The organism is Microcoleus sp. POL10_C6, from assembly GCF_036701585.1.
Classification (GTDB): Bacteria; Cyanobacteriota; Cyanobacteriia; order Cyanobacteriales; family Microcoleaceae; genus Microcoleus.
In genome coordinates this window covers 1-57,348 of record NZ_JAUBRB010000025.1, presented here as the reverse complement: position 1 = coordinate 57,348, position 57,348 = coordinate 1, and the positions used below count along the sequence as shown (strand labels likewise).

The following is a 57,348-nucleotide window of genomic DNA, read 5'->3' as shown; positions in this document are numbered from 1 at the left end:
GCAGCAATCCAGCGAACGGTGGATTGAAATAGATTTGTCAAGACAAAGGTTAATAGCGTGGGAAGGAAATACACCCGTTTACGCGGTAATTATTTCCAGCGGCAAATCATCGACTCCCACTCGCACCGGAACCTTTGCCGTTGAAACCAAACACCGCGTTACTAGAATGACTGGGCCGGACTACGACGTGCCCGACGTTCCCTATACAATGTATTACGACGGAGGCATGGCAATTCACGGCGCTTACTGGCACAATTTGTTTGGCAATCCCGTTACTCACGGCTGCACAAATGTAGCTGTCAATCACGCTAAATGGCTATTTGAATGGGCTTCGGTGGGAACACCTGTGGTGGTGCACAAATCTCAGGTTTAGGGAATTGGGAATTGGGCATCGGGCATCGGGCATAGTCGAACATTATTAGAACTTATGCAGCGGTGGTCAGAAACCGGGTTTTTTTGGGAAATACTGCGTTACAGCCGTAGATTCGGTCAAAAACCCGGTTTATTCGATCGGAGTTCATCTGTTGTGGTTTTTTTAGCTTGCTTACTTCATTACTGCCTTCAAGCACAATCCCAATTGTATAAGACTTTACTAAAATCTAATTCTCTGAGTGCTGAGTCATCAATAAAAAAGTTACCTACACCACTGTCTCCCCACATGATATCTACTGTCTCATTGCAATCGGTATCCATTTGCAATAGAAGAATGTCTGCCTTTTGTTGTCGATCGGATTTACTACTATATTTTCTTACGTCCTCTTGTGTAAAATCAGGATAACCACCTATTTTATGACCAAAGGACTGCGATATTTCTCGGTACTCATCCTCAATTTCATGGTTCATAAATAACTCGTTAATTTCTTCTCCTAATAGTTCGGTAAATTGGTAGTCATTGGTACTAATCGGCGCATATTTTTTAGTAAATTGCAAGCTGCAACAGCCATGAACAGGAAAAAGTTCGGGTTCCGGCAAAAAATCATAATTGGTAATGATGTTTTCAACTTGGAAGTCGGGCTGAGGAAAATATATTATTTTGAATCTGTCTTCGGCTGTGGGATTATCTACATCGGCCCAATTGCCCAAATCTAGACCATAGAAATCATCGTCGGCTATATAAAACTGCAAAATTCCCCGCTCGGGAAAACCATCTAAAGAGGGTACTTCAGAAAAGTTGAGTTGGGCAAGCAAAAATAAATATTTACCGTCAGGAGTTTTTGGATACTCAAAGCCTTTAGGTAAATAAGGCAATCCCCCAAATTTACTTTGCCACCAATTAACGTCATCATTATTGGTTTGAATTTCGATGTAAGGTTTAATGGTAGCTTCGATTGTGTCGCGATACTTTTCTAATTGGGGAGAGAGTGGAAATTCTAGTTTATAATTCATCTGCTTTTAACAATTTGTTTTGAAGGCAATCCGTAGGATGCGCCGAAGCGCACCTTACCTGTAAAGTCTATCCTTAACTTAGCTGCACCACGGGTTTATCCTCTAACAATGTTTGATTTGTCAGCAAATCTTCCACGGTAATTCGCAAAAAGCGCTGTTCGTCAACGCGGAAGAAGATTTTGATGCGATCGCTCCCCGGATACCCAGGCGGCGTCAATTGCGCGATGCTGCGGGCTCCTTCTTTATCATTTAAGGGCTGTACCGATGTTTGGCCCGCGAGTTGGCGAGTAATTAGCCTGTCACCGTCAAAATATATCTCCGTGCCGCCAGTTTCCGCTCCCAATTCCCCGATAATTAATTCTATACTTGGCTGATTTTCTAAAGAAGCCCCCAAGACTAATTCTACCGGTTCGCTCATCGGATAAGACTGGCCGGATTTGATTAAACTGTGCCAACTGTGGCAATTGTCGCGGCGGTTCCAGTAGCGAATTCCGTAACTGTGATAGAGAAAATCTTTGATTTCTATGCCTTGACTCAGTTGCAGAGCACCTTGGGCGATCGCCTCAAAGGGTTTGTCACAGCGAATTTTTGCCGGATCGAAATATTGCTGCACCCAACGCCCGACAGCGGGAATTTGTACAGTACCGCCAACTAGCAAAACTGCATCGATATCGCCAATTTCTAAGCCTTGGCGCCGCGCTTGCTGCAATACTTGATTCATGCAGTCGTCTAGTTTGTCAAAAAATTGATGTTCCGCGAGGATAGATTCAAAACGAGTTCTGCCTAATTCTAATTCGTAACTCTCAAAATTTTCGTCATCAAAATAAACCTCAACAGCCTGATTTACTAAAGACAACTGAATCTTTAACCGTTCTGCTAATCTCGTTGTAATCGGAGATTTTGCCAGCCCTTTTGTTTGAACAAAATAGTCAACTAGCCAATTATCAATATCAGAACCGCCTAAATTTTGTCCGGCTTTAGCCAAAACCCGGGCAACTTTTGTTTTTTGCGCTGAAGATTCAGCTAATAACTTTTCGCCCCACTTAAGAATAAAACCGAGGGGCTTTTTGTCGGCGGAAGCGTCCAAACGCACTAAAGAAAGGTCTAGAGTGCCACCCCCGAAATCAATGACTAACAAATTTTCGCGATCGGCTAAACCGTAACCCAAAGCAGCCGCCGTAGGTTCGTCCAACATCCGCACCTGTTCTACTTGCAGAGATTGTGACACTTTGCCCAACCAATGGCGGTAAGCTTCAAAACTATCTACCGGCACAGTAAAAATCAAAGAGTCGATCGGCAAAGGCAGTTCGCGAATTGAGTTTACAATTTGGCTCAAATACCACTCACCTACTTGTTCAAAAGTAATAAGTTGCTCGTCAATTTCCGGCACAAAACCCTGAACTGAAGTGCCAATTCCCCGCTTGAAATTGCGGAAAAACCGAGAATCTCCACTCAAATCAAGGCCTTTGTCGCGGACTTGCTGACCGAGTATGACTTTACTTTGAGCAGCGTCCTCAACGTAGAGTAAACTGGGAATTAGGGGCGGATTTTGAGCCGAGATTGCCGACAATCCCGGTAATTTCAAAGTTTCGGGCTGCTGGAGGACTTGATTCCAGCGAGCGACGACGGTGTTGCTAGTTCCAAAATCAATTGCGATCGTCATTCAGCCAAAATACACAGCTACTAGGGATTAGATTATATTATGGTATTTAGAGCCGCAAATGCAAATATATTCTCAAATTGTCCTTGAATAAAGATTTGGTTACAACCGGAACAGCTTTCGCGGCGGAGTCTTCAATTTTGTGCAACTGCATATTTTTATTTGCAACAAATAAGCGCCACTTTTATAAGCGGCACAAAACTCATACCCTTCTAGATTTTATATTAAAAATTTGAGAATGACTAACTGCATAAGGGTTGGGAATTTGGGCATACAGTTGCATTGTTTCTTGAAAAGGGTATAATCTCTCCGTCGTCGCAATTTTTTACCTTTGGTATTAATCCAATTTTGTAATGAAGCGTGAAAAATGTTGGACATGGGCGATCGCAACTCAGCACTATTGGCTTTAACACTGCTTGTCCCTGCAGCTAGTATCGGTATCATAGCAGCCTTGTATATGGCCCCTGGAAGCTGGGGACAAACACTGTCAGTCTTTTGTCAAGTTTGGTTGTTGGTTTTTCCGATCGCGTGGTCTGTTTTTGTCGATCGCAAAAAGCTCAGTTTATCCCTGCCCAAGCGCCAAGAATTGCTGGCTGGATCTATTTGGGGAATATTCATGTTTGCGGTAATTCTGGGTATCTATAGCCTTTTCGGTCAGCAGTGGATCGATCCTGTAGTTGCTAAAGAAAAATCGTACCAATTAGGTATTAGCAGCCCTACTATTTACTTGATTGTAGAAGCATATTTTGTGCTAGTTAACTCGCTGATTGAAGAATTTACTTGGCGGTGGTTTGTCTGCAACAAGTGCCAGATTCTCATACCGGGCACAAAAGCAATATTTCTGAGTTCGCTATTTTTCACCCTCCACCACATTTTTGTAATAGCAGCTTACAGCGACTGGCAGGCTGTGCTATTAGGTTCATTAGCTGTCTTCGCCGCCGGGATAATTTGGTCGCACTCTTATGTGACTTACCGTTCGCTTTGGTCGAGTTATATCAGCCACGCGATCGCAGATTTAGCCCTAGCAACTATTGGTTGGCAAATTCTCTTTAACTAGCTGCTTTTTCAGCGACAATCGCAGGCAATTCTACAGTAAAAATTGACTTTTTGCCCAACTCACTCTCCAGATTAATCTCTCCCCCCATCATCCCGGCGGCGTGCCACTGCCACGGGCGATAATGTACCCTGATAAATTTTAAGATTCGGCAAGGTATATGTGGCTATAGCTGCGGTTGATGCCAACTAGCAGCGACAAGTGTTTGCTGGCATTGATGCTGATTGTACTGAGCTCTTGACTGATGCTGTGCAATAATCGACCGTTCATATCTTCCCACCGGAAGATGCTTTTCGTTAAGGCATCTGGTTTTAATTCTAGGTTGGGTTTTGCTGGCGATCACATAATTTTAGCTGCTTGAAAAGTGGCCAACATATCGCTACAATCATCGGCGGCCGGGCCCCAACAGCACACCGATTGTCATCTGGAATTGCAAACTTAGGAAAAATGATCCTTTCATAACATGAAATTTTTTGTACGCGAAATCGTTTGATACATACCACGAAGTTGCTGCTACTGCTTAGGAGTCAAGGTTTGCACCATATAGGCGGCTCAACCTTGAGTATTCCTTTGATCTTTCTAGGATAATTTGATAATTTGCGTAGGATCTTTTTTACGGTAATTACTTAGACAGGAATTGGGCAGGAACGCTACATATACTCTGCCCCGCAGTGGCAGTGTCTTTTGGGAACTTTTTCATGCGATCGCCTTTTATTAACAAATTTAAAACTCAGGCAGCTAATTAAATTTATATCGGTGAAACTCTATGTTCTGTAGCACGATTGGGAAACCTATTTTTTCAAAAAGTGGACGCCTCAACCAGGTTTTTTCAGGAACATACGACAACTGAGGGCTAGGGATATCGCTTGAAAAACAGGGTTTCTCCCCTCATTCGCGCGTTCACAACGGTCATTCGCGCGATCGCGCCCCTGCTGGTATCTGAGAAAACCACCATCTCTGAATCTTGACCAAATAGGATATTGTATCAAGCAATACCGACAGCACAGTTACCCAAAAACCACAACCAATGATTGGTATTTAGCTCTGTTGGTTCAATGAGGCAATCAACATTCTCAATGTAAGAATTCCCCTCTTGAATCGAGTATAAAATTTTGCCAAAGGCGATGTCTGTCTACTGCATATTGTTGTTAATGCTACCTTTATCCCCCACATTAAAAGTTTGCTGATATTCGGTTTCCCGTACATCTCTATCTGTTTGATCGTAAATGATGTTATCTTTAACAGAGCGTGTTGTCTAGCTTGGTGTTTGTCGCGAACAAAGCTCCTATTTGATGAGGAATCTATCTTCAGGAGGAACTTTCGCTGACCTGAAAATTATCCCTCTAGGAACTGTTTCGCGATCAAATCAATCCTTATCATCAATGCAATGACAGTGATATTTTGGCAGATAGATGTTGGGGTGTTGCGAACAGTCGATCAGTTGGATTCTATGTAAACACCAGGAAAGCGGTAATTAATATTCACCCGCCCCTCTTTCCTTTTGGGCTCTAATATCAGCGCTGCTAGCAGCGCCGAGAGCGAGTTAAAGTCGTCAGCGGGACTTAAAAATGAAAATCACCTTTGTTCTTCCTACTCTGTCTCTGACTGGTGGAATACGAGTAATATCTATTTTCGCAGAACTTTTGAGAAAGCGAGGACACTCCGTGTTCGTCATCTCTGTACCCACTCCCCAGCCGAGTATGCGCGAGCAAGTCAAGTCGCTGCTTCGGGGAGGGGGTTGGATTTCCCCACCTGAAAATGAACCCTCATTTTTCGATAACTTAGGTGTAGAACACAAAATTACCGATCGCTACCGCCCCGTAGAAGACAAAGATGTACCTGACGCTGACGTAGTAGTTGCCACCTGGTGGGAAACCGCCGAGTGGGTAGCCAAACTCTCTCCTAGCAAAGGAGCAAAAGCTTATTTTATCCAGCACCACGAAATTTTTGACTATCTACCTCAAGGAAGAGTAGAAGCAACTTGGATGCTGCCCATGCACAAAATTACGATCTCTGAGTGGTTAGTTGAGCTAGCTAGGACTAAATATGGCGATGACCAAGTTTCCTTAGCTCCTCCTAGCGTGGACAGCAAACAATTTTACGCCTGTCCTCGCAACAAACAATCGGTTCCTACAGTGGGCCTAATGTACTCTACAATCTACTGGAAAGGAACCGACATCGCCCTCAAAGCTTTTTCCATAGCAGCAGAAAAGATCCCCAACTTGCGTCTGGTTGCCTTCGGTGTAGATGCCCCATCCTCGGAATTGCCCCTACCGGCCAATGCCGAGTATGTAATTCAACCCGACCAAGACAAAATCAAAGACTATTACAGCAAATGCGATGCTTGGCTGCTGGCGAGCCGCTCAGAAGGCTTCGGCTTGCCAATTATCGAAGCGATGGCGTGCCGCACTCCCGTCATCAGTACCCCAGCAGGTGCTGCTCCTGAAATTTTGAGCGGCGGTACTGGCATACTTGTAAGACCAGAAGATCCCCAAGAAATGGCAAAAGCCATAGAGTCTATCTGTCAGTTGCCAAATTCCAAGTGGCAAGCCATGTCTGAAGCCGCCTATGCCAAGGTAAACAATTATACTTGGGAAGATGCCACGGCTCATTTTGAAGCGGCATTGAAAGTTGCTGTAGACAAATCTAAAAACCGCGAGGTTAACATAGATTGCTTTTCTCCCTACTATGCGGACAAAAAAATTCTGGTTGGATGCTAAGTGCCGCGCTGCCATTTGAAATTCGGCGCTACGGGCGTTTTCGGCGCCGGATTCTGGGGAGAAACTCAATATCGTTTGCTGGGGTGCTTCTGCTACAAATAAAATCGCCTGTGTCCTGTTTTCTACGCAGCAGTCTCGACACGAATTCTGACCGCAGCGACGACGGAATACAGGTTATAAATTGATCTGCCCAAATCTTAACTAGAGGGCAACGGAGGTTTTAAGGCTGGCTCCGTTACCGGTTAAACTTGTCTTGTCATCAAACATCTCCCGATTTGTAATTGGGAAAAGTCCCTGACGACAAAGTTAAGATCGGCTCGACTATCGAGTTACGATCACCTCCAGCACAGATCCGCACCCCGCAGAAAAGCCAAAAATAGGCTGGTAAGTGCGAACTTGCTGTTATGGAGGAGTTTTAACCAGTATCAATCTTCAGCATCTATTCATGAAAATTACTTTTGTCCTTCCTACCCTGAGCCTTACAGGTGGTATGAGGGTGTTATCTATCTACACAGAACTGCTGCAAAAGCGAGGACACAAAATATTTATCGTGTCTATGCCCGTGCCGCAACCAACTTTGCTCCAACAATTGCGATCACTGCTGAGGGGTAGGGGTTGGCTGTCCGCTTCCAAGACACAAAAGTCTCACTTTGACAAAGTGGATGTCGAAAGTCGAGTTCTCGAAACCAACCGTCCAATTACCGACCTGGACGTACCTGATGCCGACATTATCATGGCTACTTGGTGGGAAACTGCCGAGTGGGTGGCAAAACTCTCTCCCAGCAAAGGAGCGAAAGTATATTTTCTCCAACATTATGAGGCTTTTGACTACGTACCAAAAGGTCGAGTAGAGGCAACTTGGCGGCTGCCGATGCACAAAATCGCTGTGGCCCAGTGGCTGGCCGACATAGCTCGGAATGAATACGGCGATTTGTCTGTATCTCTCGTCCCTCCTACGGTGGACACCAAACAGTTTTACGACCCCCAGTCGCGAGCGAAGCAGCCGCGAGGCAAGCAATTAGTTCCTACAGTCGGGATGTACTATACTACAACTCCTTGGAAAGGCTGCGATATTGCCCTGAAAGCTTTGTCTATAGCTGCTAAAAAAATTCCTAACCTTCGTTTAGTTGCATTTAGTTCCGGCGACGATAGTCCTCTTCCCCATTTAATGCCAGAGGATACTGAGTATAATAAGGAACCTACTCAAGACCAACTAAAAGAATTTTACAGCAAATGCGATGCTTGGCTGTTTTCCAGCAGATCCGAAGGCTTCGGCTTGCCAATTTTAGAAGCTATGGCTTGTGGAACTCCAGTCATCGGCACTCCTGCTGGTGCGGCTCCGGAACTACTGGCTGGCGGGGGTGGCATACTTGTCAAGCCAGAAGACCCAGAGGATATGGCAAAAGCGATCGAGCAGATTTGTCAGTTGCCTGATGCCGAATGGCGCGCAATGTCCGAGGCAGCTTTGGAGACGGCAACAAATTATACTTGGGAGGATGCAACTAATCTCTTCGAGGCCGCACTGTACACTGCTGTGGAACGTCAGGCACAATTAACGAACAAGATGTAAAATTGAGGTTGATTTAAAAGAGTGGGGTTGGGCGATCGTTTAATCGAGAATTTTTATCGGGCAATTGGAGTTTTCTTTCTACAATTTTACTGCCAAAAAAGACCTATGGTTGCATTAATCCCACTGGCTATGTTCGGCTTTATTCCAGTCGTTTGTTACCTGTTTGTGAGGTTTCCGGCTCAGCGGGCGGTAATTATAAGTTTTGTAGCAGCGTGGCTTTTTTTACCGCAAGCTTCTTATCCCATCCCCTCATTGCCACCGTATACCAAAATCTCTGCAGCTTGCTACGGGATTTTGCTGGGGACTCTTATCTACGATACTGCGCGCCTCACCTCTTTTAAGCCCGGTTGGCTGGACGTGCCAATGGTAATTTACTGTTTGTGTCCAATTATTTCACAAGTTAGTAATGGTGGCAGCCCGATTTCTCCGACTATCAACCAAATCGTTACTTGGGGTCTGCCTTATTTTTTAGGACGCTTGTATGTGGGTAGTTTAGACGGGCTGCGACAATTGGCGATCGGGATTTTTGCAGGTGGGTTAGCCTACATTCCTTTTACTTTAATTGAAGGGGTTAGGGGCCCAATTCTGCACCAAATGATTTACGGCGTCAATGCCTTTGAGGACTGGGGTCAAGCAAGGCGTATGGGGGGGTGGAGACCGGTAGTATTTATGCAGCACGGTTTGATGGTGGGCCTGTGGATGATGACAGCCGCCTTAATTGCTGTTTGGCTGTGGCAAACTGGGACGCTCAAAAAGTTTATGGGCCGTAACATCAAGACTTTAGCAATTATATTAACTATCGCTTTTTTCCTGTGCCGTTCTACTGGCGCCTACAGTTTATTTGGAATGGCGTTGATCGTATTATTCTCTGCCAAGTTTTTTCGCACCTCTTTGCCCTTGCTCTTGATAATTGGATATATAGTGTTTTATCTGTACATAGCTGCAGCGGGTCAATTTTCGAGCCAAGACGTGATTGCATTCATTAATCAAGTATTTGGCGAAGAACGAGCCGCCTCTTTGAAGTTTAGATTTGACAATGAAGAGATATTGGGGGAAAAGGCGCGGCAAAGATTTATGTTTGGCTGGGGAGATTCCGGCGGAAACCGCGTGTATAACGAGTACGGTGATGATATCTCGGTCACCGACAGCTTATGGATTATTGCATTTGGCATCAACGGTGCAGTCGGTTTAGTTAGTTTATTTTCTTCAATGTTACTTCCTGTTATCGTCTTTTGCTTGTTCAAATATCCCGCCAGAACCTGGTCTAATCCCAAAGTAGCCCCTGCTGCCGCCCTGGGAGTAGCCTTAAGTATGTACGTGTTTGACTGTGTTTTGAATGCTATGACTAACCCGATTTTTGCGCTGATTGCTGGAGGAATATCGGGTCTCGTCTTAAAAGCTCCAGAAAGTCTTAAGGCCAAGAAAACCAGTTCGCCACCAAGAAGACAGGCGCTGGTTCACCAAAAATCAGGATGATTTTCGTGAAGGCGATCGCTGCTTCACTGCAAGCTTGACACTAGCTTGCCTTCCCTGGAGACAAAAACTAAAAAATCTACCACTTTTGGATGAAATCCAGTTCGGAAGTTGCCAGATATTTTTCACTAGGTTAAACTCTTAATCTCATAAACTCTTTTTTTTTACATTCATATGCAATGCTTTAACAAGTATTAGCACTGGATGGCTTTTTACTTGAAACTGTGTTGCGACTTATAAACTTAAAAATTGGCTTTATACACTTTTTCTAAAACGAGCTGATTCTTTACATAATCTTTAAAAATCCTCACTAGACAGGCAGGGTGTAGGAGGATATACTGAGAAAAGTATGTTCACTGAAGCACCCAGGTAGTTAAAACACGAAACTGAATTGTGGGTTATAATAGTTTGGGTTGTAGTTTAATATAAAGCGGGAAGGGCATCATAAATGAAAACAGTTAATTTATTGAATGTCTCGATAGATAACTTGTCAATCACAGAGTTATTTGAAAAACTCGAGTGCGAAGGTGGTGTCGTATTTACACCCAATGTAGACCACTTGATTAAGTTGCAGTATGACCGCGACTTCTATGAAGCTTACAATACATCTACTTATAGAGTCTGCGACAGTCAAATATTGATGTATGCCTCCAAGTTTTTGGGTACTCCTCTCAAAGAAAAGATTTCTGGTTCTGATTTGTTCCCTGCATTTTATATGTATCACAAAGATAACGAGAAAATTAAAATATTTTTGCTAGGAGCGGCTGAAGGTATTGCTAAGAAAGCCCAGGAAAAAATTAACCAAAAAATTGGTAGAGAAATAGTGGTTGAAGCACTTTCTCCTTCTTTTGGCTTTGAAAAAAACGAGGAAGAATGTGAAACAATAATTGACGCGATCAATAAATCAGGAGCGACTGTTCTCGCTATAGGAGTGGGAGCGCCCAAGCAAGAGAAGTGGCTGGTTAAATACAGGAGCAAATTAACACACGTCAAAATTTTCTTAGCCGTAGGTGCAACCATTGATTTTGAAGCTGGTTGCAAAGCCAGAGCTCCCAAATGGATGAGCGAAGTCGGCATAGAATGGGCGTACCGACTGTTAAGTGAACCGAGAAGGTTGTGGAAAAGATATTTGATTGAAGGTCTGCCTTTTTTCCGGTTAATCTTAGAACAAAAATTAGGGTTTTATAAAATGCCTTTCATGGAGAGCAAAACCAGCCAGCTAGAATGGAAAGGTGGCTCCTAAAAAGGTGAGCGACCAATCTCTAGCATAAATTAAGCTGAGTATCGGAGAAAGTGGGTTTGACTTTAAGGTAAGACTGATGCAATCTGTGGATAGTCCGATCGCACTTTCTCTCAAAATAATTCATTTTTGCTTTCAAGTCCAGGTAAAATCGGAAAGAAACCTTTTGTGGAAAATCCTAATTAGGGATGCAACCGATGAATCTGCCTTCTTTCTTGTGGTTGTGGAAAATAGCGGCTTGGTCAATGGGTGTTTCCCTGTTGGCTTACTTGTTACTGGCCGTTACTGGAACGTGGATGTTTGCCGCTAGGAGTACCAAACAACCGCGCCCAAAATGGCTGCGTCCCTTTCATTTAGCCACTGGTGCGGGGATGGCGACTTTGGTAATTTTACTGCTGGGAATTGGTGTAGTCGGTACGCTAGGATACTACGGCAATTTGGGTCACTCGGCTCATTTACCGGCGGGGTTAGCTGTTGTAGCTTTGGTGTTGGTTTCTGTTGGCAGCGGGCTGCAAATTGGCCCTAAACATCCTTGGGCGCGTCCCCTCCACATCGGCACTAATTTGGCTTTGTTTGGGGGATTTGTGACTGTGTTGCTCACAGGATGGACGATCGTACAAAAGTATTTGCCGAAAGTTTGAAACCTGTCTATTTGACCTCAAACTATACCAAATATGCAAGGGAAAACATATATGTAAGGTGCGCCGCAGCGCACCCTAGGTTTAATTTTTTTGCGTGAGTCCGCTTTTGGTGATGAATTCTAAAATATGCTGCGCGGTAGTCTGTGGCTTTTCTAAGTGGGGAACGTGCCCGCAGTCGGGTATCCAAATTAGTTGAGAATTTGCGATCGCCCTTGCAAACTTTTCCGCATCCGCCGTCCCCAAAATCCGGTCTTGTTTTCCCCACAAAATCAGCGTCTGCTGCTGAATTTGCGCTAATTTTTCCCCAAAACCACCGTAACCGCCGCTTTTGGTAAACGCAATTAAAGCTTGATTCCAGTTGGGCATTTCCAAGTGCAAAGCAGCACAAGTTTGAGCGTCTTGAGAAGCCAAATTTTTATCGAAATAAGCATTGACGCTAATTCGCTGGCGAATTTTGGGATTGCGTAAAAATGAAGTTGCCAGATATCCTAAAGGAGGAATTAAAAACTTTCCCTTATTAGAACTGATGGCAAAACCTGCGCTATCTATTAACACTAATTGTTTTACAGCTTCGGGATAATTGAGAGTGAAATCAATTGCTGCTGCACCTCCCATTGAAGCACCGACTAAGATTACAGGCTGCGAAATTAGCGTTTTCCAAAAATAGTAAAGGTGACTTTCAATTGCCCTCGCGCTGAATGCCAAACCTGCCGCTCTTTCTGTAAACCCGAAACCCAACAAATCAACCGCCCAAGTTTCATTTTCGGCAGCTAGCAGCGGCAACAGGCGGCGGAATTCAAACAAGGAACTGTCGAAGCCGTGAATTAGCAAAATTGGTGTGTTGCCGCTGCCTTGGCGTACGTAGGTTGTGGCAATTGGTCCCGAAGATAGGGGAGTAGTAATTGCCTCTCGTTGAATGCTTTGGGCTAAGGCAATTGAGGTAGATTCTGTGAGTTGTGCGATCGATTTTGGCAGAAAACTTGCTGGCATAATTCTTGATAAATTGTGAATCGGTAGGGGCGATGCCACTCTGTCCGCCCTAACATTTAAGTATATACAGCAGATTCCAGGCAAATAAAGTACACCTTAATCCCAAGCACTTACCAAACTGGTTGACAAACCCTTGCAACCGTACTCCATAAACCTGGAAATTGCTGTATGCTTGCTCGATCGCTATTTTAGGAGTTCGGGCGAGTCATTAAAATTCGATCGGTACTCAGTATCCTTCAGCCCCGTCTAAGGCTGAGCTTGTTAACCAGATGTTAAAATATTTTATAATCGTTGTCAATAATTCCTGTTTAATCTACCCTTACCTTCCTCTGCGTTAAGACCGTCTCTGCAGTTTATTCACAAAAACTAATTGACAAATCCAATAAAATTAGCCTACCATTTACTCAAACATCTGAATATATTTTAAATATTTTTTACAATTATTCTAAAATCTTAAAAAGAGACTGAGGATAACTCAAACTCCATAGCTCAAAATCCTAGCCAATAAAATTGGCAGCATGGACGGTGACAACTGCGCCAAAAAAGTCGAAGCCTGTATGCAAAAATTGCCAGGAATTACGGAAATTAATCTAGTATTTGCCACATTAAGTTTCGGTAAATTGAACAAGGAATAGCAAGCTTCACCTAAAACTTAAAATTTAAAATTGCTTGGTGGCTGTGTACAGATAGCCAAAAGTTCAGGATTTTTTCGCCCACTTGTTCTGGATAGAAGTGGTGAAAGAAATGTCTACCGTCTTGACATTCCCAAAGCCTATCGCCTTTTTTAAGAAATTTCGACCAGCGACGCATGACAACAGGAGATACCAGAAAATCTGTTTTGCTGCTGCATATTAACAAAGGTACTTCTACACCTTCATCGTGGGAATTACTAATCCTAAATAAGGAGTGAGGACAAGGAGAACAGGCTAAGTCATCCTCAAAATATGATATAAATTTTTGATTAATAATTTGATTTTGGCATCCCAGCATATCGCCTACTATTTGATTCAAAACTTGTTTGCGACTCCGGGGAAAAGCTGAAAGATACGTATAGTAATGTGCTTGCCAATTAATAGCAGATGGCAAACCCACAGATAAAAGTCCCAAAGAACGTACTTTGTGAGGATAGCGGCGCGCATACATTAAACCAACTAATCCGCTGGTACTGTGGCCAATGAGATGAATTGGGCGATCGCGCAATGTTAAAAAATCGTGCAAAAGTTCAACAGCCATATCTCAAGAACAAGCTTCGTCTTGAGTTTGTTGGTATTCCCATATCTGCACTGGTACAGAATCATTTAAGTAGGAAAGCAGCGATCGATCGAAGAATTGCAAACTCGGGCTTACACTTAACCAAAGTACGTCATTTGAACTAAACTTCATTTATTTTAAGTTGGATATCGAGTTATTCACAATTATAATTTATAGCCTTTCTCACAAATATGAGGTACTATAGGGCATAGGGCATACCTCACTTTTTTGAGAACCGCTGTATTTGCTAAATTTTGGGGGCGCGTTGAGTGCGTAATTTGATTTTCGCACATCATCTAATTGCCAAACCCGCCCTACCGTGAAGTCTACAAGCTAAATTCTCTCTTGAGTTGAGATACCCAAGATTTGATGCGCGATTCCGTCAGATCGGATTGGTTGTCTTCATCAATAGCAAGACCCAAAAACTTGCCATCAACTACAGCTTTAGACTCATTAAAATCATAGCCATCTATCGGCCAATAACCAACTGTTTCACCGCCCTGTTCAGAAATCTTTTCAGCCAAAATCCCCATTGCATCCATAAAATTATCCGGGTAGCCTTCTTGGTCGCCAGTTCCCACATAAGCTACTTTTTTGCCACTAAAATCAATATCATCAAGTTCAGGCCAAAAGCCTTCCCAGTCGCTTTGCAGTTCGCCGATATTCCAAGTCGGACAAGCGATAATCAGAGATTCGTATTCCGCAAAATCATCATTTTCAACGCTGCCGATATCGTGCAAGGTCACGATATCGCCACCAAATTCATCTCGGATCATTTCAGCTACCGACTCAGTTTTCCCAGTTGTAGTTCCGTAGAAAAGACCAATTGATTTCGACATTGTTACTCCGAAGGTGAAATTGGATAGTGCTTGAGGGTTGTTTTTTTTGAGTCAGGATTTGGCATTTCCTGCCTGCAATTCAGACAAAAACAGTAGACACGGTTGTGGCGAACCTGAGAAATTAGGGAGTCAAGGCAGCAAGGACACTGTTTTTTCATCTGCTTAAAGTTGAAAATTCATTAACCAAGCTGACTCACTCAAATCGGGGTCTGGTTCGCAGTCAATTAGTAACAAATTCAGCGTGGTTTGTACTTTTAGACTGCGCGGGATGCCGGCGGGTACAAACACAAATACTCCCGGTGTTAAAGTGACTTTTTGATTGCACACCGTGAGAGTTCCCACTCCTTCTAAGACGGTGATGGTTACATCTTTAAAGTTATCGAGGTCAGGTATTTCGGAATTTTTACCCAAACTCATCAGTTTTTGGCTGTCGGCTGGTTGTCCGTCGCTGATTGGCGAGGCTGACGCGGAAACTATTGCTGCTGTCACGGTGATTGACCTCCAGGTACTGTTAACTTCCGGCAGTTATTGCAATTAATATTCAATAAGCTACCATGCAATCTAGATAAATTGTCAATAGCCCAACATTAAGTTTTGTTGCAGTGGGCTGTGTATCTGGGTTTAAAAGCAGCGTTTGTACCCGTCAATTGAGACGGTGCGGTCATTTGGGTCAAAAAAACTGCGATTGGCGATTCGGTTCACCGCCAAATACTTGCTAATAGTTCTCATTTAATTATTAAAACACTCATCAGTCATCATAGGACTTACGCAGAAACCGGGTTTGATGGACGAAAATATTGCATCCCGGCTTTTGACACTAATGAAAAACCCGGTTTCTTTAGTCTTTATCCGTAAGTTCTACATCAGTCAACAGTTAACAAACAGCCCACCGCCAACAGTCAACAGCCAACAGTCAACAGTCAACACACTACTTCTTTGCCCCAACCCCAACATACATAATCGACTTATCCTCATTAATTTGGATTTTAAACAACCCTGATTTTTTGTAATCTATATAGTTAGCGAAATTAGATGTTAGAGTTTGAGAGACTTGTTTAAAAATACCCGCCGAAGGAAACACCTGCTTGCCGCGTGTAAAATCTTCCCAAAACCCGTACATTGCGGCTAACATAGCGCCAATTTCTCCAAACATATCAAAACCTTTAATTTCAATATAGCCAAAACCAATATCCTGCATTACCACAGATAGTTCCTCGGGGGTAATAAACTTCTCCCAATCGTGAACGCCCCGCCTAATTTCCTGCAAAATATTTTCCATCAGCCCAATCATCACAACTTGCGAGGAAAAAGTGCGGTTGATTGTATCAAAAAAGAACAGTCCCCCAGGCTTGAGAATTCTGTGAACCTCAGACACAACTTTTTTGTAATCGGCCACGTGTTCCAAAACATCCACGCAGATTACAACATCAAAGGTATTGTCGTCGTAGGGCATATTTTCGGCAAAACCTTGCTTGTAGTCAATCTCATAACCGCTGGTAACTGCGTGATTTTGAGCTGCTACAATACATTTGTCCGATCGATCTATTCCAGAAACAATAGCACCTCTCTGGGCCATAAACTCGCAAGAAAAGCCGCCGCCGCACCCGACATCTAAGGTTTTCAGCCCTTGCCAAGTAGTCGCGTGTCTGTCGAAAAACTCAAATCTGGGTTTATTTAGATGGTATAAGGCATAAATTTTAGCATTTTCGTCCCACCAATTATCGGCATTTTCCTCATAAAATTCTAAATCATTTTTTACTGCTGTTTTCTGCACGATTTTCTCTGTCCTGATTAGTGGAAAATATAGATGGCGATTGCACTTTTGCGTGATTTTATAGGAATGACGCCAAAAAAACCAATTTCTGTAGAAAATCGGATGTTTCGTGACGAGTTCACAGGCAGACACGGGTTTTTGAATCTGTGCGCGTAAGTTTTATTTTCTCGTGAGTTGTGAATCGCCACAGTTGTTTATTATAATATCTTTGGCATAAATTTCAACCAGATGGATCGCGTTTCTATTATCATCCCAGCCCTCAACGAAGCGACTTGTCTGGAACGCACCCTCCGCCAACTCAGCATTCTTAATCCTCCCGCTTGGGAAGTGTTGGTGGTAGACGGTGGCAGTCAAGACGAAACAGCGGCGATCGCACTTTCTGCCGGCATCCGCGTTATTTCTAGCAGTATAGCCGGACGATCCCTGCAAATGAACTTAGGTGCTCAAGTCGCCACCGGTGAAATTCTGTGCTTTCTCCACGCCGATACTTTAGTTCCCGACGACATTGTAGCAGTCATCCAGAAAACATTGTCCGATGCCGAAATTGCCGGCGGCGGGTTTATCTCCCTGATGGCTGGTTCGCAGCAAACAAGATGGGGTTTTTCCCTCCACAATTACCTAAAAACTTATTACGCGCCGCTGTTATTTCGACCTCATTTATTTTTCAAAGGATTGCGCCTGCTGTTTGGCGACCAAGTTATTTTTTGCCGCCGTACCGATTTTTGGGAATGCGCTGGTTTCGATGTCGCGCTGCCAATTATGGAGGAAGCGGATTTGTGTTTGAAGTTAGTGCGACGGGGGAGACTTAAGTTAGTCAATCGGGTAGTGGAAAGTAGCGACCGTCGAGTTGCAACTTGGGGCGAATTTAAAGCTATTGCGATCTATCTTTCTATTGGTTTTTTGTGGGGTTTTGGCGTTTCCCCAAGGTATCTCAAGCAGTTTTATGAAGACATCCGCTGAACACAAAATCCGCTTAAATTCCAAGAATGTACTGGCTGTATTTTGACGGCAAAACTTTATGCAACAGGTAAATAATCGCCCAACAACCTAACAAAGTCCCAGTAACTAAAAAGCCCAGCTTCAGCAGCGGATTTACCGGGTCAATAAACTTATAAAACACTAACAAGACATATTTCACTACTGTCGAATCCAGCAGATATATAGGGAATGAGTAAGCAGCCAATATTTTGACTAACCCAGACACTCTACTGGGAAGTGCAATATTCTTAGAAAATGCGAGGATCGACAATACGAACAAAATTGCGTATCCTTGAGCAGAGAGTTTAAAAAACGATCGGAGAAACCATTCCTCCGAATTAACTCCACTTTTTAGGTAAAATTCCAAAATGCTAGCTACATAAAAAAGGATGGTTGCCCCTAAAATTGGCATTTTCATCCGTTCGAGAACGGGTTGAATTCTGTCATAGGAGCTGCCCAAAAATAGACCAGTTGAAAATGGCAAAATCCAACTGAAAATCCAGCGCTCCATCAAAGGTAGAGGTATTGATATGTATTGGAAAGCGGTTAAGTAGAAGAAGATTGTAAAAATTGTTTGAATTGTTAAGCCCAAAGCCAAAACTTTTCTGGGTTCTAAAAATCTTAATTTCACGAGAAGCCACCACCAGCCGTAGCATTGAACAATCACAACGATGAAGTAATAGGGAGGCATCACTGAACCCGTCAAGATATCTCTGAGTAATGAAAGTAAGTCAAATTTTTGGATTTCTCCCAAATTATTTAAGATGTACAAAGCTACTGACCAAAACAGATAAGGGGGTATAATTTTTGACAGTCTTTTTTTGACTACCAGTGCGGGATTATTTTGATTTTCCAGTTTGTTGCTCAGAAAAAAACCGCTCAACAGTAAAAATGCAGGTACGCAAAATAGTTGAAATGTATCGATCGCCACAAATAAAATTCTGCGATCGCGAAATGTAAAGAACCCAGCATGAGTAATCACCACACTGACGATTGCTAAAGCTCGGATCAAATCAAATTCAGCGAACCGATTAGAAACTTTTTGCATGGTAAAAATTAGATTGTAAAAATTGGAACCCAATTAGGAATTTTTTGTCTGATGAGTTTTCACCAAACTCTAGCATAAAATTTTATATTTGCTCCTATCTTCACAAAACTTATGTCGGCAAAAATAAGTCACCGACTGCTGGGACTGAGAAATAAAGACTATAGAGACTATTGCGAAAAAAAGTCTACCTAAATTAGGTAGACTTTTAGAAATGTTCAAGCAATGAGTTCACTGTTGGCTAACCGTTGCTGTGATGGATGTGCGACGCAGAAACACTATCCAACTGATCGCGCCCGTTGCGGATCACGCGCAGCATATCGCTCAACTTGTGCTCGATATTATCGAGAACTTGGTCGGCATAATCGTCGGCTCCGTTTTGAATTTCCTCGCATTCAGCCATCGCCCTGACTCTCATCTCTTCCAATTCCTCTTGAGCCTGGTAGCGAATTTGTTCGACTTCCGCCAGCGTCGCCTGCTGAATTGCCTCGCAGTCGAGCAAAACTTGCTGTCGCAACTGATCTGCCTCTATCTTCGCCTGCTGGAGCAAGCCCATATCGTTTAAAATTTCTGCTGCTCGCTGTTCTGCTGCTTCTATCACTTCCTGAGCGTAAAGTTCCGCTTCTTGAAGCAAGTCGTCCTTGTGCCGGATGATCGTCTCGGCTTCCTGAAAGGCGATCGGCAAATTTAACCTCACCAAGTCTAACTGATCGAGCAACTGTTCTTCATCCACCAGAGTGCGTCTGGTCATGGGAATTCGCGGACTGTCGAGAACAATTTCCTCAAGCCGATTCAATTCCCGCTGGATGTCTACTCCTGCGGTTCGGGTGGGGTCTCCGAAGGTGGCTGTGTTCTGAGGTGATTCGTTCTCAGTGCCGCGTCCGGTAGTGTCGGGTTCGATGCGAGTTGGTTCCTGCTGGCGTAACATTTGTAAATATCTAGGGCGACGTGTTTCGGAACAAGATGATCTACGGAGCCACCAAACTTGGCTATTTCTTTAACTACACTACTACTTAAAAAGCTGTACTCGTTAGAAGTTGCCAAAAAAACTGTTTCAATTTCACCCAGAAGGGTTTTATTGGTGTGGGCCATCTGGAGTTCCATTTCAAAATCTGTTAATACCCGGAGCCCCCGCAGCAGCACTTTGGCTTGTCGAATCTTAGCATAGTTTACTGTCAAACCCTCAAAACTGTCTACTTCTACATTTTGCAAGTGTTGGGTAGAGCGCCGGATCTGCTCGATCCGTTCCTCTACGGTGAAGAGAGGGGTTTTGCTGGGGTTTCTGACTACGGTAACAATTACCCGGTCAAACAGTCTAGATCCCCGCTCGATAATGTCTGCGTGACCGAAGGTAATGGGGTCAAAGCTGCCTGGATAGATTGCAATCACGAGTTTGGCTCAACGAAGTGGGGAGTGGGGGAATGTGGGATAGGGGGAGAGAGTGTGTGGGGGAGTGGGAGAGTCTATTATCCTTGTATCCGTGTTAATCCGTGTAGTGCCTTCCTTCTGACAAATGACAACTGTCAACTGTCAACTGTCAACTGACATCTACTTTTTCATGGAATGAGCTTTGTAGAAAGTTTCGAGGCTTTGCTTGTCGCCCACAAACCGCCAATGCCAAGGCTCGTAACTGACGCCTTGGCGATTGTTTTTGGGGAAGGACATTTCAAAGCTGAAGGCGACGGCGTTGGCTTCTAACCACTTGAATGCTTCGGTATTTTCAAAACTGGGACTGAGGTTGTGTTCCGGGGCGGTGCCGTCGCCGATGTCGATCGCATAACCGGTGTGGTGTTCGCTGTAACCTGGAGGGGCGCTGACTTCGGCTCGCTTGCTGGCGTTTTGCCTGCGTTCGGCTTTCACGTCAAAAAATACGTGCTGTTGGTCTTGCAGGGAGCGAAAGCCGGATATGGGAGCGAAATAGATGCCTGATGCCGCTGCGGCGTTGACCATTTCCTGATATTTTGCTGCTGCTGAGGAGCGGAGTTTGACGCTACCGTCGGAGGTGACGCCTACTAAGTCTTTGGCTGGTGCTTCTGGGTACGGCAAGTGTCCCAGCAGGTTTTCTGGGATTGCGGGGACTTTTGGGGTGGTAGCTGGACTCGCGACAGACGGAGACGCGGAACTTGTCGGCGCTGAGTCTTGTTGAGTTTGCTCTGCCTGACTGGTGGCGGGGAACAAGTTAAAGTTGAGGTGCAGCCAGATGCTGACCCCAAAGGCTAGTGCGGCCAACCCTAGCAGTTTCCAAATCAGCCCTTTTTTCTTAGACTGACTCTGCCCTGCTTCTGGGTATGGGTGATCTCGCACTGCTTCTGGAATTTCGTCGGCGACAAGCTCCGAGGCTTGCGGGGGTTTTCTTGACAGACTAGCGTTATCCAAGCCAGCTCCACTCCTGCACTTCAATAAGGCTCAACGTTAAAAATTGTAGACCGATATGGGCGATCGAACAGCTACAATTGCCGCTGAGAATATATCATCTCTTTCAGACTTCGCCCCGTCCCATCCGCCAACTCTCGCATCTGTTGCTTGGGCCCACAGTCGATCGTCCCTGCGAGGCCGAACTGGTTGGCGCTGGTAGCGCTGGTTTATTTTAAGTGTAATTTGTTACTGTTCCACAAAATCCAACAATTCTTCGATCGACACATCAAACGTCCGGGCCAATTTTAGCAGAGCACTGATGTCAGCCATTGCCATACCGGGCGATCGGGCATAACTTTTAACAGTATTGTAGGATACTCCAGAGCGATCGGCTACTTCCTTCAGCGTCCAACCTTCCCTAGCCGCCAACTCTCTAATTCGCAATTTAACCAATTCGCCTCTTGACATTAGGGTGAAATTTCACCTCACTCTATATATGAGATATAAAGCGCCGCCCAGCGCCACCGCATTCCCGGCGCCTAATCTTCCACAACCTCAAACAAATCTTCAATCAACAAATCAAAAGTTCGAGCTAATTTTTGCAAATGAGTAACGTCAACCGTTGCTAACCCCGGCGAACGAGCATAATTCTTAAGCGTGCTGTAGTGAACTCCCGATCGCTCAGAAACCTCTGTCAAAGTCCAACCCTTCTCGGCAGCCAGCTCTCGAATCCGCAACTTAACCAATCCCATTTATTGACAATAGACCAGTATTGGCCTTAAAATATTTACATCATAAATAGCGATCGCCCCCCGGCCTCGAAAACTGAAGAGCGAACAGCTATTTATTCAAATGACCGACAATTTGGCATTCACCAACAAAAAGTAGGATTCACCAACAAAAAGTCGGATTCACCCAAAATCAAGTCGGATTCACCCCAAACAAGTCGCAGTCACCCCAAACAAGTCGGAGTCACCAAGTCACCAACCATGATACCAAAACAAAACTCAGAAGCCAAGCAAATAAATCCACTTGCTCGCTTTGTCACCAAAGAAGCAGTTGCCAAAGTCTTGAAAGTCAAGCCAGAACAGATTCGGGACATTCGCTGCTGGGCTTACGTCATCCATGTTGTGGGAGTTGGCATCAGCCAATTTGTCAGCTACGCAGATATGCCGCCAATTTTAGGAGTCGAACCGCCGACGCTGCAAGACTGCATCCGGTGGCGGAAACGCTGGAGAATCAGCCAACATCAAGCACCGATATTTTGGGTAGATTTTTATGAGGGGAAATTTCGGCAGTCTCGCGGTGTGGAAGAACTCTACAACTGGGGTAAGTTGGTAGGTAAGATTAAGCACGGGTTGTCAGAATTGCAGGTGGAGTTGCTGCGGAACATTTATTGTGTGGTGAAAGAGTGTATTGAGGCTTTTTGAGGAGAGGAGCGGATTTTGTCCCTACTTTTTGTGAGTTGCAAATAACAGTCGCTCGGATTGCAGAGGCAAATTTGTTAAGCAATCGATCGCTTTTACTCAAGGTTAATTTGATGATGAATTTGAAGCCCGATCTCCCCGAAGATCGCGCTCCCGTCTAGCACAAACTACAATACTCAAGCCTTTGAAAGAGAAGCTGCGCTCTATGGGGCGGTCGTCCTATTAAGCAAAACACCCAATGTATTTCGTTGCCGCCAACAGTCCAGCGATCGTTAGACTTAGAGAAAAACCCGAACTGACCCCATATATTAACTGGGAGGTGTCCAGGGGGGGCATTTAAATTGTAAGTGAGCTCGTCGCGGTACATCCATTTGCCGTCGGCGCGCCATCCGACGCGATCGCCCAACATATTCCAATCTTTGTAGAGAATCTCCCAAATCCGCTTCTGGACACTAAGACCAAAACGGCCTTTTCTGTACTTTAACCAGAGTTGGTCTATGGTAAGCAGGTCTTCGCAGAAAAAGCCTTTGATGTCTGCCAATAAGATGTCTGCTGGATGTTCTCTTCCTAAAACTTACTTCAGCTTGTAAACTGTTTCATCATCAGCTTCTTTCCACTTTTGGGCAGCTAATAAATTCCGCAGATTGCTGTAATCTACTCCTACTGCTGAAATTAAATTGTCATTGTTTATCATTGAATAAATCCCTCTCTCAATTGCTACCTGACTAAGATAAACGACATTCAAGCAAGCTCGATCGCCCAAAATCAAACATTACCAACTTCCGCCAACTCAGCAGCACTAACAGAATCTTTCTCTTCCCCTTTATCCCCTTCATCAACCGCAACTGTTAACTTCAATCCCAAAACCTTCAGCCAACTTGCCAAAACATAAATTGTCGCACTTCCTTCTCCCGACAACAAAACATCTAATTTTTCCAAATGCAATTTAGCATCCTCAGCAGACATATTTGGTTCGCCAAGAGCCTCAAATACATTGCTAAGTGCGAGTTCCAGCAAACCAGGTTCAGGCTCTTCGTCTTCCAAATGCGCTGTTAGATAAGCCGCAGCGTGTATTTTATCCTTGAGCGCTCCTATCAGATAGCCCTGGTAACTATCGCTCGTTGGCATTTTCGCGTTCTCCATATTCTTTCCAATACTCATACGCTTTGCGGATATCTTGTTCTTGAGTGCTTTTATCCCCACCGCAGAGAAGAAGAACTATTGTTGACCCCAATTGTCCGAAGTACACGCGATACCCCGGCCCAAAATCAATTTTTAATTCGCAGACTCCTTCCCCAACAGACTTGCTGTTTCCTAAATTCCCTAAGCGAACTCGGTCAAGCCTTTGCTCAATTTTAACTACCGCATTCAAATCTCGCAGGGAACTAAGCCACTCTGCGAAAGGATTTCTACCGTCTGGGGTAATATAACGTCTAATTTCCCTCGGTTGTACTTCCATAAAGTCGATCGTACTTGCAGCCTCATCTTAATACGGGCGATCGCCCCCTATCAAAGCTTCTTCACCTGGGCCAACTCAAAATTACCGATCGAAAAAAACTCTGCCGTCAGGCGTGGTGTAACACTCAATTTCACGCTTGTTGCGCTTCCATAATCTTGATTCTAGCGACGATCGCACTCCAATCTTACAGCCGCGCTCGATCGGCCCTTGACTCCATGCGCTACAATTATTAAGAAATCTTTAGTTAGATCCGTTTAACGTTCCAGACGCATTATGAGTCTTCCCATTCGCAACGTCGCCATCATTGCTCACGTCGATCACGGCAAAACCACCCTTGTGGACGCTCTCCTCAGACAGTCCGGGATCTTCCGCGAAGGGGAAGAAATCCCAGATTGCGTCATGGACTCCAACGACATCGAGCGCGAACGTGGCATTACCATCCTTTCCAAAAACACCGCCGTCAGGTACGGAGAAACCCTGATCAACATCGTCGATACCCCCGGACACGCGGACTTCGGCGGAGAAGTCGAACGAGTTCTCGGCATGGTTGACGGCTGTCTGCTGATCGTAGACGCCAACGAAGGCCCGATGCCGCAAACCCGCTTCGTGCTCAAAAAAGCCCTAGAAAAAGGACTGCGACCGATCGTTTTTGTCAATAAGATCGATCGCGAGCGAGCCGACCCCCACAAAGCCGTCGATAAAGTTTTGGATCTGTTCCTCGAACTAGGCGCTGACGACGATCAGTGCGAATTTCCCTATCTCTTCGGTTCCGGCTTAAGCGGTTACGCCAAAAAACACCTCGAAGACGAAGGGGTAGATATGAAGCCCCTCTTTGAAGAAATCCTCGACCACGTACCACCCCCCGTAGGCGACCCCAACAAGCCACTACAACTGCAAGTAACCACCTTAGATTACTCAGAATACGTCGGTCGCATCGTCATCGGCCGCATCCACAACGGCACGATTAGAATCGGTCAACAAGCAGTCTTAATCACCGAAAGTGGCGCGATTGTCAAATCAAAAATTACCAAATTGATGGGCTTTGAAGGCTTGAAGCGGATTGATATCCCAGAATCTTCTGCTGGTAATCTTGTCGCCGTTGCTGGTTTTGCTGATGCGTATATTGGCGAGACAATTACCTGTCCCAACGACCCGCAAGCACTGCCTTTAATCAAAGTAGACGAACCAACTTTGCAGATGACTTTCTCTGTGAACGATTCGCCGTTCTGCGGTCAAGAAGGTAGTTTGGTAACATCGCGACAAATTCGCGATCGGCTAATGCGAGAACTCCAAACCAACGTCGCCTTGCGCGTCGAAGAAACCGAATCTCCCGACAAATTCCTCGTATCCGGCCGCGGCGAACTCCACCTCGGAATCCTGATCGAAAATATGCGTCGCGAAGGATACGAATTCCAAGTATCTCAACCGCAAGTAATCTACCGCGAAATCGGCGGTCGTCCCTGCGAACCTTTTGAATGTTTGGTGTTAGATGTACCCGAAGAAGCAGTCGGCGGCTGCATCGAACGGCTCGGTCAGCGGAAAGCAGAAATGCAAGATATGCACGTCAGCAGCACCGGTCGCACCCAAATCGAATTTTCAGTCCCCGCTCGCGGTTTGATTGGATTCCGAGGCGAGTTTATGCGCTTGACTCGCGGCGCTGGAATTATGAACCATAGCTTCCTCGACTATCGCCCCCTCGGTGGAGAAATTATCGCCCGTCGCAACGGAGTATTGATTTCCTTTGAAGAAGGAGTTGCAACTACTTATTCACTGAAAAATGCTGAAGACCGTGGCGTATTTTTCATTACCCCCGGAACCAAGGTTTACAGAGGAATGATTATCGGCGAAAACAACCGAGATGAAGACATGGAGCTGAATATTTGCAAGTCGAAGCAGTTGACAAACCACCGCGCATCTGGCGGTGAAGAATTGGCGCAATTGCAAGCACCAGTCGATATGAGTTTGGAACGCGCTTTGGAGTACATCGGCCAGGATGAATTGGTGGAAGTAACACCGAAATCAATTCGCTTGCGGAAGGTGTCTAAGAAGTTAGTCAAACGCTAAAAAAACTTGTAGGGTGCTCTTCGGCGCACCTTACTGGTGAAACGCTAAAAAAACTTGTAGGGTGCTCTTCGGCGCACCTTACTTTCTGTCGGCCGTAAAAACCTGCCAGAACTTAAAAAATTATATATTATCTAATTTTGCGTTGGTTATTTTATATCAATTCCGGTTGCCATCCTTCGGAATTGTTGACTGTTGGCTGTTGACGGGCGGGTCGAAAAACTGAATGATTGAGTGTTAACTGTTGACTCGATTTTATTATTCCGATGCAACCGGAAACGATATTACTTAATTTTCCACTTGAAAGCTGATATTTATCGGTAGGTATTTCCCCGAAAGCCTTTAAACACCATGCAAATAAGGTTTTCAGAGAAGCACAAGTATTCGGATTAGATAAAACCTTTTCAACATTAAGTCCATCGAGACTTCGGCAGCCGTGTTCCTTTTCATTAAATCCAGAATATATCTTTTTTAGTGCACCTTTGGGATGGCTAATAATTTGATTTTTTTATTATTTATTTCTATATCATAGCCTGCTTTTCATGTCAATTGGCATATCGGACTGCTCAGGGGCGATCGCGCGCTGAACAAAGTCACACAATATGTTTTAATTTATATTTGAGCAAAATCCAAACAAAGCCAGCCATGAGTCCTAAATCAATAGCCGTAATCAACTTCAAAGGCGGTGTCGGAAAGACTACCGTCACTTGGAGTCTGGGAAATATTATATCCCAAGGAACCGACTTAGAAGTCTTGATGTTAGACTTAGATCCTCAAATGTCGCTCACAGAGGCGATCGGACTTAACGAAAATACAGGTCATTTAGATGACAAGTTTGGTAAGTGGTACGAAAAATCTCTCAAGCATAGACTGACAATTTACGACGCTCTAGAAGTCTTTAAAAAAGCCGGACAGAATTTTAAATTCCCCGTTGGTTTCGACACCATTTATCAGATTGACGAACAGTTGCATTTTGTCCCTTCAGTTGAAGAATTGTATTGGTTGGATATCGATGGATTTGAGGGGAAAAGTGTTAAAGACTTCATCCGCCGATTCATCGGAAAAATCGCCAACTCTGCCAATCTCCCCAAATACGACTTGATGCTTTTTGACTGTTCGCCTTCCTTCAGTCTCCTCACCTACAGCGTACTCTCTTGCTGCGACTTAATATTAATTCCCGTCAATCCCGATTATTTTGGTTCTAGGGGATTGAGTTTAGTTTTAAACTCGCTTCAGAAACGGATTGAGCCTTATCCGTTTCCCAAGATAGCAGTCTTTATGAATAAAGCTAAAACCTATGGAGGATTGCTGACAAATGAAGTTCAGTTTTACATGAGAGAAGTAAAGAGACTTTGCGACGAGATATCAAAAGATAATAACATAGAAGTTAGATTTTTAGAATCGACGATTCGGGAAAGCGTGGGGCTAAAACGGGCGATTAATGAGGGAGAACTGCCGCGAGAATTAGTTAGAGAATTTGAAAAACTATGGCGCGAGTGTGAGGAGTATCTGAAATGAGTAAAAAAGAAAGTTTGGCTGCTTCCGAACAAGAAAGCGGGGGGTTAGTTGAGGAAATTGGCGAACTTAAGGAAATCTTGCGGGACGTTGCTCGAAAATTAACCCGGCTTGAGACTCAAGTCAAGCGGGGAGTTGTTTCTGCTAGCTCAAAAACTTCGGATATTACCAGGGGTGCTGATGTTAATAAACCTGTTAATTTATCGGCTGCCAATGTTCTAGAAGTTTATGAAGAACTGCGTTTACAAGCTAAGAATGGTAATGAAGAAGAGGTGAGGAAAAAATTGTTGACAATGAGTGCAACTGACTTGAACTTGATGTGTTGCGAGTTAGGGATGCCTCCCAGCAGCAAGAATCCGTCCCGCAAAAAAATGTTCGAGCTAATTATTGGCAGAATTAAACAGAGTTTGAGGCTATCGAGACATATCGACAGACAAACACTTTAAAAATTAGCAGATGAATCGATAAAATGCGTTTTAACTTGCATTTCCCGCTGCGATATGGCACAGGCAAGATGCCCGTTCCACAAAAGCCTGTTCCACAAGAGTTGAAGTTGAGTGTGGTGTGGGCATCTTGGCCGCCCCTGAAAAGCTCGTTGCAAATTCTGCAACTTTTCAGCTTCCATAAATTATGGCTGATAAGTGCGATCGCCCTAATCTCCCTAACACTCTCAATCACCTTGTTTTTGAGCCTTCACAGCCCTCCCCCAACCGCAGTCCAAAAACCAAGGATACTAGCGTTTACCGCCCTCCAGATGCGCGGCAGCGAGGTGAGAAACAATTTATTTGCCCTCAATGCTAGCAGTTCCTCCCGCCGCGAACTTGCACCCAATATAGATGTTAGCCCTCCCCTAGTTTGGTCGCCCAACGGTCAGCGACTGGCTTTTGTTAGCGGATATACTGACATCTATACAGTCAATGCTGAAGGTTCTCGACTAACTAAACAGTTTGCTGGGGATGCTTGCAAAGCAGCTAATTTTGCAATAGCTTGGTTTTCCAACAGCCAGAAATTTATTTTTGCCCGTTCTTGCGACGGTTTTACCTCTGATGATCCCGGTAGCCAATCACTTTATACAAGCGACACTTCTGGCATTCAAGGAACTAAATTAGTTAGGGATTTGGAAGTAGGAGGATATCCGCCTAAAACAGAAATTTCATCGGAATTTTACATTTCGCCGGACGGCCAGCAGGTAGCATTTGTCAAGGATAGAAATATCTACAAAATGAATGCCGACGGTTCGGGAATTACCAAACTAACTAAAAGTCCCGGCGAATATGTATCTGGCGGCAGTCAACTTGTTTGGTCGCCCGATCGCACAAAAATTGCTTTCCTGTTCGGCGCTTATCCGAAACAGCAAATTTACACAATTAATGCCGATGGAACCAACCTCAAAAATTTGACGAACCACCCGCAAAATCAGGTTTACAACGTCAAAATATTTTGGTCGCCCGACAGCAGCCGGATTGCTTACTATTATAATAAACCCGGCGATTCATCAGGCGAACAGCAAGATATCTACCTGCTCGACATTAACCGGGGGACGGCCAAGAACCTCACCCAAAAACCAAGAAACTACGACGAAATTTCGTGGTCGCCGGATGGCAAAGTTATTGCTTTCGTCGCTGGAGAGTTCAATAATCAAAAACTCTACACAATCAATGCTGACGGGAACCAGCTAAATCAACTAGCTACCAGACTAAAACCGTCGGGAATTTCAGAATTAGCTTGGTCTACTGACAGCAAGCAAATTGCTTTTATATTTAACGAAATCCAAGGAGACAAAAGCAACTTGTATGTAATTAATCGGGATAGTTCGGCATTGACTAAATTGACAAACGACCAGGATTTAAATGCGAGCAATCCGGTTTGGCAACCGCAGTAAACTTAAAATCCCAAATATACTATAGGGGGGTTTAGCACAGATAAACCCAGAATTGCGGGCTATATTGGCACTACCCTGGAGGGAAAGCGGGTTAATAAACAAGAAAATATCCACCCAACTCAACACTCAAAATTATTCTCAAATTGGGGAAGATGCAATAATTTTTTTCTCCTTTAAGGGCTGGTGAACTTGCAATTCATTTGACTCAACTTCCTGCTGTTTTTCATCTTGCACCTGTTTATCAATTTTGGGCAACTTTAAAATCGCCCCAGCCAAAACCCAATAATACACGGACACTGGATCTACATCCAGCGGATAGTATTGAGTATTGATCGTAATAAATGCAACAAACACCCAAAAACTAGCTCCGTAACTCCGCAAACTTTTGTCCTTGACTGATCTGTAAGATCTAAAAGTTAGAAAAGCTAAGTGTAAAAGCATCACCTGAAAACTAATCATTCCCGGATAACCGAGTTCGTAGATCAACTTAGGTTGGAAAGTTTCAATTAACTGCGTAGCACCAAATATTCGCGTTGAATTAGTGGCTCGTCCCACACCTTTACCAAGAGGTTTGTCAATGATAAAATTGTTGCTCTGCTCGAACTGATTAAAGAGAAATTGCTGGGGCGGTGCAGCATTCCAGCGACTAACAAAACTATCCCACCGTTGCTCGATAATTCCCGGGTTAATAGCTGCACCGATAAATAGCAGAATCGCCAGTCCGACACCAATGGGAATAAATCGTTTTAAATTAACTAATTGACCGGTGAGAAGTAGCAGGATTGCTGTAGCAAGGGGAACCATAACTAAAGCAGCTCTTTGACCGGAAATAACTGCATTGGCAAATACTAATGCCATGCCCAATAAACCGATAACTCGCCACCAGAATGAAGGATCGCAAAAAGCAGAGGCAAAGGTTAAAAAAGCATTAGAAATTAAAAACCACGCCCACTGCCAAGGCGCGACAAAAGTTCCCGGCAAGCGGACCATCTTGACTTCTGGACTGAACACCAAAGAACCGCCGACAAAACATCTAGCTTCCAGCGTTGCTTTATATAATTCGGCTCCGGTCATTCCTCTGGTTCCTGCACACTTTCCACTTTGCAGCAACAGGTACTGAATCAAACCGAGAAGGCAGCAAACGATCGCCAAAACGATGTGCATTCGACTAAAAAATACCAAATCCTTCTTGGTGCGGAGCAGATAATAGGTACAAGCAATCAGCGGTATGTAACCTATCAATACTTTTAAGCCGAGAATTCCTTGCAGAATTGGTTTGTCGCCCGCCCTAGGGTTGAGCTGCATCTCCCCGTTGACAAAAATTAAAGTCAGCATTGCCATCATCAACAGGATGCTAAAGGTAGAAAGCATTTGTTTGGGAATGAACAGGCGCAACTGTTTCTTTTTGCAGCTTTGAATTAGGGCGATGAGGGCTGGTATGTAGAAAGCATCTTTGGCTACTTGAAATGCAGCATTCCCGCCGCCAATTGCGTAAGTAATTGTACCACTGAAAGGCAGGTAAATTAGAAAAGCCCACAAAGCTTGACGGGGGTATTTGTAGGAAAGCAGCAAGATGCCTGCGGCTGCGCCTCCTGCAATAGCAATCTTAGGGCCAGCTAGGAACAACAGGGGGATGCTGAGAGCAACGGTGACTAAGCAGCTTATGGCGATCGCCTGCACCAATTCATTGCGCTTTTGTGAAGTTTTGCGTTTTTGTGCTGCTACTTCTTTTTTGCTGAGCGCTGTGGTTTTTTCGCTGTGCTTGTGTTTGGATTTCTTGGATTTGCGCTTGGTTTTCAACATAACTTCTAAAAGGCACTTATGTAGAAGGCTGAAGGCACTCTGATGTAGAAGGCACTCTGATGTACAAGGTAGAAGGCAGAATGAAGAAAATCAAAAATAGGTCGGCAGATATGGTTACTTATTCTTAAAGTCAAGATAAGAAAAAGTCTCGGTCGAGATTGTGGGTGTGACGGAGGCACAAATTACACTGGGGATCTTGTAGAATATAACTGCTGCATCTATAATGTACAAAAATGTACAAATCTCGAAAGAAAAAATAATTTTAATGTAGCGGTGAATATGAAATTAACAAAATTTGTATCGATCGGCATTGTCCTACTTTTAGGAACAAGCGGGAGCATATTATCTAGCAGCAGTAGAGCATTAGGGGCAGAAAAAGTTGTCCTCACATTTGGCCCGATCAGACAAGCCATCAATGTCAGCGACTTAGAAGAATTTGCTAAAAACGGCACGACGACGCCAACCCTCCAACAAATTATCCGGTTCTCCAAAATGGACCCGCAAATACTGCGGGGGTTCATGGGTTTAGAAATTGGTTTAAAGCCTGCTAATCTGGCGAGGGTAGTTTACAGCACTCCGGGAGAAAAAATCACTGACGACATCGGTCAAGCAATTCGGACTCAGCGCCGCACAGAAAGTGGGAAAGCTTTGCGGGCAGCGGTGATCCTGGCATCCGGGGATGACGGTAAGGTATCGCTGCTAGAAATCCTGAAAAAGTATCCTCTCAACGAGGTTTACGTAGATGTTGCCAGCCTTCGCACCGCTTTTGGGAAAGTTCAGAGTATAGCCGGAACTCTGCGAAGCCTGCTTCAAGATGTGACGCGATCGACAACTCGCACAAGTGAAACAACTAGCCCCGAAAGCCCGATCGAACCTCGCCGCAGCGTGCAGCCCACAACTCCGCCTCCAGCGCCGCGCCGCGCCGCCCCCTTGCCAGCACCCGCACCGCAGCCTGTGACGCCGGTCAGAGGGCTTTGGTAAAAAAATCATAAATGTCTCATAAAGGCGGGTTGAAGCGGCTGTTGTGGCATTCTGCAGACACTTTTGAGACCAAACCTGCCCCCGCCCTACCCCTATCCCAACCCCCAAAAGGGTTAGGACTTTTGTGGAAATTCCCAAAGCAATCAATTTTTCTTTAGCAATTTTTTGAGCAATTTAGGAATCTCTGAAGGTCGAGCCGCCACAGGTATGTCCGCCTCTTCAAAGGCAGCCATTTTGTTTGGGGCCGTAACTCCAAAGGCTTTCTGGGCAGCCGCCCGAGAACTGATCAGGATGCCGGCGTGGCCCAAAGACGGCCCCTTGGGAGCGTAGCGGCCGGCCAGATAAGCAACCACGGGTTTGTCGATCGCCGAAGCGATGTAAGAAGCAGCAGCTTGTTCACTCCACCCGCCAACTTCCCCCACTAAAACCATCGCTTCGGTACTGTCGTCTTCGTCCAAAATTTGCAGCCACTGCATAAAAGAAGAACCGACAATCGCGTCGCAGCCAATACAAACCGCCATCGACTGTCCCAACCCAGCCTCCGTCAGTTCTAGGGCAACTTCGTAAGTCAAAGTGCTGCTGCGGCTGATCACTCCCACCGGGCCGGGAGTGTAGAATTCCTTGGGGTGAGTTCCCAGCAGCAGTTTGTCGGGCACAATAATCCCCGGACTGTTGGGCCCGATTACCAAAGTTTCGGTGGCTTCTGCTTTTCTGACTAAGTGCACCATATCCAGAGGAGGCACTCCCCCAGTAACGATCGCGATTTGCCGAATTCCTCCGGCGATCGCTTCTAAAGCAGCATCCAGCACCGAGTAAGCGTCTACCAAAATTACCGCAGTGTCAACGTGACCCACTGCCGCCACTGCTTGTTCTACCAAATCAAAAATCGGAATTCCCTCCACTTCCTGCCCCCCCCGACCGGGACTAACACCGGCGACTACATTCGTGCCGTATGCTTTCATCATCAGGGCGGCGCGGGTGGACGCGGGAGATTCTGTAATGCCCTGTACTAGGACTTTGCTTTCAGGAGTTAAATTCATTTTTTCCCACTTGACACTCGATCTGTTAAAAGCAGAAGGCCTTCATCTGTACAGAAATCTCGTTTTTTGCCGATCGACTGCCGCTACTTGGCGGAGGATACAGAAGCGGCCGCGGCCTCATCCAAAGTGCTAGCTAACTGCACCGGCAACTGTCCCAAACGCTTTTTAACAGCATCAGCATCGATCTCTACCAGCCGCAGCACAATTTGGATGTGGCGGTTAGCGCGAGCTTTCCGTTCCAAATAGACGGCTACTGCAGCAATTATTTCCTCGGTCTTGGAGGCGCTGCCCAAAATATTTACAAGTATCACCTTAACGCTTTTATCCTGAGCGACTAACTCCAGACCCAACTCCACGCGATCGCGCAGGGCATTTGCTGCATAGTAGCGGTCTAGGGAACCAATATTCACAAAATTAGCGGGTTTTCCTCCTTGGTGGGTTACAGCATCTAAAGTTGCCATTGTCAGGCCCACTCCGTTGCACAAAATCGCGATATTCCCGTCTAGTTCGATTAATTGCAGGGATTCGGAATTCGAGATTGGGGATTTAGATTTGGGGTCAAACTCCGGCGACTGCTGAACTTTGGACTGGGAATGGGAGCGATCGCCCGCAGCATGGGGACTTCTTCTTTCCCGTGCCAACCCGCCCAAGAGCTTCTTCTCCGAGAGTGCTGCCAAATCTGGATGTCGTCCCAAGGCATCGTCGTTGGCGGTGACTTTACCGTCTAAAGCCATTACCTCTCCCCTTGGACTGATGCCGAGAGGATTGATTTCTACTAGGTCTAAATCTTTTTCGACAAACAGCCGGTACATTTTTTCGACAATGGTGCTCACCGATTGAATCAAGTCTCCCTGCAATCCCATTTTCAGCGTGAGACGCCTCGCGTAGAATGGGGAAAATTCTTGATCTACGGCAACTTGCTGCATTTGCTCGATCGACCCTTCGACATCCATACCTCCTTGTCTCGATCCCAGAAGCACCGGGCGACGGGCTACGGGGTCTAGGAGTACCGCTAAGTACAATTCTTGGTCGGCGTTGTACTTTGCTTCTGCCAGCAGGACTTGGGGATATTCATCCTCGATCGGCAAATTAAAAATTGTTTGGGCGGCAGCTACTGCATCGATCGTATTTTCTACAAACTTGATACCGCCCGCCCTGCCCCGTCCCCCAGCCCGCACTTGCGATTTGAGTACAACGGGGTAAGGAATTTTCAGTCCTTTGAGGTCGGCGGGATTGTCAATCCGCTGCGACGGCAAAATCGGAATTGCCATCTGTCGAAATAAAGATTTAGCTTGGTACTCTAACAAATCCATTATCAATTACGGGTGACGGGTAGTTGGCAACAAGCAATTCGTCCTAATTGGCAATTCATAATTAATAGATAGTAATTGGTTTTTTGTCAAGTTAAAAGTTAAAAATTCTCGCTTTTATCTTTTAATTTTAGACTTTTGTATTGCCGATTACTTATTCGCTATTACCGCTCGCCGATTACCTATTACCTAAGCTGTTTCAAAGTGTTTTTTTCTCGGAATTTCCACATTTTACTCTTAGGCTCTGGCGGGGAGATATTTGGCGAGCGTTGGTGTTTTTTTGTCTCAGAAAATCTTCGGGCGTTCGGCGATACTGTGCCGAGATATTTCTGCGAATTGTTTACTTGATGCTATTAACAGCGCCTTGATGGACGGTTTTGACCCATTTGAGCCGCTTGGGCCGTACCGCAATCCGAGCCGTTACAGTCCCTACCAGCAGCCAGTGGAACATATACACAGTACCCCGCAGCGTTTGCAGCCAGGTGACAAAAACTCGCCTTACGTCAAATTTGGTCTCTTTGCGAGTGCGACGCAAACCGACAAACATTCCCACCACCGACAATGTAAGGGTCATAAAAGTTATGGGACTGGCGATCGGCATCCGGCGCAGCGCAATTGACATCACAAAGTCGGGCAGGGCTACTGTGGGTAAGAAATATTGAGATACCCAAAATCCAAATAAATCCCAAGTTTTCCCAGTTCCCATGCGGTTCCGCAAAATTAGCCGCCAGTAGTCAAGATAACGCTGATAGCCACCTTCTGCCCAGCGATTGCGCTGGTGCCACAGAGCGCGAGCGTTAGTGACTCCTTCTTCTGACACGGCTGGGAAAGCGAGAAATTCAATGTCCCATCGGTCTAGGTGCAGCCTCACCGTCAAATCCAGGTCGTCGGTAATCGTCTCCTCGTTCCAGCCTCCGCAGCTTTCCAAGGCGGTGCGGCGCATGAATTGGCCGTTACCGCGCAATTCTCCAATGCCGCCGATCGCAATCCGCTGCTGTTGGAAAAAACTGTCGAGAGCCATTTCTGCTTCTTGGCCACGAGTCCAAAAATTTACCGAAGCATTGGCGATGGCTTTTCTGACTTGCACAGCCCCTACCTTTTCTCCATTGAACACTGGCAGCACCCGGCGCAGCAAGTCTGGCGTTACCGTCGCGTCGGCGTCAAATATTCCCACAAATTCCCCGCGAGTCAGTGGTAACACTTGATTCAGTGCTCCCGACTTGCCGCCGCTGGCATTTGCTCCTCTGCGAAATACTTTGAGCTGGGGGTACTTTTTGGTTAGCTGTTCCAATACTAGCGGCGTGGCGTCGCTGCTGTGATCGTCGATCGCCCAAACTTCGTAGCGGTCGATCGGATAATCTACATTGCAGATCGATTCTACGAATCGGGCAATCACCGCTTCCTCATTTTTCGCCGCCACCAGCAGCGACACATAAGGCCAATCCTCTCGACTTTCATCGGCAAGAGGCGGCAGTGCGGGCTTGGGTTCCGCAAACAACACTCGAAATGCTTGCATCCACAGCAGTCCCGTCAACCCCCACACTACCCACGCACCCCAAGAAATCAAGTGCAGGGCGATCGTGCCGGCCCAAATCGCAGTCAGCACTGCGGCGGCTTTTCCGCGCCGTCCCCGGTACAGATTTTGAGGAAAAGAGGGAGTTCCCGGCACAGACACCGCAACCGGGAGCTCTGCTTTTGTTTCCGCGTCAAACACCCTGTCGCCAATGTCTGGTATAGCAAATACTTTGCTGAGCTTCGAGTTCGAGGTCAAACTCTTGAGCTCTTCTTGAGCTAAATCAGAGATGTCCAAGTTAAGCTCGCTGCGAGCGTCGTTTTCTGGCCAAGAACTCTCCTGCATAGGTTACTTGATTCAACCACCAATAGTTTTTGATTTTAGATATAAGCATCTACTGTATCAGTTTCTGGGCTTTTGTCGAAAGCGGACGGGAGGACAACCAGCGGGTTAGGTGTTTGTACGGTATTGGTAAACGGGTACTGCATAGAGTATTTGGGTTGACTTTTGCTTGCGATCGACCTGGAATATCTGCTAGTTTTTTCAGGGGATCTAAACTATCTGTTAGTAATAATTGTCTGAGGTGGAAATATGTCTATTCCTCAACTGAAGCCAGCCGATGACAAAGAAGTGAAAGTCTACGCGCCTTTCTGTCAAGAGCCCAGGCGCAAGTTTTTACCGCACGCTATTGGCCTCTACAAGCTCAAAACCTTGGAGGGGGCAAGAAAAATTGACGGCGGGGAGAGCGTGCCGTTTGTCGCTAGCTGGAATATCTCGTCGCTGCCGATCGATTTAACCCGCTGTCGGGTGTTGTTTGACGGCAATGCTGAACTCAGCTACGAAGTGACTATGCAAAGCTCTGAGTTTGTTAGTTGCTTAATTGAGGTACTTCTGACTTTTCAGCGAACTCGTACTGTCGATTTTTCTAAAACGTTTTACCGCAAGCTGATGCGAATGGATGAATAACTTTCACCGCAGCCGCACTCCCAAAAGTCCGCAATTGACAATCAAGCAATTTAATCCGGGGCCCCCGGATTGATTGGGGGAGTGAGAAAAAAGCTCCGAATCCGGAGCGCAAGCCCCCGGATTTATCAGTGCGGTTGCTTTCTTCAATCTAAAATCTAAAATCTAAAATCTAAAATCGATTGAGGGGCGCTATAACTGGCGCACCAATAGTGTAAAGCCACGACGGCAACATTACATGATTGGTGCGCCAGCCCTATTTGAGAAGCGGAAAGAGTGAGTTTTTGGATCATTCTCAATAATCCCTTTGGGTGTCAGCACTTATCCCTATTCCTAAAGTAAATCTACAGCAGTTTTCTGTTGAGCGTGATACGGATTTCTCGTAGGGACTTAGGCAAAGCCTGAGTCCCTACCTGTATTTCATCCAATTGAAAACTGCTGTATTTGTTGTGGGACAAGCGCAAAAACCTATTTCGGATATTGGTACTGTGCGAGTACGCGCGAGCGAAGCTATCGCCGTGAGGCGAATCGCGCCGTCCGATTTCGTTCAAATTTTGCGACTCGGTAACTGAGAAGAAAGGGCTGTAGATCCGCCCAAGGAAACTCAATCTACAGCCCTTGAACTGCGATCGGGCTAGCATTGCCATCAGGCTTTGGGCTGCCGAAATGCCAGCCCACGCCGCCAGACAATTTATGTGTTTAGAAGCTATAAGCCCGATTCTAAGCAGCTTATTGCTCGCAGTGCCACCGCTCAGTTTGAACGCTGGCGATAGCACTAATAATCAATAACTAATAATACAACCTATCGATTTTCAATTATAGGCAAAAATGAGAAGGCAAGCACCGGGCTTTATTCCTACAAAATAGCTGTATTATAACAATCCTAAATGAGTCGTATTTTTTTTACCCACCCGCACCCTCCCCTTACGAAGGGGAGTGGGTAAGAAATTCACAAATGATGCGATGATTGCTATATACCAAACAAAAACTGCACCAAGCCCTCTCAATAGGTGCTTTATAGTGAAATCATCCACTTCTACTACCTATTATTTTTATTTTATAAAAGTCGGTGTTTATATCTAAGATTAGTAATAAGAATGGCTAAAAGTTTTTATAATTAAAATCGGTTTTTAAAGGAATAATGGGCGATAAATCATTATTAAAAACGGCTGGTTAAACAAACAATTTAAAAACTGCTTTTCCAAAATCAAGTAAAAAGAATGGGAAGAAAAGGGTTGCGAACAGGTGAATAAAAATTTTACGCAAAAAAACAATCTGCCCAAAAGCGACAAAATCGAGTATAATAGTATTGCCAAATTGAGTCGCAGTTCAGAAATACTGTAGAAAAAACTAAATTTATTGAAATAGACAGGTGCAAATTGAGGATTGAAGGCGTACCCAAATTGACTAAATATTTGCTGATCGGTTCCACAAAAGCTTACAGTGGCAAGTCTGCCATCGCCCTGGGGATGGCACTCGGACTCCGGGACAAGGGGCTGGCCGTCGCCTACGGCAAACCTCTGGGAACCTGTTTCAGCTCCGAGGGAGGTGGGATCGAGGAGGAAGACGTGCGGTTCGCGGTAGAGACGCTGAAGCTCTCAGAAAGTCAGATGCCGTCAACACTGCTGTATTTGGATGAAGAGACGGTTCACAAGCGTTTGCGGGGAGAAGACAAGACAGATTACCGCCAGTCTTTAGCACAATATTTGCAAGCTCCCAGCGGAGACTTGGTGCTGTTAGAAGGCCCAGCTAATTTGGAGGAAGGTAGTCTGTTTGACTTGTCTTTGGTTCAAGTCGCTGAGGCAGTTGATGCCTCTGTGTTGTTGGTAGCCCGCCCGATCGATCTGTATGTAGACGATTTGCTGTCGGCTAAACAGCGTTTGGGTTCGCGGTTGCTCGGCGTGGTACTCAATGACGTTCCCACGGACAAACTCGAATCCGTAACGGCGACTGTGCGGCCTTTTCTGGAGGCTGCGGGTATTCCAGTTTTGGGAATGCTGCCGAGAAGTGCTTTGCTGCGAAGTGTCAGCGTCAAAGAATTGGTGCACCAATTGAAAGCTGATGTGCTCTGCCGTAAAGACCGTTTGGACTTGATGGTGGAAACCTTGACAATTGGCGCGATGAATGTTAGCTCGGCTCTGAAGTATTTCCGCAAAGCGAGAAATATGGCGGTGGTGACGGGGGGCGATCGCACGGACATTCAGCTCGCGGCTCTGGAAAGCTCGACTCAGTGCTTAATTTTGACAGGCCACTTGCCTCCTTCTCCCCTGGTGATTGGCAGGGCAGAAGAAATGGAAATTCCGGTGTTGTCTGTTGATTTGGATACCTTAACCACGGTGGAAATTATCGACAGCACCTTTGGCAGCGTGCGCCTGCACGAACCGATCAAGGTGGAATGCGTTACTCAGCTAATGGCAGAACATTTTGACCTTGATGGCATGATGGCATCCTTGGGCCTGAGCGATCGAGTCCATTAATAAGAGAGCCGGAGCTGAGGGAAGAAGGTATTCGGCAGAGAGAATTTTTTGTTTAAATAAATAAAAAGCTAAAATTCTTAAATTCTCAATTTTTCTTGAATTCTACCTTGAACTCCGGCTGCCGAATGTCTTGAGACATTCTGCCTTCTGGCTTCCTCAAATCTGCCGCTCCTCTAGTCTGATCTGGTAAATCAGCAATTCTTAACTTCTTTTTGGCGGCAATGGCTAGTGAGTCTGCTAAAATCCACAACGTAGTTTTATTTAATTTAATAAATTCTTTGAGTCAATCAATTGAGCTACCCAGAGTAGATGATTTTTTACAAGAACTTGCGGCGATCCAGCAAACCGGCTCCAAGCGGATTGCTCTTTTGGGTTCTCGCCACGTTCCTATTACCCACCAGCAGCTAATTGAGATGCTGAGCTACGCCATAGTTCTGGGAGGCAATCAGCTCATCACTTCTGGCGCTACAGGCACCAATTCAGCCGCAATTCGGGGGGCAATGCGAGCAGATCCTAATCTGCTGACGGTGATTTTGCCACAAAGTATGAGTCGCCAGCCCCGGGAGTCTCGCGACCAACTCGAACAAGTGATACATTTGGTAGAAAATCCCAAAAATGATAGCTTGTCTCTCCCGGAAGCAAGCGCTATGTGCAATCAGGAGATTATTTCTCGCTGTCAGCAACTGATCTGTTTTGCTTTTCACGAAAGCCACACTTTGCTGAAAACTTGCCAGGATGCGGAGGAACAGCGCAAGGTAGTTACTCTGTTCTATTTTGATTGAACTGCGAGGCGGATGATGCTGTTGGGATTACCTGTGTCGGTTATTCTGCTTGATTGTATTGCTGCTGCTGCTGCGCTGGTTTACGCACCGTTTTTGGTGGTTGCGTTCGCCCGCTTGCAGCTAGGCTATGACCAAGCAGCCCCCCGCGCTATGTTTGAGAGGTTGCCTGCTTACGCTCAGCGGGCAACTTGGGCTCACCAAAATTCGTTTGAGACGTTTATGCTGTTTTCAGCGGCGGCTTTGATGGCTTTTGTGACGGGGGTAGATTCGGAACCGGCAGGTTGGGCTGCGATCGCTTTTACGATCGCCCGGTTGTTGTTTTCGGTTTTCTATATTCTGAATGTGCCGCTGGGGCGATCGCTCATGTTTGCGATTAGTTCTTCTTGCACTGTTTCTTTATTCTATTTCAGTTTAATGGCTGTTAACGGCTAATTTTCAGTAGTCATTGGTTATTGGTTATTGGTTATTGGTTATTGGTTAGTTGTTAATGCCCAATGCCCTGTTTGGCCAATGCCCAATGCCCAATGCCCTGTTTGGCCAATGCCCAATGCCCCATTACCAATTACTAATTTATGGCTGCTAGTTATTCCTTTGATATTGTCAGCGAGTTCGATCGGCAAGAATTAGTCAATGCTGTTGACCAAACAACGCGAGAAATTCAAAGCCGCTACGACTTGAAAGATACCAAAACCACTGTAGAATTGGGCGCAGAATCAATTACGGTGAATACCGACAGTGAATTTACTCTCGACGCGATTCACACTGTTTTGCAAACTAAAGCCGCCAAGCGCAATTTGTCTCTGAAAATTTTTGATTATGGGAAAATTGAAGCTGCTAGTGGTACTAGAGTACGCCAAGAAATCAAACTGAAAAAAGGGATTGACCAGGAAATTGCCAAGAAAATCACTAAATTAATTCGAGATGAGTTTAAAAAGATTCAAGGCTCGATTCAAGGTGATGCAGTGCGCGTTTCGGCTAAGGATAAGGATGATTTGCAGTTGGTAATTCAACGGTTGAAGCAAGAAGATTATCCGATGGCTTTGCAGTTTACAAATTACCGCTAGATTTGATAGTTTCTCAGGACTTCAGTCCTCATAGTTCTAGCGAATAAGGACTAAAGTCCTGATTAGAAACAACTTTTTACCTACTTAATATTAAATATCTAAACCCGTGACTGTTAAGTCGGGAGGATGTTCGACAACAAACTGGTAATATAACTCTTGCTTTGCTTGCGGCGGCAGAGACATTATCCATTCTAGCAGTCCCATTTCACCTGCTACTATCTTCGGATTAGTGAGAGTCGATCGCACTTTAATTTGTTCATTACGGCTGACTGGCAATTGCTCTTGTAGTGTCAGGTGTACTTGCACCTGATGCAAGTTTGTCACATTTAAGCGATAAGCGTAACTCGTGCGCCTCTGCTGACCGATCAGTTTTTTATCTACTTGTCTTTCCACTAATTCCCGCTCTATTTTCAACCCTTCATCTATTCCTAAATTCAGTTTATATTCTTGCCCTGGTGAAACATTTTCTAACTGCACACTGCCGACAAAAGTGTTGTCGCGAAAGATATTTGCTTTACCGGGCAGAAGAGTTGCACCTGTCAGCGGATTCACAACAACTGCTTGCAAATAGGCAAAACTGACTAAGCGCGGAACTGCAATATATTCAGGTTTAAAGGGATAATTTTCGCAGAAAATAGTAACTTTGTGCGGTGTGCCGTCGCTGGGAATCTTGGTACTTCCGCCTACTTGAAATGAGACTGTACCGCCTTCTCTAGATACTTGGGCTGTGACTATTTGAGCTGCTAGGGGCGCTCGTGTTATGGAGCGTGAACGGCCTGCAAAACCTTCAGATAATACCTCTTCTAGGTCTAAAAAATCATTCTCTGATGAACCCCTACCAAAAAATTGCTTTGGCTCGGTTTTATCAATATACCAAGGTTCTAGTTTTGGTGGGAGAGTTCCCATTCCGGGTTTTGCTGTAGATAAAGTCAGCGCTACTCCCGTCCAATCTTCGCCTGTATTTTGATTGACTTCGGCTAGGTAATTGAGATTAATTTGGTTGTTGGTAGTGTTTACTCGCAAGTCGTAAAGGGGAGTCCAACGGGCTCGCGTGACTACATAGGAAACTTCTAGTTCAAAATTGCCGCTGCCACTGGGTTCAATGGCAACAATGATGTTAAAACTTTGCTGCGAATGGGGAGTTTGTACTTGCCCCAACTGCTGCTGCAAAGCTTTTATTTGCTTGTCTATTTCGCGCTGCTGTTTTTCGTGTTGGGCGATCGCACTTACATATTTTAGGTAATTAGTTCCTAAAAAATTGAGCAATTCGCCAGTTTCGTTTAAACCTACCTGCTGTTTGGCGATGCTGCTGGAAAAGAAACCGACGCTTTTTTCGCTCAAACCTTCCACAAATTGGAGCTGAATTTTTCGGGCGGTTATTTTGTCGTTAATTCCCCGTCTTTGGGTTTGTAACTCCTTAATTTGTTGGGTTAATTCGGAAGTGCGATCGCCTACTGGTTCGCTGCTAAACACTCTTTCGGTTCGCACTCCCAGCAATCGCACTGCAACCGTACCCGCACCCGTGGCCCTGACTGACTCTGTTTCGAGGGTTGCGGGTACAGAGGCGATCGCCAATTCTCGCTCGTTTCCTGTCAGAGATACCGTACCGCGGCGCGTTACCAAAGCGCGATCGGTGTAAACTGTAACTTTGGATATGCTAGTATTTAGTGTTTTAATGGTATCAGAATTAAGTATTTCTGAGTCAGTCATTGTTAGTTGCTCCTATTTAATAACCGTTTAGTCGATCGTGCATTTTTCAAAGTAGTTTATTAATCAAACTCAGAAGTTATTGGATTATCTACAACGGAGGAGGCCGGGTTTACGAGATCATTACTTTTACACCTTGATGGTTGGTCAAACCTGCCCCTACAGTTTGATGTTCAAAATGCTAGCGCGGGGGTGGGCAGGTTTATGAGATCGTTAATGTTAGGCATTAATAGTTAATAAAACCCGCCCCGTGGGTTAATTTTAGCTCAGTGGCTCGATTCCTGCCAAATCCAAAATTTGAGGAATTAAATCTTCTCGTTTGACAGCCATCATGTGAACTCCTTGACAAATCTGCCGCGCTAGCTTGACTTGTTCGGCAGCAATTTTTATGCCTTCCTGCAAGGGTTCTGGAGATTTTGCTAAACGATCGATCGTCTCTTGTGGGATGTGAACTCCCGGCACGTATTTTTTAATAAATTCAGCATTTTTAGCTGATTTAAACAAAAATATTCCTGCTAAAACTGGCTTGTTGCAGCCTGCAGCAACGTGGTGCATAAACTTATCCAAAACTTCAAAATTTGTAATTAATTGACTCTGAAAAAACTGTGCTCCAGCCTCTACTTTTTTCTCAAATCGACTTTGCAAACCAGACCAACTGGGGCATTGCGGATCGACGGCAGCACCGACAAATAAATCAGTAAATCCGTCTGTTAAAGGTTTGTCATTCCAGTCTAAGCCGCCGTTCATTTTTTGAATGACTTGTAACAGTCGTACTGATTCAAAGTCGAATACACTTTTTGCTTTAGGATGGTCGCCCGCTTTGACGGGATCACCTGTAAGTGCTAATACATTGCGAATGCCTAAAGCGTGGGCTCCCATGAGATCCGCTTGCAGACCAATTTGATTGCGATCGCGACAAGCAACTTGACAAATTGGCTCAATTCCGTGCTGCACTAAAATTGCCGAAACTGCTAGGGGGCACATTCGCATCACTGCGCGACTCCCGTCGGTGATATTAATGGCGTGCACTCGGTTTTTGAGGCGTTCAGCCATTTGAATTGTGTGAGTCATGTCGCCACCTTTTGGCGGGGCAACTTCGGCGGTAATTATAAATTCTCCGGGGGTGGTGCAGGCTGTGCGAAAACGGTTCATGATTATTTGTCTGTTATTGGTTATTTGTTATTTGACAGTTGACAGTTGTTAGTTGACAGTTGGCAGTTGTTAGTGGGTAGTTGGCAGTTGTCATTCTTAACCAGTAACCAATAACAACTAACCACAAACCACTAAACAGGTAAAGAATAACCGAAAGCTGTCTTAACCTTAGTTAGAGTTTGATTAGCAATAGCTTCTGCTTGTTCTCTTCCGCGACGTAGTACAGACTCTAAATATCCCGGATCGTCCATTATTTCCTTGTATTTATCCTGAATTGGTTTGAGGGCATTAATTGTCGTCTCTGTCAGCAAGGGTTTAAAATCTCCCCAACCCATGTTTTCACACTCCGCTGCTACTCCTTCCTTAGATTTGCCGGAAAGCAGGAGATAAAGTGTCAGCAAATTTCTAGCTTCGGGGCGATCGGGGTCGTCAAATGTCAAACCCCGCACGGCATCGGTTTTGCAGCGCTTGATTTTTTTGGCGATCGCATCTGGCGAATCCAATAAATTAATTCGACTTTGTTCGGAAGGGTCAGATTTCGACATTTTGCGCGTGCCATCTGTCAAACTCATCACCCTCGCACCGTCAGTCCGAATTAACGGTTCGGGAAGTTTCAATACTGGCTTTTCGGGTGTGCCGAATTGGTGATTTAATCTGATGACAATATCGCGGGTGAGTTCCAAATGCTGTTTTTGGTCTTCTCCCACTGGCACTTTGTCGGCATCGTAAAGCAAAATGTCTGCTGCCATTAACACGGGATAATTTAGCAAGCCTGCATTGACATTTTCACCTTGTTTAATTGCTTTTTCTTTAAACTGAATCATATCTTCGAGCCAGTTAATCGGCGTAATACAGTTGAGCAGCCATGCTAGTTCTGTGTGTGCCGAGACGTGGGATTGCACGAAAATAGTAGAATATTCTAAATCGATGCCGCAAGCTAAATACAGTGCGGCGATCGTGTAAGTGTCGGAGGCTAGAGTTGCTGGATTGTGCGGTGCGGTAATTGCGTGCAAATCGACTACGCAGAAGTAATTTTCGTACTGACTTTGACCTTCTACCCAGTTGCGAATGGCACCGAGATAATTGCCGAGGTGAAGATTGCCTGTTGGCTGAACTCCAGAAAGAACGCGCTGTTTGCCCATGAGGAAAGAATAGAATTAAACTCACATTTCTATATTGACACGTTATTTCAATTTCAGGGCTTCTAATTTTCTGGCGGTTGACTGTTGACTGCTGACTGCTGACTGTTGACTGTTGACTGCTGACTGTTGACTGTTAACTGCTGACAACTAACAACGAACAACTGACAACTGACGACTGACGACTGACAACTGACTAATTACCAATCTGTCAGCAACCTTGCTTTCCGCAAAATAAATGTCAGAACAGTTTCTTCGCCCGTAATAATATCGGCTCTGCCTTCCATTCCCGATTGAATCGAATACTGGCGGGGCACATTAGCCGGGGAGTTTCCGAAGAATTGGCCGTTGGTGGATTTGAGTTTTGTTAAATAAGTTTGTTCAGGCTTAATTGCCACTTCGTAATAAGCTGTACCTAAATTATTAGTGGGATTTTGAGGGGCGATCGCATCTGGGGCGATTTCGCTGACAGTTCCTTTTAATGTGCCGTAATCGGGGAAAGGCAAAGCCGAAATCCTGATCTGTACGGGTTGGCCGATTTGGATGCGGGCGATGTCTTGGGATGTCACCTTGGCTTTGACTACCAGGGGTACGTCGCTGGGGACAATTTGGGCGATCGCACTGCCGGCTTGTACGGTTTGACCAGTATTTCGTACTTCCAATCTGAGAATTGTACCATCCGTGGGCGTGCGGATCACGCTATTTTCTAGTTTTAACTCAATTTGATTGAGTTCTTTTTTAGCTTGAATTAATTGTTGTTGAATGGACGATCGCTTGACGAGCAAAACCCGCCGACTTCGGCCCAGTCTCTCGGCGACATCCGGCAGCGATGTGGCGAATTTAACTAAAGCGGATTCGATTAATTCCTGTTGGGCGGAACTTTCACTTTCGATGCTTTTAAATTGAGCGCTGGCCAAAATTTGGTTTTCTAAGTCGCGCAGTTGCTGGTTGATTTGCTGTGCTGCTGTTTGAGACTGATTAATGATTTCTTGTAACTGCTGTTGTTGAGCGCCCAAACGCGAAGCGTCTACAACTGCGATCGCATCTCCTTCTTTTACTGTCTGATTCTCGCTGACAGCAATGCTTTCGACGGTTCCTTCGGTGGCGGCTTGCACGAGGCGCACTTCTCCGGCTGGACGGACGATCGCGTCTGCTTTGACTGTAGCGCTGTATTTGGTGACGCTAGCGAGGGCAATCACCCCGCCAAAGGTCGCCACCATCAAAATGCCGCCCAAAGTCGTCCAGCGGCTGACAGGGGGCAAAAACTGGTCGTTATCAAAGGTTTCAGCGGGTGTGGCTTCGGGAGTCAGAGACATGGCGGCTGGGGGAGAGGGGAATAGTTTGGAGTTTGGAGTTTTGAGTTGGAGAGGAGGGAGAGCTCGCTGATTTGTTTTGTCACTTTTATGATCAGCTTTCCGGAAACCAAGTACCGGTTTAGAAGTCTAAATCAAAATTCACAGGGTAAAGGTAAAAATCCGCACAGCTTTGCCGTTCCCACCCACAAACTTCGCCAAATATGAAAAGGAGTGAAGCCAGCGGGCTACTGTCCTGAAAATACGGCGTTTCCGCCATGAGTTTTGGCACTGTTACCGGGTTTTTCCTGTATGCGTAGGTAGTAAGTAAGTACATAGGTATTAAGAGGAGTTATTTATGTCAGAAAATCAAGAAGGTTCACTCTTCATCGAACTAACCGATGGAGAATCTGCTACTGTCAACGGTGGCAGCATTACCAGCGGTGTTAGCGGTGCTAAAAGCAACAGCGAGACGGATAACAGCCGCCGCGAGGGTCTCACTATGCTGTTTTTCCTGCCGCAGCCTAGCCAGCTTTATCTGTACAATCCGAACCTTGATCGCGGTTACAAAACCCTAGTGGTTTAGATAGCTGAGTCAAGTTGTGCGATAAAGTAAATTTTGAAAATTTATCCGTAGTATTCCGGATGTTGTACAGGACTACAAGAAGTATTACTCAGTATTTACACGAGAATCTAGAAATTAAATAATATTTCTAGTTTCCCTTCAATTTTATTAACTTAAACGGAGTCAAATCATGAAAGAAGCAAAGGACAATTCACTGTTTGCTGAACTCACCCCTGAAGAATCAGCTAGCGTCAACGGCGGTCACTATTATGCCAATCGATACAATTGTCAGCGGCAGCGGCGCAGTTGGGTCGTGTACCGCCGGAATTGCGACGGTTCATACAGAAGAGTAGTCCGCTACGCCTACTACTAAAGTTTAGTGCTAGTCAATTCAGATCTATAACTGTGGAATCGAGAAAGCACCCATAACTTTATGGGTGCTTTTTGCTGATTGGGTAGTTGGTGATGAGTAATCTTCTTTATGCTCTACCATTATTCATTTCGCAAAATGTTAAAGAACATCCCTTTGATCGGCAAAATGCCATTATTCGGACAAGTTAACAGGTTTAAGAAATATCAGGTTGTTCTCCAGCAGAGCGAAGAAGATTGCGGGGCGGCTTGTTTGGCTTCGATCGCGAAATTTTACGGACAAAATTTTACTATTAGCCGCTTGCGAGAATGTGCCGGCACCGGCCAAAAAGGGACGACTCTGCTGGGCTTGAAACAAGGTGCTGAGGCGATCGGCTTTAATGCTCGATCCGTGCGAGCTGCGGCTGCTATTTTAGACCAAATTGAGGAAGCGCCTTTACCGGCAATTATTCACTGGAGTGGTTATCACTGGGTTGTTTTGTACGGAAAGCAGGGCGACAAATATGCGATCGGCGATCCGGCTGTCGGTATGCGCTATGTTTCTAAAGCAGAATTAGCAGCAGCTTGGACAGATTGGCTGTGCTTGCTAGTAGAACCCGATGCTGAGCGGTTTTTTGCGGCCGCAGAGGGCCAACCACCCGCCAATTCCTTACAAAAATGGATGCGCCGGATTGGGATTTATCGCCCGATTTTAATGGAAGCATTTTTGCTGAATGTGGTGTTGGGTTTGCTGTCGATTTCTTCGCCTTTTCTCGTTCAACTGCTCACCGACGACATCCTGGTGCGGGGCGACAGACAACTCCTGGCGAGTGTGGCGATCGCAGTTATAGTTATGAACCTTTTTAGCAGCAGTTTAGGATTGGTAGAGTCGAACTTAATTGCTCAGTTTTCCCAGCGTTTAGAATTGGGATTGGTGATGGAATTTGCGCGCAAATTCCTGCGATTGCCTTTGAGCTTTTACGAAACCAGACGCAGTGGCGAAATCGTCAGTAGATTACAAGATATCCAAGAAATAAATAAATTAGTTTCTCAAGTCGCTATCAGCTTGCCTAGTCAATTTTTTATCGCTGTAGTTTCTTTTATTTTTATGTTATTTTACAGCAAAGAACTGACTTTAGCAGCTACAGCTATAGCTCTGTTAATGACTGCCTCTACAGTGGTATTTCTGCCCGTATTGCAGCAAAAAACGCGCAGTTTATTTGTACTGGAAGCAGAAACTCAAGGCGTTTTAGTAGAAACTTTTAAAGGCGCGCTGACTGTCAAAACTACTAGCAGCGGTCAGCAACTTTGGGAAGAATTTCAAACCCGCTTCGGTCGCTTAGCAAAGCTCACTTTCCGCACTACACAAATTGGCATTCTCAACAATATATTTTCTGGTTTTGTTGCCTCTGCTGGCAGCATTACTCTGCTGTGGCTTGGTAGCGGTTTGGTGATTGACAAGGTATTGAGTATCGGTCAGTTGCTAGCGTTTATTAGTATGAATCAAAACGTTACTACTTGGGTGAATTCGCTAGTAGGATTTACTGATGAAATGACTCGCGTGCAGACAGCTACTCAACGGCTGTCGGAAGTTATCGATGCTGAACCGGAAACTAAAGACGATACGAATAAACCTTTTGTAACTATTCAAGACCGCGACGGTATTGTTTGCAAGGGTGTTAATTTTCACTACCCCGGTCGACTTGACTTGCTGGAAAATTTTTCCGTTACGTTTCCCGGCGGTCAAGCAATTGCTTTAATCGGTCACTCCGGCTGCGGAAAAAGTACGCTAGCAAAAGTAATTGCTGGTCTGTACCCGCTGCAATCTGGTAATATTAGAATTGGCGGCTACAACTTGCAGGATTTGTCTCTAGACAGTCTCAGACAGCAGGTAGTATTGGTTCCTCAAGAAGCGCATTTTTGGAGCCGTTCGATTCTCGAAAATTTTCGTTTGGGCAGTCCAGATATCAGCTTTGAACAGATTGTTAAAGTCTGCAAAATTGCGGGAGCGGATGAATTTATCAGCCAATTGCCGGATAAATATCAAACTGTTTTAGGGGAGTTTGGAGCGAATATTTCTGGCGGACAAAGACAAAGATTGGCGATCGCCCGCGCCATTCTCAACAACCCGCCTGTATTGATTTTAGACGAATCTACCGCAGGGCTTGACCCCGCAAGCGAAGCGGAAGTCTTAGAAAATTTGTTGATGTACCGGCACGGGAAAACGACGATTTTTATCAGTCACAGGCCGCGAGTGATCGATCGCGCCGATTGGATTATCATGTTAGAACGCGGTCGGTTGAAACTGCAAGGATCGGCTGCAAAATTGCGATCGATTCCAGGAGACCATTTAGAGTTTTTGCATCCTTGAGCGAGTTAATAAAACAACAGGTTTAAATCTGTCGCTACACAAACAACACCGGGAGCATCTCAATGAAAGCACCCTACCCCAACCCTCCCCGAACCCGCGGGGAGAAAGTAAGAAATTCACAAATGATCCGAGGATTGCTATATCGTTGGCGGTTGCATCGGAATCATAAAATCGAGTCAACAGTTAACACTCAACTATTCTGTTTTTCGACCCGCCCGTCAACAGTCAACAGTCAACAGTCAACATTTATGATGAGTGCAACCGGAATTGAGATCACTCATGACTAATAACTTCTCTAAGATTCTTGAGCCAAAGTACATCGATCGCACAATCCGAAAAACTCCAAAGTGTGATAATAAATTTTGAAAGAATGAGATTGTTGTAGTTGGCTTTCTAAGTGGTGGACGGGACATTCGTCGATCATAATTGACGCGCCACATTCCAGACAAGTTAAGTGATGTTGGTCTTGGTGGGCGGCACCGTAGAGAGATTCGCCACTAGCAAGGGTTCTGACGTGAACGAACCCCTCTCGCTTTAAACCGTCGAGGGAGCGGTAAACTGTTGCTAGGCCCATGCTGTGGTCGCTGTTACGCAGTTCTAAGTAGATATCTTGCGCTGAGAGCGATCGATTCAAGTGCTTGAGCAAATGTAAAATACGCTCCTGACTGCGGGTGCGGTTGGTTCTCATAATTTTTTGTGTAATCTGCTAGAGTCAAATCTGTCCCTATTTCTAGGCTATCTTACTTGGGCGAACCAAATGGCGATCGGCGCGCAGCTCGGTTGTAGAATACAATGGGGCTAACTTTCACATCACCTACCGCAACATTCCCGTGACTCAGAAATATCTTGCCCAAATCTATGTTACCCTCCGCCCTTCGGTTTTAGATCCCGCCGGCACTGCCGTACAGTCTGGTTTGCAACACATGGGATACGACAATGTTGAGCGTGTGCGAATCGGGAAGTACGTTGAATTGACGCTGACTGCTGCTGGTGAGTCGGAGGCCCGCGAACAACTCGATCGCGTTTGCGACCAACTTTTGGCCAATCCAGTGATTGAGAATTATCGCTTTGATTTGACTGAAATTCCTGTTGCTGTGGAAACAGCGGCCGCATAAATGCGATCGTCCCTAGGGTGTTTTTAAACCCGGAGATCCCCCCTAACCCCCCTTAATAAGGGGGGGACAAGAGGGTTTTCAAAGTCTTTGTTAAAAAGCGGGGACAACAGCATTCAAAGTCAACCCCTACTCCCCTTCTTAAGGGGGATGTAGGGGGATCTAGACTTAGATACAAGCGAGAGAAACATAAGATTTTAGTCTTAAGTTGACACTTCTTGCTTCTTCCTTCCATCCGTTACATCCGTTACAAAATCTGTTGCCGAACTTCCTTCTTCCTTCAGCTTATGAAATTTGGAGTTATTGTTTTTCCGGGTTCAAATTGCGATCGCGATGTGGTGTGGGTGACTCAAGGGTTACTCCACCAACCGACGCGGATGATTTGGCACGAAGATACCGATATTTCGGATATTGACATCATTGTAATTCCCGGTGGTTTCAGTTACGGAGATTATTTGCGGTGCGGCGCGATCGCCCGTTTTTCTCCGGCGATGCGGGCTACTGCGGAACACGCGAAACAAGGAAAGCTTGTATTAGGCATCTGCAACGGTTTTCAGGTGTTGACTGAAGCTGGTTTGTTGCCCGGTGCTCTGGTGCGGAATGCGGGATTGAATTTTATTTGCGATCGCGCTTCTTTGAAAGTCGAGCGCGGTAATACTCGTTGGACTGCCGCTTATACTACGGGTGAAATCATCGATTTGCCGATCGCCCACGGTGAAGGAAACTATTATGCCGATGCCGATACTTTAGCAGAACTAGAAGAGCACAAGCAAGTCCTGTTTCGCTACTGTACTCCGGCGGGCAAAATTAGCGATGCTGGCAATCCCAACGGTTCGTTAAATAATATTGCCGGTATTTGCAACCGCCAAGGCAATGTATTAGGAATGATGCCGCATCCTGAGAGGGCATCCGATCCGATGTTGGGCGAAACTGATGGGGTTAAATTGTTTCAAGGGTTGTTGATGGCAAGTGTTGCTGCTGTTTTGTAGTTGATATTTACGACATAGTTGTAGATACCGTAGGGTGCGTCACTCTTGTAGGGAAACTCGAAAATCTCGCAGCGACGCACCCTACAAAATTAAAAATGCTAAAATGATTTGAAAGTCAATACATCGGAAAACAGTCCTATGCCTTCACCTTTTCCTGGAATGGACCCCTACTTAGAACACCCCGATTTCTGGCAGGAAACTCACAATCGATTGATTATCGCGATCGCTGATACCATCATGCCTCAAATTCGCCCTAAATATGAGGTGGCAATTGACAAACGCATCTATGAAATTACCGATTTAAATGAAAGTAACGACGAGTCCCTTTTAGTAGGTATCCCCGATGTCGCGATTAAGCGTCAATCTAATAACCCGAATATTCCTACAGGTTCAGTTGCTACTGTAAGTATAACACTTCCGACTACGGTTAAAGTGCCTGCTCCTGAAAAAATTAAACAGACTTACCTGGAAGTGCGAGAAATGGCAACCAAACAAGTTGTCACCGCAATTGAAATTCTTTCTCCTGTGAACAAACGTAGTGGAGAAGGAAGAATTACTTATCTCAAAAAACGCCAGAGTATTTTAGGTAGCTTAACCAATTTAGTCGAAATTGATTTACTACGAAAATGGGAATCTATGCCCATTCTTAATAATTCTATTCAAAGCGATTATCGGATTTTGGTCAGTCCCAGTAATCGCCGTCCGTTTGCCGAACTTTATGCTTTTAATCTCCGCGATTCTCTACCTATATTTCCGCTTCCATTGCGCGAGGAAGATGTAGAACCTATTGTTAATTTACCAGAAATATTTGCAGGTATTTACGATCGCGCTGGCTATGATTATCGGATCGACTATAATCGAGAACCCGTACCGTCTCTATCGGAAGAAGATCGGGTTTGGGCTACCCAAATTTTGCAATAAAAAGAACTTCGAGATAATTAATTATATTTTAGTTTATATCGTAGGGTTAGTCGCGCTCGACAATCTCTAAATCCACTTGAAAATTTCGCAGTGACGGACTAAACGGCAGCCGGCAAGATATAATTACTACCAACTATTTAAAAGAGGAATATTTATTTTATGCCGGTAATGGACTTAGCTAATTTTAAAACTAGGGTAATTGGATGCAGTGCGGTGATGGCTGTCGGGCAACTTATTTCAAGCGCGATCGCCAATCCGGCAACTCAAGCAGCAGCGGGTATGATCGGCGGCCCGATCGCAGTTGGGGGAGTTTCTATTTTAGCAGCGATTGCTAGTGGTATAGCGGGGAATATCGCGGCTAATGACCTCGGAAATCGGATGACGGAACGGTTGAGCAAAAATCCGAGGATTCTCGATAATCACGATTTGATTAAGGCGGCGGGTGAGGCGATCGGCTATATTTTGAGAGAGGTTGCCAAGTCCGATCGCCTAATTGCGATCGCCGAAACCAAAAATTTGCCTTATCCAGAAACAGCACTCAGTCAATTAGCAGAGAAAACTCCTGAATACTGGCGGGATATTAACACGAATACATCCGACTTGTCAAGGGGTTTAAATATTTCCGAAGACCAGTTAACCAAGATTTTTTCTGCCGATGCCGAGGAGTTCGATCGAGTTACCGGATTGACAACGGCAGATTGGGCAACTTTCGTCAACGAATTCGCGGCCAGCGAGGGCAAATCCTTCGATGCGGAAATTGTGGAATTTGTGGCGGACAAGCTGTACGCAACTTTCCCCAAAGCGTACTGCGGAGTGCTGAAACAGGATGCGGCGAAGGGAGGAGAAAAGTTTGCGGCGATGCAGTTGAATCTGCACCAAATTGCTTTGGCAGAACTGAGAGATTTGGGGCTGCAAAATGGGGAAATTCTGCAAAAGTTGGAGGCCGTGGCAACTGGGCAGCAGATTTGTCAAGTGATGGTGAAATTGTCAGCGATAGAAATTGGCATCGACAATTTGGCGCAAGTTCGGGAATTGCTGCAAACATTTATCGATACTTCCGCGCCCCGATTGCCGATTTCTTTGAAGTCCGAGACGATTATTGAAGACCGGACTAAAGACTTTACCGGGCGCAAGTTTGTATTTGAAGAAATTGGTCGTTTCTTGCAAACCAATCGGAAAGGCTATTTTGTTTTAGAAGCAGAACCGGGTGTCGGGAAAAGTTCAATTCTGGCGCAGTGCGTGTTGATGATGAGACGCCGCTGCGTTACTCATTTTAACTCGCGATCCGACGGGATTGTTGATGCCAAAACTTTTCTGGAAAATGCCTGCCTTCAATTAATTGATGGCTTTAAACTCAGGGATAAGTATCCGCAACTGCCGGAAAATGCGACGGCAAACGGCAATTTTTTAGGGCGGCTGTTGGGGGAAGTCAGCGCTACATTGGGCGGGAAAAAGTTGATTTTTGTGGTAGATGCCCTCGATGAAGTCGATTTGAGTTTGCAAAGCAGCGGCAGCAACGTTCTTTATTTGCCGGACGTTTTGCCGGATAACGTTTACTTTATTGTTTCCAAGCGGCCGGAATCTTTGCTTTTGCCGACGACGAAGAATGATCGGGTGTTTGATTTGATGCAGTACGATGCAGCAAGTCTGGAAGATACGAAGGCTTATATTGCAAAACGCACCAGCAATAGCGCCTCCATTCAGAATTGGATTGCCAGTCATGATTTGAGCCGGGAACATTTTGTGGGGGCGGTGGCCCAAAAAAGCCAGAACAATTTTATGTATCTCCGCTACGTGCTGAATGATATCGAAAACGGCGAGTACAGGGATGTTTCTTTGGAAGATTTGCCTAGGGAGTTGACAGGATATTATCGGAAGCATTGGGCACAGATGATGGGCAGGGAAGACGATCCGCTGTTGGAGATGAAAGTTAAGATTATCTACGTGATATCGAAAGCGCGCGAAGCTGTTTCTCGCGGCTGGATTGCTAAATCCGTAGGCGAGACAGATTTAAAAGTACAGCAGGTACTCAAGAAATGGGATTCATTTTTGCGGCAGCAGCAAGTCAGCGGCGAAATTCGCTACAGCATTTATCACAACAGTTTTCGCGAGTTTCTGGCAAAAGATGAAACCGTGCAATCTGCGGGGGTTAATGTTGAAGAACTTAACCGCCAAGGTATGAATAACAGGATAGAAGGAGCACCGCTATGAGCGATTTGGGTGTGTGGTTGGCGGAGCAAAGTAAATCGGAGCGAGAATATTTGTTGAAGCATCAACCCAGGGATTTCATTGAAATTGGGGGAGATTTCAACCGTTATTATCGTTGGGTGACGGATTTTGGTTTTATTGAGGCGAAGTTAAAATTGTTGGGGGTGCAGCCGCTAATTGAGGATTACGATTTAGGGAGAAATGCAGATGTTTTGCTGTCGGAGGGGCAAACGCAAACGCTGAATTTGATTCAAGGGGCAATTCGCAAGTCGGCGCACATTTTGGAAAAAGATAAAACGCAACTGGCAGGGCAATTATTTGGGAGGTTGCTAGATTTTGAAATAACTGATATTCAGGGGTTGCTGGAACAAGCCAAGCAGTCGAAAAATAGTCTTTGGCTGCGGCCTTTGAGGGCTAATTTAGAGCGGCCCGGAGAAGGATGTCTGAGAACCCTCACCGGTCATACTAACTCGGTAAGAGCAGTGGCGATCGCACCAGACGGCAAAACTGCGATTTCCGCTTCAGACGATAACACCCTGAAAATCTGGGACACCGAGACAGGTACGGAAGTTAGAACCCTCACCGGTCATACTGACTCGGTAAATGCAGTGGCGATCGCACCAGACGGCAAAACCGTGATTTCCGCTTCACACGATAAAACCCTGAAAATCTGGGACACTGAGACAGGTACCGAAGTTAGAACCCTCACCCGTCATAGTGACATGGTAGCAGCAGTGGCGATCGCACCAGACGGCAAAACCGCGATTTCCGCTTCACACGATATAACCCTGAAAATCTGGGACACCGAGACAGGTACGGAAGTTAGAACCCTCACCGGTCATACTTACTTGGTAATAGCAGTGGCGATCGCACCAGACGGCAAAACCGTGATTTTCGCTTCAGGGGAAGGGGATGACACCCTGAAAATCTGGGACACCGAGACAGGTACGGAAGTTAGAACCCTCACGGGTCATACTAACTTCGTAAAAGCAGTGGCGATCGCACCAGACGGCAAAACTGCGATTTCCGTTTCACACGATAACACCCTGAAAATCTGGGACACCGAGACAGGTACGGAAGTTAGAACCCTCACCGGTCATACTGACTTGGTAAATGCAGTGGCGATCGCACCCGACGGGAAGACAGCGATTTCCGCTTCTAGGGATAAAACCCTGAAAATTTGGGACACCGAGACAGGTAAGAAAGTTAGAACCCTCACCCGTCATACTGACTCGGTAAATACAGTGGCGATCGCACCAGACGGCCTGACAGCGATTTCCACTTCAGACGATAACACCCTGAAAATCTGGGACACCAAGACAGGTACCGAAGTTAGAACCCTCACCCCTCATACTTACTGGGTAAATGCAGTGGATCTCGCACCAGACGGCAAAACAGCTATTTCCGCTTCACCGGATAAAACCCTGAAAATCTGGGACACCGAGACAGGTACGGAAGTTAGAACCCTCACCGGTCATACTGACTCGGTATATGCAGTGGATCTCGCACCCGACGGCAAAACTGCGATTTCCGCTTCTAGGGATAACACCCTAAAAATCTGGGATTTGCTTAGTGGCAAAGAAATTGCTAGTTTCAGCGGAGATTCTAGCTTCAATTGCTGTGCAATTTTGCCTGATGGAGTGACAGTTGTAGCGGGGGATTCGTCGGGCCGGGTGCATTTCCTGCGATTGGAGGGAGTTAGCGGCGGGCGATAATCGGATTTTTGGGTCGATTCGGGCGATCTAATTTTTTGTGTACGGGACTTACGCACTCCCACCAAAGAAACCGGGTTTTTACCGAATCTGTGGGCTGCAACAAAGTATGGTCGTCAAAAACCCGGTTTCTCGGCCTCCATCGTAAGTCCTAATGTAGCGAGTTTCAGGGCGATCGAAGTTGAGAGAAATGTGCGATCGAATTTTTGTGTTGATTGGGGCGATCGGATTTTTGGGTTTATGGGCGATCGGGTTTTTTGTTGATCGGGCGATCTAATTTGAGAGAAATGTGCGAGCGAATTTTTGTGTTGATTGGGGCGATCGGATTTTTGGGTTGATGGGCGATCGAATTTGAGAGAAATGTGCGATCAGGCAATAAGTTGTTCACCAATAAGTGATTAATGGGAACCCGATTAGTGCGATCGTTACTTGTTTCTCGGATTCTATCAGGTTCAAAAAGATTGTGAGTAAAATAAACGGGGTTTGCGTCAGTTGTTTTTGTAACAATACTCCGGACAGTTTTTAAGCAGCCAGAGTACCATAAGACAAGACTGAAGGAAGGTTAGGGTGATTTAAAAT

General features: G+C 45.4%; 55 protein-coding genes (1 of these 55 only partly in view). 28 read left to right on the top strand and 27 right to left on the bottom strand.

Going from position 1 to position 57,348, the window contains the following annotated elements; genetic code table 11:
* A protein-coding gene (locus tag QUA34_RS16060; protein ID WP_333084709.1) for a L,D-transpeptidase crosses the window boundary here: on the top strand, positions 1 to 373 show its 3' portion. Its footprint begins 149 nt before the window's first position; only the last 373 of its 522 coding nucleotides appear in the window; its start codon lies off the left edge, out of view; the stop codon is at positions 371 to 373.
* 188 nt (positions 374 to 561) lie between these two features.
* Here the strand turns inward: QUA34_RS16060 and QUA34_RS16055 are convergent, their stop codons facing one another.
* Both QUA34_RS16055 and QUA34_RS16050 read right to left on the bottom strand, forming a co-directional pair.
* Entirely contained in the window at positions 562 to 1,386 is an 825-nt protein-coding gene (locus QUA34_RS16055; protein WP_333388151.1) for a YwqG family protein, read from the bottom strand.
* 73 nt (positions 1,387 to 1,459) lie between these two features.
* Positions 1,460 to 3,049, bottom strand: a complete 1,590-nt coding sequence (locus QUA34_RS16050) for an Hsp70 family protein (RefSeq protein WP_333388148.1) — start codon at positions 3,047 to 3,049, stop codon at positions 1,460 to 1,462.
* Positions 3,050 to 3,422: 373 nt separating this feature from the next.
* Here QUA34_RS16050 and QUA34_RS16045 point away from each other — a divergent pair, with 373 nt between their 5' ends.
* Complete coding sequence (locus tag QUA34_RS16045; protein ID WP_333388145.1) at positions 3,423 to 4,103, top strand: type II CAAX endopeptidase family protein; 681 nt, start codon at positions 3,423 to 3,425, stop codon at positions 4,101 to 4,103.
* A gap of 138 nt (positions 4,104 to 4,241) precedes the next feature.
* Here QUA34_RS16045 and QUA34_RS16040 read toward each other — a convergent pair whose 3' ends face one another.
* Positions 4,242 to 4,370, bottom strand: coding sequence for a hypothetical protein (locus QUA34_RS16040; RefSeq protein ID WP_333328921.1), 129 nt, complete (start codon positions 4,368 to 4,370; stop codon positions 4,242 to 4,244).
* A 1,298-nt stretch (positions 4,371 to 5,668) separates the two neighbouring features.
* Here QUA34_RS16040 and QUA34_RS16035 point away from each other — a divergent pair.
* The 5 genes from QUA34_RS16035 to QUA34_RS16015 all read left to right on the top strand — a co-directional run bounded on the left by QUA34_RS16035 (position 5,669) and on the right by QUA34_RS16015 (position 11,744).
* Positions 5,669 to 6,820, top strand: a complete 1,152-nt coding sequence (locus QUA34_RS16035; protein WP_333328924.1) for a glycosyltransferase family 4 protein — start codon at positions 5,669 to 5,671, stop codon at positions 6,818 to 6,820.
* A 445-nt stretch (positions 6,821 to 7,265) separates the two neighbouring features.
* The gene (locus QUA34_RS16030; protein ID WP_333328927.1) at positions 7,266 to 8,390 is read left to right on the top strand and encodes a glycosyltransferase family 4 protein; all 1,125 of its coding nucleotides are present in this window, start codon (positions 7,266 to 7,268) and stop codon (positions 8,388 to 8,390) included.
* A 105-nt stretch (positions 8,391 to 8,495) separates the two neighbouring features.
* The gene (locus QUA34_RS16025; RefSeq protein ID WP_333388141.1) at positions 8,496 to 9,866 is read left to right on the top strand and encodes an O-antigen ligase domain-containing protein; all 1,371 of its coding nucleotides are present in this window, start codon (positions 8,496 to 8,498) and stop codon (positions 9,864 to 9,866) included.
* Positions 9,867 to 10,311: 445 nt separating this feature from the next.
* Complete coding sequence (locus QUA34_RS16020; RefSeq protein ID WP_333328933.1) at positions 10,312 to 11,106, top strand: WecB/TagA/CpsF family glycosyltransferase; 795 nt, start codon at positions 10,312 to 10,314, stop codon at positions 11,104 to 11,106.
* A 194-nt stretch (positions 11,107 to 11,300) separates the two neighbouring features.
* Entirely contained in the window at positions 11,301 to 11,744 is a 444-nt protein-coding gene (locus tag QUA34_RS16015) for a DUF4079 domain-containing protein (RefSeq protein ID WP_333067855.1), read from the top strand.
* An 81-nt stretch (positions 11,745 to 11,825) separates the two neighbouring features.
* Here QUA34_RS16015 and QUA34_RS16010 read toward each other — a convergent pair whose 3' ends face one another.
* The 6 genes from QUA34_RS16010 to ubiG form a co-directional block, all read right to left on the bottom strand.
* Positions 11,826 to 12,734, bottom strand: coding sequence for an alpha/beta hydrolase (locus QUA34_RS16010; RefSeq protein WP_333388138.1), 909 nt, complete (start codon positions 12,732 to 12,734; stop codon positions 11,826 to 11,828).
* A gap of 645 nt (positions 12,735 to 13,379) precedes the next feature.
* Positions 13,380 to 13,967 carry an alpha/beta hydrolase gene (locus QUA34_RS16005; protein WP_333328938.1) on the bottom strand — a complete coding sequence of 196 codons (588 nt, stop codon included), beginning with the start codon at positions 13,965 to 13,967 and terminating at the stop codon, positions 13,380 to 13,382.
* Positions 13,968 to 13,970: 3 nt separating this feature from the next.
* On the bottom strand, positions 13,971 to 14,117 hold the full coding sequence (locus QUA34_RS16000) for a hypothetical protein (RefSeq protein ID WP_333328941.1): 147 nt from the start codon (positions 14,115 to 14,117) through the stop codon (positions 13,971 to 13,973).
* A 194-nt stretch (positions 14,118 to 14,311) separates the two neighbouring features.
* Positions 14,312 to 14,824: a flavodoxin FldA gene (gene fldA, locus QUA34_RS15995; RefSeq protein WP_333328944.1), complete on the bottom strand. Its 513-nt coding sequence runs from the start codon at positions 14,822 to 14,824 to the stop codon at positions 14,312 to 14,314.
* 162 nt (positions 14,825 to 14,986) lie between these two features.
* Complete coding sequence (locus QUA34_RS15990) at positions 14,987 to 15,313, bottom strand: cupin domain-containing protein (protein ID WP_333328947.1); 327 nt, start codon at positions 15,311 to 15,313, stop codon at positions 14,987 to 14,989.
* A gap of 439 nt (positions 15,314 to 15,752) precedes the next feature.
* Positions 15,753 to 16,598 (bottom strand): bifunctional 2-polyprenyl-6-hydroxyphenol methylase/3-demethylubiquinol 3-O-methyltransferase UbiG, encoded by an 846-nt coding sequence (gene ubiG, locus QUA34_RS15985; RefSeq protein ID WP_333328950.1) that lies wholly within the window; start codon positions 16,596 to 16,598, stop codon positions 15,753 to 15,755.
* A 228-nt stretch (positions 16,599 to 16,826) separates the two neighbouring features.
* Here ubiG and QUA34_RS15980 point away from each other — a divergent pair, with 228 nt between their 5' ends.
* Positions 16,827 to 17,558 (top strand): TIGR04283 family arsenosugar biosynthesis glycosyltransferase, encoded by a 732-nt coding sequence (locus QUA34_RS15980; protein ID WP_333388133.1) that lies wholly within the window; start codon positions 16,827 to 16,829, stop codon positions 17,556 to 17,558.
* A 13-nt stretch (positions 17,559 to 17,571) separates the two neighbouring features.
* Here QUA34_RS15980 and QUA34_RS15975 read toward each other — a convergent pair whose 3' ends face one another.
* The 4 genes from QUA34_RS15975 to QUA34_RS15960 all read right to left on the bottom strand — a co-directional run bounded on the left by QUA34_RS15975 (position 17,572) and on the right by QUA34_RS15960 (position 20,997).
* The gene (locus tag QUA34_RS15975) at positions 17,572 to 18,624 is read right to left on the bottom strand and encodes an acyltransferase (protein WP_333388130.1); all 1,053 of its coding nucleotides are present in this window, start codon (positions 18,622 to 18,624) and stop codon (positions 17,572 to 17,574) included.
* Positions 18,625 to 18,862: 238 nt separating this feature from the next.
* Positions 18,863 to 19,549 carry a DivIVA domain-containing protein gene (locus QUA34_RS15970; protein WP_333081909.1) on the bottom strand — a complete coding sequence of 229 codons (687 nt, stop codon included), beginning with the start codon at positions 19,547 to 19,549 and terminating at the stop codon, positions 18,863 to 18,865.
* Positions 19,432 to 20,010, bottom strand: a complete 579-nt coding sequence (gene coaD / locus QUA34_RS15965) for a pantetheine-phosphate adenylyltransferase (protein ID WP_333374185.1) — start codon at positions 20,008 to 20,010, stop codon at positions 19,432 to 19,434. Before coaD ends, QUA34_RS15970 begins: the two co-directional genes overlap by 118 nt.
* 159 nt (positions 20,011 to 20,169) lie before the next feature.
* Positions 20,170 to 20,997: a M15 family metallopeptidase gene (locus QUA34_RS15960; protein WP_333328958.1), complete on the bottom strand. Its 828-nt coding sequence runs from the start codon at positions 20,995 to 20,997 to the stop codon at positions 20,170 to 20,172.
* 55 nt (positions 20,998 to 21,052) lie between these two features.
* On the opposite strand from QUA34_RS15960, the gene QUA34_RS15955 reads away from it, so the two are divergent.
* Positions 21,053 to 21,196 (top strand): hypothetical protein, encoded by a 144-nt coding sequence (locus QUA34_RS15955; RefSeq protein WP_333067808.1) that lies wholly within the window; start codon positions 21,053 to 21,055, stop codon positions 21,194 to 21,196.
* Between the two features lie 26 nt (positions 21,197 to 21,222).
* Here the strand turns inward: QUA34_RS15955 and QUA34_RS15950 are convergent, their stop codons facing one another.
* Both QUA34_RS15950 and QUA34_RS15945 read right to left on the bottom strand, forming a co-directional pair.
* Positions 21,223 to 21,444 carry a helix-turn-helix transcriptional regulator gene (locus QUA34_RS15950; protein ID WP_333388126.1) on the bottom strand — a complete coding sequence of 74 codons (222 nt, stop codon included), beginning with the start codon at positions 21,442 to 21,444 and terminating at the stop codon, positions 21,223 to 21,225.
* 71 nt (positions 21,445 to 21,515) lie between these two features.
* Complete coding sequence (locus tag QUA34_RS15945) at positions 21,516 to 21,728, bottom strand: helix-turn-helix transcriptional regulator (protein ID WP_333140882.1); 213 nt, start codon at positions 21,726 to 21,728, stop codon at positions 21,516 to 21,518.
* Positions 21,729 to 21,965: 237 nt separating this feature from the next.
* Between QUA34_RS15945 and QUA34_RS15940 the strand changes: the two genes are divergently transcribed.
* Complete coding sequence (locus QUA34_RS15940) at positions 21,966 to 22,406, top strand: hypothetical protein (RefSeq protein WP_333232893.1); 441 nt, start codon at positions 21,966 to 21,968, stop codon at positions 22,404 to 22,406.
* Between the two features lie 154 nt (positions 22,407 to 22,560).
* Here the strand turns inward: QUA34_RS15940 and QUA34_RS15935 are convergent, their stop codons facing one another.
* From QUA34_RS15935 to QUA34_RS15925, 3 genes are all read right to left on the bottom strand, one after another.
* Positions 22,561 to 22,944, bottom strand: a complete 384-nt coding sequence (locus tag QUA34_RS15935) for a GUN4 domain-containing protein (protein WP_333328965.1) — start codon at positions 22,942 to 22,944, stop codon at positions 22,561 to 22,563.
* Between the two features lie 224 nt (positions 22,945 to 23,168).
* Positions 23,169 to 23,531 (bottom strand): transcriptional regulator, encoded by a 363-nt coding sequence (locus QUA34_RS15930; protein ID WP_333328968.1) that lies wholly within the window; start codon positions 23,529 to 23,531, stop codon positions 23,169 to 23,171.
* Positions 23,515 to 23,862 carry a type II toxin-antitoxin system RelE/ParE family toxin gene (locus QUA34_RS15925; protein WP_333328971.1) on the bottom strand — a complete coding sequence of 116 codons (348 nt, stop codon included), beginning with the start codon at positions 23,860 to 23,862 and terminating at the stop codon, positions 23,515 to 23,517. Before QUA34_RS15925 ends, QUA34_RS15930 begins: the two co-directional genes overlap by 17 nt.
* A 273-nt stretch (positions 23,863 to 24,135) precedes the next feature.
* On the opposite strand from QUA34_RS15925, the gene typA reads away from it, so the two are divergent.
* From typA to QUA34_RS15905, 4 genes are all read left to right on the top strand, one after another.
* The gene (gene typA, locus QUA34_RS15920; protein ID WP_333328976.1) at positions 24,136 to 25,926 is read left to right on the top strand and encodes a translational GTPase TypA; all 1,791 of its coding nucleotides are present in this window, start codon (positions 24,136 to 24,138) and stop codon (positions 25,924 to 25,926) included.
* A 642-nt stretch (positions 25,927 to 26,568) separates the two neighbouring features.
* A complete protein-coding gene (locus QUA34_RS15915; protein WP_333029965.1) occupies positions 26,569 to 27,441 on the top strand; it encodes a ParA family protein in 873 nt (290 codons plus the stop codon).
* Positions 27,438 to 27,884, top strand: a complete 447-nt coding sequence (locus QUA34_RS15910) for a hypothetical protein (RefSeq protein ID WP_333388120.1) — start codon at positions 27,438 to 27,440, stop codon at positions 27,882 to 27,884. Before QUA34_RS15915 ends, QUA34_RS15910 begins: the two co-directional genes overlap by 4 nt.
* 23 nt (positions 27,885 to 27,907) lie before the next feature.
* Positions 27,908 to 29,320 (top strand): hypothetical protein, encoded by a 1,413-nt coding sequence (locus QUA34_RS15905; protein ID WP_333388117.1) that lies wholly within the window; start codon positions 27,908 to 27,910, stop codon positions 29,318 to 29,320.
* Positions 29,321 to 29,458: 138 nt separating this feature from the next.
* Here QUA34_RS15905 and hpsL read toward each other — a convergent pair whose 3' ends face one another.
* A complete protein-coding gene (gene hpsL, locus QUA34_RS15900; RefSeq protein WP_333388114.1) occupies positions 29,459 to 31,123 on the bottom strand; it encodes a hormogonium polysaccharide biosynthesis protein HpsL in 1,665 nt (554 codons plus the stop codon).
* Positions 31,124 to 31,402: 279 nt separating this feature from the next.
* Between hpsL and QUA34_RS15895 the strand changes: the two genes are divergently transcribed.
* Positions 31,403 to 32,104 carry an alpha/beta hydrolase gene (locus tag QUA34_RS15895; protein WP_333388111.1) on the top strand — a complete coding sequence of 234 codons (702 nt, stop codon included), beginning with the start codon at positions 31,403 to 31,405 and terminating at the stop codon, positions 32,102 to 32,104.
* A 143-nt stretch (positions 32,105 to 32,247) separates the two neighbouring features.
* Here QUA34_RS15895 and QUA34_RS15890 read toward each other — a convergent pair whose 3' ends face one another.
* The 3 genes from QUA34_RS15890 to QUA34_RS15880 all read right to left on the bottom strand — a co-directional run bounded on the left by QUA34_RS15890 (position 32,248) and on the right by QUA34_RS15880 (position 36,312).
* Entirely contained in the window at positions 32,248 to 33,144 is an 897-nt protein-coding gene (locus QUA34_RS15890; protein ID WP_333388109.1) for a CoA-binding protein, read from the bottom strand.
* A gap of 83 nt (positions 33,145 to 33,227) precedes the next feature.
* Positions 33,228 to 34,457 (bottom strand): succinate--CoA ligase subunit beta, encoded by a 1,230-nt coding sequence (locus QUA34_RS15885; RefSeq protein ID WP_333323034.1) that lies wholly within the window; start codon positions 34,455 to 34,457, stop codon positions 33,228 to 33,230.
* A 337-nt stretch (positions 34,458 to 34,794) separates the two neighbouring features.
* Positions 34,795 to 36,312 (bottom strand): glycosyltransferase family 2 protein, encoded by a 1,518-nt coding sequence (locus tag QUA34_RS15880; protein ID WP_333388107.1) that lies wholly within the window; start codon positions 36,310 to 36,312, stop codon positions 34,795 to 34,797.
* Between the two features lie 246 nt (positions 36,313 to 36,558).
* On the opposite strand from QUA34_RS15880, the gene ebsA reads away from it, so the two are divergent.
* The 5 genes from ebsA (at position 36,559) to QUA34_RS15855 (ending at position 41,253) form a co-directional block, all read left to right on the top strand.
* A complete protein-coding gene (ebsA, locus tag QUA34_RS15875; RefSeq protein WP_190737140.1) occupies positions 36,559 to 36,933 on the top strand; it encodes a type IV pilus biogenesis protein EbsA in 375 nt (124 codons plus the stop codon).
* 1,376 nt (positions 36,934 to 38,309) lie between these two features.
* On the top strand, positions 38,310 to 39,407 hold the full coding sequence (locus QUA34_RS15870; protein ID WP_333388104.1) for a phosphotransacetylase family protein: 1,098 nt from the start codon (positions 38,310 to 38,312) through the stop codon (positions 39,405 to 39,407).
* Between the two features lie 278 nt (positions 39,408 to 39,685).
* Entirely contained in the window at positions 39,686 to 40,189 is a 504-nt protein-coding gene (locus QUA34_RS15865) for a DNA recombination-mediator protein A (protein ID WP_190744281.1), read from the top strand.
* 15 nt (positions 40,190 to 40,204) lie between these two features.
* Positions 40,205 to 40,621 carry an MAPEG family protein gene (locus tag QUA34_RS15860; RefSeq protein ID WP_333055489.1) on the top strand — a complete coding sequence of 139 codons (417 nt, stop codon included), beginning with the start codon at positions 40,205 to 40,207 and terminating at the stop codon, positions 40,619 to 40,621.
* A gap of 140 nt (positions 40,622 to 40,761) precedes the next feature.
* The gene (locus tag QUA34_RS15855) at positions 40,762 to 41,253 is read left to right on the top strand and encodes a YajQ family cyclic di-GMP-binding protein (RefSeq protein WP_333050086.1); all 492 of its coding nucleotides are present in this window, start codon (positions 40,762 to 40,764) and stop codon (positions 41,251 to 41,253) included.
* Between the two features lie 90 nt (positions 41,254 to 41,343).
* On the opposite strand, the gene QUA34_RS15850 is transcribed toward QUA34_RS15855, so the two are convergent.
* The 4 genes from QUA34_RS15850 to QUA34_RS15835 all read right to left on the bottom strand — a co-directional run bounded on the left by QUA34_RS15850 (position 41,344) and on the right by QUA34_RS15835 (position 46,567).
* Positions 41,344 to 42,963: a mucoidy inhibitor MuiA family protein gene (locus QUA34_RS15850; protein ID WP_333388101.1), complete on the bottom strand. Its 1,620-nt coding sequence runs from the start codon at positions 42,961 to 42,963 to the stop codon at positions 41,344 to 41,346.
* A 258-nt stretch (positions 42,964 to 43,221) separates the two neighbouring features.
* Positions 43,222 to 44,112: a methylenetetrahydrofolate reductase gene (locus tag QUA34_RS15845; protein WP_333388098.1), complete on the bottom strand. Its 891-nt coding sequence runs from the start codon at positions 44,110 to 44,112 to the stop codon at positions 43,222 to 43,224.
* A 131-nt stretch (positions 44,113 to 44,243) separates the two neighbouring features.
* Entirely contained in the window at positions 44,244 to 45,254 is a 1,011-nt protein-coding gene (gene trpS, locus QUA34_RS15840; RefSeq protein WP_333388095.1) for a tryptophan--tRNA ligase, read from the bottom strand.
* Positions 45,255 to 45,451: 197 nt separating this feature from the next.
* Positions 45,452 to 46,567, bottom strand: coding sequence for an HlyD family efflux transporter periplasmic adaptor subunit (locus tag QUA34_RS15835; RefSeq protein WP_333388092.1), 1,116 nt, complete (start codon positions 46,565 to 46,567; stop codon positions 45,452 to 45,454).
* Between the two features lie 334 nt (positions 46,568 to 46,901).
* Here QUA34_RS15835 and QUA34_RS15830 point away from each other — a divergent pair, with 334 nt between their 5' ends.
* The 3 genes from QUA34_RS15830 to QUA34_RS15820 all read left to right on the top strand — a co-directional run bounded on the left by QUA34_RS15830 (position 46,902) and on the right by QUA34_RS15820 (position 49,827).
* A complete protein-coding gene (locus QUA34_RS15830; protein ID WP_333388089.1) occupies positions 46,902 to 47,129 on the top strand; it encodes a secretion protein HlyD in 228 nt (75 codons plus the stop codon).
* A 169-nt stretch (positions 47,130 to 47,298) separates the two neighbouring features.
* Positions 47,299 to 47,481 (top strand): hypothetical protein, encoded by a 183-nt coding sequence (locus QUA34_RS15825; RefSeq protein WP_333388087.1) that lies wholly within the window; start codon positions 47,299 to 47,301, stop codon positions 47,479 to 47,481.
* A gap of 135 nt (positions 47,482 to 47,616) precedes the next feature.
* Positions 47,617 to 49,827: a peptidase domain-containing ABC transporter gene (locus QUA34_RS15820; RefSeq protein ID WP_333388084.1), complete on the top strand. Its 2,211-nt coding sequence runs from the start codon at positions 47,617 to 47,619 to the stop codon at positions 49,825 to 49,827.
* Positions 49,828 to 50,122: 295 nt separating this feature from the next.
* Here QUA34_RS15820 and QUA34_RS15815 read toward each other — a convergent pair whose 3' ends face one another.
* Positions 50,123 to 50,515: a Fur family transcriptional regulator gene (locus tag QUA34_RS15815; protein WP_333323018.1), complete on the bottom strand. Its 393-nt coding sequence runs from the start codon at positions 50,513 to 50,515 to the stop codon at positions 50,123 to 50,125.
* A gap of 142 nt (positions 50,516 to 50,657) precedes the next feature.
* Between QUA34_RS15815 and purS the strand changes: the two genes are divergently transcribed.
* From purS to QUA34_RS15790, 5 genes are all read left to right on the top strand, one after another.
* On the top strand, positions 50,658 to 50,942 hold the full coding sequence (gene purS, locus QUA34_RS15810) for a phosphoribosylformylglycinamidine synthase subunit PurS (protein WP_333042010.1): 285 nt from the start codon (positions 50,658 to 50,660) through the stop codon (positions 50,940 to 50,942).
* Between the two features lie 284 nt (positions 50,943 to 51,226).
* Positions 51,227 to 51,928: a phosphoribosylformylglycinamidine synthase subunit PurQ gene (gene purQ / locus QUA34_RS15805; protein WP_333074590.1), complete on the top strand. Its 702-nt coding sequence runs from the start codon at positions 51,227 to 51,229 to the stop codon at positions 51,926 to 51,928.
* Positions 51,929 to 52,066: 138 nt separating this feature from the next.
* A complete protein-coding gene (locus QUA34_RS15800; protein ID WP_333323017.1) occupies positions 52,067 to 52,849 on the top strand; it encodes a DUF4058 family protein in 783 nt (260 codons plus the stop codon).
* A gap of 159 nt (positions 52,850 to 53,008) precedes the next feature.
* On the top strand, positions 53,009 to 55,060 hold the full coding sequence (locus tag QUA34_RS15795) for an ATP-binding protein (protein WP_333388080.1): 2,052 nt from the start codon (positions 53,009 to 53,011) through the stop codon (positions 55,058 to 55,060).
* Complete coding sequence (locus QUA34_RS15790) at positions 55,057 to 56,772, top strand: WD40 repeat domain-containing protein (RefSeq protein WP_333388077.1); 1,716 nt, start codon at positions 55,057 to 55,059, stop codon at positions 56,770 to 56,772. The genes QUA34_RS15795 and QUA34_RS15790 overlap by 4 nt, the downstream gene beginning before the upstream one ends.
* Positions 56,773 to 57,348 lie beyond the last annotated feature (576 nt).

Coding starts and splice junctions, on each gene's coding strand:
- QUA34_RS16055 (WP_333388151.1), bottom strand. CDS start 1,386: ATGAATTATAAACTAGAATTTCCACTCTCTCCCCAATTAGAAAAGTAT.
- QUA34_RS16050 (WP_333388148.1), bottom strand. CDS start 3,049: ATGACGATCGCAATTGATTTTGGAACTAGCAACACCGTCGTCGCTCGC.
- QUA34_RS16045 (WP_333388145.1), top strand. CDS start 3,423: ATGGGCGATCGCAACTCAGCACTATTGGCTTTAACACTGCTTGTCCCT.
- QUA34_RS16040 (WP_333328921.1), bottom strand. CDS start 4,370: ATGAACGGTCGATTATTGCACAGCATCAGTCAAGAGCTCAGTACAATC.
- QUA34_RS16035 (WP_333328924.1), top strand. CDS start 5,669: ATGAAAATCACCTTTGTTCTTCCTACTCTGTCTCTGACTGGTGGAATA.
- QUA34_RS16030 (WP_333328927.1), top strand. CDS start 7,266: ATGAAAATTACTTTTGTCCTTCCTACCCTGAGCCTTACAGGTGGTATG.
- QUA34_RS16025 (WP_333388141.1), top strand. CDS start 8,496: ATGGTTGCATTAATCCCACTGGCTATGTTCGGCTTTATTCCAGTCGTT.
- QUA34_RS16020 (WP_333328933.1), top strand. CDS start 10,312: ATGAAAACAGTTAATTTATTGAATGTCTCGATAGATAACTTGTCAATC.
- QUA34_RS16015 (WP_333067855.1), top strand. CDS start 11,301: ATGAATCTGCCTTCTTTCTTGTGGTTGTGGAAAATAGCGGCTTGGTCA.
- QUA34_RS16010 (WP_333388138.1), bottom strand. CDS start 12,734: ATGCCAGCAAGTTTTCTGCCAAAATCGATCGCACAACTCACAGAATCT.
- QUA34_RS16005 (WP_333328938.1), bottom strand. CDS start 13,967: ATGGCTGTTGAACTTTTGCACGATTTTTTAACATTGCGCGATCGCCCA.
- QUA34_RS16000 (WP_333328941.1), bottom strand. CDS start 14,117: ATGAAGTTTAGTTCAAATGACGTACTTTGGTTAAGTGTAAGCCCGAGT.
- fldA (WP_333328944.1), bottom strand. CDS start 14,824: ATGTCGAAATCAATTGGTCTTTTCTACGGAACTACAACTGGGAAAACT.
- QUA34_RS15980 (WP_333388133.1), top strand. CDS start 16,827: ATGGATCGCGTTTCTATTATCATCCCAGCCCTCAACGAAGCGACTTGT.
- QUA34_RS15975 (WP_333388130.1), bottom strand. CDS start 18,624: ATGCAAAAAGTTTCTAATCGGTTCGCTGAATTTGATTTGATCCGAGCT.
- QUA34_RS15970 (WP_333081909.1), bottom strand. CDS start 19,549: ATGTTACGCCAGCAGGAACCAACTCGCATCGAACCCGACACTACCGGA.
- QUA34_RS15955 (WP_333067808.1), top strand. CDS start 21,053: ATGGGCGATCGAACAGCTACAATTGCCGCTGAGAATATATCATCTCTT.
- QUA34_RS15950 (WP_333388126.1), bottom strand. CDS start 21,444: ATGTCAAGAGGCGAATTGGTTAAATTGCGAATTAGAGAGTTGGCGGCT.
- QUA34_RS15945 (WP_333140882.1), bottom strand. CDS start 21,728: ATGGGATTGGTTAAGTTGCGGATTCGAGAGCTGGCTGCCGAGAAGGGT.
- QUA34_RS15940 (WP_333232893.1), top strand. CDS start 21,966: ATGATACCAAAACAAAACTCAGAAGCCAAGCAAATAAATCCACTTGCT.
- QUA34_RS15930 (WP_333328968.1), bottom strand. CDS start 23,531: ATGCCAACGAGCGATAGTTACCAGGGCTATCTGATAGGAGCGCTCAAG.
- QUA34_RS15925 (WP_333328971.1), bottom strand. CDS start 23,862: ATGGAAGTACAACCGAGGGAAATTAGACGTTATATTACCCCAGACGGT.
- typA (WP_333328976.1), top strand. CDS start 24,136: ATGAGTCTTCCCATTCGCAACGTCGCCATCATTGCTCACGTCGATCAC.
- QUA34_RS15915 (WP_333029965.1), top strand. CDS start 26,569: ATGAGTCCTAAATCAATAGCCGTAATCAACTTCAAAGGCGGTGTCGGA.
- QUA34_RS15910 (WP_333388120.1), top strand. CDS start 27,438: ATGAGTAAAAAAGAAAGTTTGGCTGCTTCCGAACAAGAAAGCGGGGGG.
- QUA34_RS15905 (WP_333388117.1), top strand. CDS start 27,908: ATGCGTTTTAACTTGCATTTCCCGCTGCGATATGGCACAGGCAAGATG.
- hpsL (WP_333388114.1), bottom strand. CDS start 31,123: ATGTTGAAAACCAAGCGCAAATCCAAGAAATCCAAACACAAGCACAGC.
- QUA34_RS15895 (WP_333388111.1), top strand. CDS start 31,403: ATGAAATTAACAAAATTTGTATCGATCGGCATTGTCCTACTTTTAGGA.
- QUA34_RS15890 (WP_333388109.1), bottom strand. CDS start 33,144: ATGAATTTAACTCCTGAAAGCAAAGTCCTAGTACAGGGCATTACAGAA.
- QUA34_RS15885 (WP_333323034.1), bottom strand. CDS start 34,457: ATGGATTTGTTAGAGTACCAAGCTAAATCTTTATTTCGACAGATGGCA.
- QUA34_RS15880 (WP_333388107.1), bottom strand. CDS start 36,312: ATGCAGGAGAGTTCTTGGCCAGAAAACGACGCTCGCAGCGAGCTTAAC.
- ebsA (WP_190737140.1), top strand. CDS start 36,559: ATGTCTATTCCTCAACTGAAGCCAGCCGATGACAAAGAAGTGAAAGTC.
- QUA34_RS15860 (WP_333055489.1), top strand. CDS start 40,205: ATGCTGTTGGGATTACCTGTGTCGGTTATTCTGCTTGATTGTATTGCT.
- QUA34_RS15855 (WP_333050086.1), top strand. CDS start 40,762: ATGGCTGCTAGTTATTCCTTTGATATTGTCAGCGAGTTCGATCGGCAA.
- QUA34_RS15850 (WP_333388101.1), bottom strand. CDS start 42,963: ATGACTGACTCAGAAATACTTAATTCTGATACCATTAAAACACTAAAT.
- QUA34_RS15845 (WP_333388098.1), bottom strand. CDS start 44,112: ATGAACCGTTTTCGCACAGCCTGCACCACCCCCGGAGAATTTATAATT.
- trpS (WP_333388095.1), bottom strand. CDS start 45,254: ATGGGCAAACAGCGCGTTCTTTCTGGAGTTCAGCCAACAGGCAATCTT.
- QUA34_RS15835 (WP_333388092.1), bottom strand. CDS start 46,567: ATGTCTCTGACTCCCGAAGCCACACCCGCTGAAACCTTTGATAACGAC.
- QUA34_RS15830 (WP_333388089.1), top strand. CDS start 46,902: ATGTCAGAAAATCAAGAAGGTTCACTCTTCATCGAACTAACCGATGGA.
- QUA34_RS15825 (WP_333388087.1), top strand. CDS start 47,299: ATGAAAGAAGCAAAGGACAATTCACTGTTTGCTGAACTCACCCCTGAA.
- QUA34_RS15820 (WP_333388084.1), top strand. CDS start 47,617: ATGTTAAAGAACATCCCTTTGATCGGCAAAATGCCATTATTCGGACAA.
- QUA34_RS15815 (WP_333323018.1), bottom strand. CDS start 50,515: ATGAGAACCAACCGCACCCGCAGTCAGGAGCGTATTTTACATTTGCTC.
- purQ (WP_333074590.1), top strand. CDS start 51,227: ATGAAATTTGGAGTTATTGTTTTTCCGGGTTCAAATTGCGATCGCGAT.
- QUA34_RS15800 (WP_333323017.1), top strand. CDS start 52,067: ATGCCTTCACCTTTTCCTGGAATGGACCCCTACTTAGAACACCCCGAT.
- QUA34_RS15795 (WP_333388080.1), top strand. CDS start 53,009: ATGCCGGTAATGGACTTAGCTAATTTTAAAACTAGGGTAATTGGATGC.
- QUA34_RS15790 (WP_333388077.1), top strand. CDS start 55,057: ATGAGCGATTTGGGTGTGTGGTTGGCGGAGCAAAGTAAATCGGAGCGA.